Consider the following 53,287-nt stretch of genomic DNA (forward strand, 5'->3'; position numbering starts at 1 on the left):
TTATAGAGAAACAAAACAAATAGTAAGAGATTTTCAATATAAGTATAGTAAAGCTTATAACATGGCAACCAACTACTTATATCTGTGGGATACAAATAGTATGAATTTAAAGAACCTTTATGATACTAAAATAGTAGATAAAGAATTATTAGGAAAGTCTAAATGTGCATGGATTGAGAATAGGATGAATGAAATTATACAGGATTCAAATACAAGCAATGTTGCACAAGCTAGACAGGATGTAGTTAACAAATATAACAAATGCAAAAAAGATGGATTGTTTAAAGGAAAAGTTTCTTTACCAACATATAAACTTGATTCTAAAGTAATTATTCATAACAATTCATACAAACTAAGAAATCACAATGGGTATTTTATAGATATAGGATTACTTAATAAAGATAAACAAAAAGAACTGAATGTAGGAAGGTTTGAATTTCAGATAGACAAGCTAGATGGTAATAAAAAAGCTACAATTAATAAGATAATAAACGGAGAATACAAACAAGGATCAGCACAAATTAGTATATCTAAGAAAGGCAAAATAGAACTTATTATATCATATAGTTTTGATAAAGAAGAAGTTCCAGTATTAGATAAAAACAGAGTACTAGGGATTGACTTAGGTATAACTAATGTAGCAACTATGAGTGTATATGATTCTATCAAAGATGAATATGATTATTTTAGTTGGAAAACAAATGTAATAAGTGGAAAAGAATTAATAGCATTTAGACAAAAGTATTATAACTTACGTAGGGATATAAGTATAGCAAGTAAAGTAGCAGGTAAAGGAAGATGTGGACATGGTTATAAAACTAAGATGAAACCAGTTGATAAGATTAGAAATAAGATTGCTAATTTTTCTGATACATATAACCATAAGATTAGTAAATATATAGTTGAATTTGCTGTTAAGAATAACTGTGGAGTTATACAAATGGAAGATTTAAGTGGAACTACAGCAGATACTAATAATAAAATGCTTAAAGATTGGTCTTATTATGGTTTACAACAGAAAATAGAATATAAAGCTAAAGAACAAGGGATAGAGGTTAAAAAGGTTAATCCTAAGTATACAAGTAAAAGATGTAATAAATGTGGTTGTATACATGAAGATAATAGAGATTGTAAAAATAGTCAAGCTAAATTTGAATGTAAAGTATGTGGACATAAGGATAATGCTGATATAAATGCAAGTAAAAATATTGCTATTCCTGATATAGATATAATTATTAAGGAAACTGAAATATTATAACACTATCCAAAAGGGGGATATGAGAATGGAAAATTGTAAAACTAACTACACTACAGATGAATTTATAATTAATGAAAGCATACTAGAAAGTATTAACACTACTAGGGAAAATTTCATACAGTACGGAAGATGGTTGGAAAGATTTAATGTAGTAAATACAGATGATAACTACGAACAATATTTAATGCAAGGTGGATACAAATGGGAAGAAGAAAGAAGTAAACATATTAAGGATGAGTTGTTTGGATTTTTGGTAGAAGTCTTAACGAGTGGGATGAACTTAGGAATAATTAATAGAAAAGCAGATAAATATTATGTATTAGATGATTTTCAATTTAGATTTAATGAGGATAATACCTTATTACATATAGAGAGTACAAATGAGAATATAAATATTCCAATCACAGAAGAAACCAATGTGAATATTGGTGTGAGCGAGATGCAAATAGGAGATTTTATTATAGAAGAAATAGAATAATTATATATTATTTTCAAGATCAGTTTAACAACTGGTCTTTTTTATTGTAAAAAAGTAATTAAAATTCATAATTTATAACAAATATTAAATAAATTGATAAAGAAGGATATTATCATTAGTAGCATTCTTTATCAATTTATTAAAGGAGGAATAAAACAATGATAGTAGAAAATGATAATGGTGTTATTAGTGATTACTATAAAGATTTAAATACTGGTATACCAATAGTTAAGATAAAAACTGAGAAACAAACTGTTAATAGTTTAAAAAATGTTATACAACTAATAGAAACGCCTGATGAACAAGAAAGAGTTACTATAGTTGACAGTACAGATATGGTTGAAGTTGATAATTATGAAGATTTAACAGAAGAAAATCAATATTGGGTTGATTATAATAGTCCTTTGGGAAATATATATTTTCATCCTAGTAAAAAAGCACAAACATATCATATTAAATATGGTTCAAAAGGGTACACTCTTATATCTGCCAATAAGATATTTACCAAACTAGACGAACAAGGAAATGTAGTAGAGGTTTTAAGTGACATTATTGAACAAGGCAGAGAAATAATAGATGAGTTACTAATATTGGGCGGAGCAGTTCAAGTATTTTATAAATTACAACAAGCAATAGCTGATGGTAATGAATTACATACAAACTTACAATCAGATATATCTACTGGAGAACCACTTAATGAATCATTAAAAGTAGAAATTCCAAAAGCACAAGTAATTGAACCTAAGTTAAAAGAACAAAATGTTGAAGCTAATAGAATACTTCCTTTATTAACTACTCAAAATGAACAAGCTGTGATTAATCATAGTAATTTACAAGAAGATGTTATAAACACAGGTGAAATTGTAGATAAGATAAAAACCACTGGTAATGCTTCGTTTGTAATTGAGGTTGGAGATTGGACAGCTAGTGATGACTCTAACTGGACATATATGTATACATTATCAACTTCTTTACATTCAAGTGATTTAGTATTTAAAACGCAAGAAATAACCACTAAAGGGTTTGAAGATTGTTTGTTATATAGTATTGTAAAAGATGCCAATACGATAGCATTTTATACTGATAATAATATTAGAACAAAAATTGTAGTAAACGCTAGGCAATATGGGGGAATTATTCAGGATTTTTCAGTAGTAAATACAGATTTAATTTCTGAAGGAGCGAGTAACAAATATGTAACTTCACAAGAAAAAATTAACATAGGGACTATACATAACAAGGTAGACAAAGAAGAAGGGAAGGGTTTGTCTACTAATGATTATACAGATTTAGATCAATCAGAAGTTGCAAAAATAAAAAACTTATTAAACTTAACTTATCCCGTTGGTTCAATTTATATGAGTGTTAACAACACTAATCCAAAGTCTTTATTTGGTGGAACTTGGGAGGAGTTTGCAAAAGGTAAAACCTTAATTGGAGTAGATACAGCACAAACAGAGTTTAATATAGTAGAAAAAACAGGTGGAGAAAAAACTCATAAATTAACAACACTCGAAATGCCAAAACACATACATGATTGGAATGGATATTCTGCTGGAAACCTTTATTCCGGAAGTGGAAGTAGTGTTACATACGCATTGTTTGGGAATGATGCTTGGAGTGGCGGTGCATCAAATGGTATACAACCGGTAGGCAGTGATCAACCACACAACAACCTACAACCTTATATTACTTGCTATATGTGGAAAAGAACTAAATAGTTAAAATTTGTTTTGTAGTTAGTCAGATATATATATATATATATAAACAATTATTTAGACTAGTAAAAATATTAAATACATGAATGAAAGAAGTGATAAAAGATATGAATATAAATGAAATTTTATTAAAAGTAAAACAGGTAGCGAATAAACAGGATAAAACAGACAATTTATTAACTACTACAGCTAAAACTATAGTGGGTGGTATTAATGAAGTTAAGTTGCAATTAGAAGAAAATGTGCAAGAAGTTAATAAGGTTAAAACTGATTACGCTAAAAAAACAGAAGTATCAGAATTAACTAAAGATAAAGCAACAGTAAACTATGTTAATGATAGTGTTGCTAGAGTATCAAGTGGAACACCATTGTTTGCTAGTTCTATTAGTGAAATGACTGATACTACAAGAAATTATGTCAATACTACAGATGGTTATTTATATATTTATAATGGCAATGCGTTTGTGAAGAGTACAGTTAAGTACCAAGAATTAGGATTGAGTGATAATCAGGTTACAGTTGAAAAAACTGATTTTGCTGAAAAGGTTGAAGTTGGGACTGAAGAAGTGTCTTTAAATAACCTGTTTACTATTGTTGGGCAATTATCCATTGCTAATGGAGTTTTAAAAACTGGTGTAACTACACATAGAACTACAGATTTTATAGATGTCGAAGGTGTCAGTAGGTTCTTTAGATACGTTGGCGATGGTAGTTCTAATAGTGCGTATAAAGACCATGAATACTGCTTGTATGGATCAGATAAAGCATTTATAAGTGGAGAAAGCAGAAATACTTCATATACGGTAAAATCTTATAAAGGTAAATATGGTTGTTATTATGATATACCAGAAGGAGTCAAATATATTAGATTCTCATTACCTGAAGTAAATATAGAGAGTGGTACTGGCTCTCTATATACTTATTTAAAAATTATTAGTGCTTATGATACTAAGTTAAAAGGTATGTATTACGAGGATTACATTGAAGAAAGACTAAATAATTCTCCTTCAATAGATAAGCCATTAAAAGATAAGACAATAGTATTTATGGGAGATAGTATATTTGGTAACTTTAGAGATGAAACTGGAATACCATCACTTATAGCTAAGAATACAGGAGCTACTGTATACAACTTAGGATTCGGTGGAACTGATATGGCAGGTAGAAATGACTCTAACAGCCAAGCTATATATTGGGATAAATTTAGTTGTTGTAGAATTATTGACTGTATAGAAACTGGAGATTTTACTCCTATGGAAGAAGCCTTACCACATATGTCAAGTGCATTAAGTTATTTTGCAGAAAATATAGAGATATTAAAACGACTAGATTTTTCTAAGGTAGATATTATTGTATGGGATTATGGTACAAATGATTTTGCAAGAGGAAAATTATTATATGATAATGACAATCCTAATAATATTTATTCATATAATAATGCTTATAGGTATTCTATAGAGAAGTTATTAACATTATATCCTCACATAAGAATTATACCAGTTACTCCTGCTTGGAGATTTTGGCAGGATGGTGGAGTTTATCAATATGATAGTGATACGCATGTTATTAATAATAACAAATTATATGACTTTGTAGAAAGTGCTGAAAAATCAACAAAAGCATATCATTTACCTATAATTAATATCTATGATATATTAGGTGCTAATAAATTTACTAGAACACAATACTTTGATGCCACAGATGGTACTCATCCTAATATAAATGGACGTTTGAGGTATTCAGGAATATTATCCAATATAATACCTATATTCACTAAATCATAAATATATTAAGGGGGAAATTATATGTATAAAAAAGCAAAAATGTACTGCTTTGGATTATGTGCTTTTAATTGCAAAGATTGCTATGTTGTTAAATTTAATAAAGAACAAGAAGAAAAGAAATTAAATAAGTAATAGTATGTTACATGAGTAAAGACCGAAAGGACGAAGTAAACCAAAGTGATAGAATAAGGCTTTTAATTGGAAAATAAAAAGGAGTATAACTGCAAATAATATTACTGCGAATAAATATTGAATACAATTATGCTCCTATTATGAAATTCTAATAGAGCCAGTATTGTGGTCCTTATTAGATTACATTATTAGTATTACAAAAAGTAAAATAAATATTCATAAAAATAAAAATAATTTAGACTTAGTTAGAAATGGCTAGGTCTTTTTATTATATAAAAATTTAATAAAGGATGTGATATATTTGGCAGTTATTGGAGTAGATAAAGGACATACTGTACAAAATGGTGGTTGTTGTGGTGCTTGTGGTTTATTAAAAGAGAGCGTAGAGAATAGACCTGTAGGAGATTTAGTAATACAAGGACTAAGATTAAAAGGTCATACAGTTATTGATTGTAGCTGTGATTATGCTACTAATTCAAGTAATCAATTATATAATATTGTTAAGAAAGCTAACGCCCAACCTTTAGATTTGTTTATTAGTTTACACTTAAACGCTTTTAATGGCAGTGGATATGGTGCTGAAATAATTACTACAACTACTACTTCACAAGAAAATAAAGAACATGCAGATAAAGTAATTAATCATTATTGTGATAAATTAGGATTTAAAAATAGAGGACACAAGTATAATAATAATTTATATGTATTAAGAAAAACAAATGCTAAAGCTATGTTGATAGAAATGTGCTTTGTAGATAATCAAGGAGATGCCAATAGATGGAATCAACTTGGACATCAAGCTATTGCTAATGCTATTATTGAGGGTGTTTTATATGAAGTTGGTGAATCTGAAATTGTTGAAGAGCCAAAGAAGGAAGAAAATAAACCACAAGTAGATAATACACCAAAACTAGGTTCATATGAATATGCCAGAAATTATGCTAATAAGAATTTAAATATTAAAGATATACAAAATAAACTTATATATTTAGGCTATAGTATGTCACCATATGGTGCTGATGGTAGTTATGGGAATTTAACATTTGATCAAGTTAAGAAGTTCCAAGCTGATACTGGATTGGCTGTAGATGGTAATGTTGGTAATATAACTTTAGCTAAATTAAATGATAAGTATAATGCAAAAATTCAAGCTAATAAACCTAAAAAAGTCTCAATAGGAAATCCCAAATGCTATGTTGAATGGTGTGCAAGATTACAAAAAGAACTAAACAGACAAGGTTTTACTGATTATCAAGGTAGAAGATTAATTGAAAATGGATGGTCAGGTAAATGTACATTAAGTGCCTCTCAAAAAACACCATTAACAGAAGGATGTCAAGGTAATATAACTAGACTTGTACAAGAAGCGTTGAAAACATTAGGATTCTACGATGGTATATTAGATGGAAAATTTGAAGGAAGAACTAAAGAAGCTGTAAGAAAATATAATCAACAATTAGGATATGGGAATAATGATCATAGGTTTGGTAATGGTTGTTGGAAGGCTATTTTAGGAATGTAGATATAAAACAAATTAAATGTAAAAGGAGAATGATAATATGAATATTCAAGATTTTTTAACACCTGAATTACTAGTATCTTTTATCGGAACTGTAATTATGGTTGAATTACTTGTTGGTTTAACAAAGGAGTTGCCATTAATAAAAAGAATTCCTACTAAATTATACACATTAATTTTATCAATGATACATTTGTTAATAATTAAAATTGGTTTAGGTACTGTTGATTTAACTATGTTAGGAATATATGTTTTATTCTGCAACGCTGTAGTTATTGCTGTCTTATTAACAGGTGGTTATGATATTGCCGTTGGAAAGATTAACGTAACTGGTCTAACTCAAAAGCAATCAAATAAATAACACAAATTAAATAGAATTGTAATTTTTTATAAAGAGTCTAGGGAGTATTTCTCTAGGCTTTTTACTAAGGTTATATTGTATAACCAATAAACAAGTAAAGGAGATGAAACTATTTTGAATAGAGAGTTAAGAAATTCATTTACTCAACATGGTATAGAAGAAATATTTGGCACTACGCAAGAAAGAGTTAATATGAGTGATGACATTAAAAATCAGTTACACACAGGCACAGTATTTATAGAAATTGATAATGGCGGAGCTAGATATGGTTTTGTAGAAGAAACAAAAACTTGGCACTTGCAAAGTAGTGGAGGTGGACAAATGTACGAAAATGCAACAACTGAAAAAGACGGGCTTATGAGCAAGGAGGATAAGACTAAATTAGATGGTGTAGCTGAAAATGCTAATAACTATATTCATCCTGAAAAACATCCTGCCAGTATAATAACTCAAGATGCTAATAATAGATTTTGTACTGATATAGAAAAGGGTATATGGAATGGTAAAAGTGATTTTAGTGGCTCGTATAATGATTTGACTGAAAAGCCAGTTATACCAACAAAAGTATCACAATTAACAAATGACAGTAATTTTTTAACATCTGTCCCTGCTGAGTATATAACAGAAACAGAATTGAATGCAAAGGGGTATGTTAATGCCGAACATACGCATACACAATACGTTGAAAAGGTAGAGGGAAAAGTTTTATCTACTAATGATTATACTACAGCAGAAAAACAAAAATTAAATGGACTTAATAATTATACTCACCCTGCTAATCATCCTGCTAGTATAATAACTCAAGATGCTAACAACAGATTTTGTACTGATGCTGAAAAAAACAAATGGAATGGAAAGCAAGATAAAATAGTAGCACAAAATGTTATAGCCGATTTATTACCTGAAGCTGATTTGCCTACTGTTATTACTACAGTTAATTCAATATTAGCTACATTAAGAACCGTAGGTATCATTAAAAATAGTTAATTTATAACTATATCATAAATAAATATAATTTACTATAAGCTGAAAAATAAATTTGAATAAATGGATTGATTGAAACTAGTAAGTAATTGGTTTGATTTAAACTTTTATCAAGATTTTTATTAGAGAGGGATATTGGAGGGCTACTACTACCCTCCTTTTTAATATTGTTTTAAATCTCTTATGAACTCTCTGTATATTTCGGGGTGTTCATTGAATTTAATTACTATCATATCAAGAATTTTACTCATTGGTTTCTTATGTTTTTTAGCAATTTTATTTAAGGAATCATATGCATCTGACCTAATTGTTGTGTGAATAACCTGCCTACCATTAGGATCTTTTAAATAAAATTTGCTATTTCTAACCTTAAAACCATTTATTTCAAAGAATTTATCTGTACTCATTGTGATTACCTCCTATCACCTCTATGAAAATATTAACATAATATTTCGTTATATTCAATTATTTCGCTAAATTTATGCTTGTTGAATTGCCAATTTTTAAGAAGTAGTTATTAATAAACAGTGATTTTATCAGGGGTTATGGGGGATTAAATAAATTAACAAAGCGAAGAAAGAAAGGACTGATTACATGGCGAGAAAAACGAATAGATTATTTTCAACTACAGATGAAGAAATAGCACAAATTAATCCTGCTAATATAGAATTAAGAGATGATTTTTTAGATTACATGGAAACAACAGACCATAGTGAATCAAGTATAATCACATACAGAAATAATATAGATATATTCTTTGTATATGTATTAAAACATTGTAAAAACAAAGACTTTGTTGATATTAAGAAGAAAGATATTATGAGTTGGCAAGGCTATATGGTTAAGAATGGGTTAAGTCCTGCTAGAATAAGAACTATTAAAAGTACAATTAGTTCAATGAGTAATTTTATTGAAAATGTTTTAGATGAAGAAGATAAATGGGAAGGTTTTAGAAATATTATTAATAAAATACCTGCACCAGTATTAACACCTGTAAGGAAAAAGACAATTTTAAAAGATGAACAATGTCAAGAATTGTTAGATTCCTTGGTAGAGAAGGGGAAATACCAACACGCTTGTGCTTTTGCATTAGCATGGGCTAGTGGCAGAAGGAAATCTGAATTACTAAGAATTAAAAGAAGTTATATTAATGATGAAAGTTTAATATATGGATCACTATATAAAACTCCTGAAAAGATTAAAACTAAGGGTAGGGGATCAAAAGGAAAAGCTTTAAATGTTTATATTTTGAAAACTAAATTCAAACCATATTTTGATTTATGGATGGAGGAAAGAGAAAGATTAGGAGTGCCTGACGATATCGATGAAATATTTGTTACTAATAGAAAAGGTGAGTGGAAACCTGCAAAAATATCTTTATTAGATTCATATGCAGAACATTTCGGAAAACGTCTTAATGTAGATTTTTACTTTCACTGTTTAAGGCATCAATTTACCACAGCACTTTCATTAGCTAATATTCCTGATAGTATAATTCAAGACTTGATCGGGTGGGAGTCATCGGACATGGTAAAGCTATACAAGGACGTAGAAGTTGACACTCAGCTAGAAAAATATTTTAGCGAAGATGGAATTAAACAAGTAGAGTCAGGGAGCTTATCAAACTTATAACCCCTACACATCAACCGTACGACATGTAGGGTATAAATAAAGGATAGTAGCAAATGGAAAACTGCTACATTTATATAGTGTGTAATTTTAAATAAAATATACAAAGAAAGGCGGTGTCTATATTGTGAGTTGGATATTAGGTATGTTGATAGTTAGTATTTTAATTAATATGTATAGATACGAACAAGCTTATAAGAATAAACGTTAAAGGAGGTATCTATATGAATGAAATGGGACAATTAGTAACAAATTTAGGATTCCCAATAGCTTTAGTATTATTATTACTATGGTTCTTTTATAAAAAGGTTTGGGGGTTAATTGTAGAACAAATGAATAGAATAACTAAAGTTAATGAGGAATTAGCTAAAACAAATAGAGAGTTATGTTCAAGTATTAATATTAAGATTGATACTGTTTCGCAAGAAGTTAAAAATGTAGGTAATAAAGTAGATAAAATTGCAGATGAGTTAAAATAAATAGGGATAGCTTATTGAAGGCTACCCCTACAATGAGACAATATGTAGTATACCAAGCCCTACATATTGATATAATTATATCAAATTAATAAAAATAAAGCAATAAAATACGGTTTTTAAAAACAAATTTTAGGGAGAAAATTATTAGTCTTTAATTAGATTAGTTGTTTTCTCCCTATTTTTTTCACGTTCATAAATACTTGAGAAATAGGTTTGAACGCATTATTATTCTATCCATATTGTATTAAATAAATACATAAAAATAGAAGTAATACTTGCTACAATTAATTAGTGTTAGTGTTTTTATATTACTTCTATTTATTGAAAGTATAGTACAGTATGTTAATATTATACCATTTTTAGAAAGATTTTATTCATCAATCTATACATTCATCAGTGGGAGATACCAATGTTTTCTGCATACAGATATATACTTTTCTTCACCTTGTATATCACCTACTATATTTTGTTCCCCACCCCTAATTATCTTTCCATCTACAACTCTTAGATGATGAGTAGCTTTAGAGTTACAAAATTCACAACTAGATTTGATTTCATACACACTATTGGCTTCAGCTAATAATACTTTAATACTATCAAATAATTCACCAGTATATGAGTTCTTTAATCCATAGCATATAACATTAATTTCTAGATCATCAACTATGCTTACAAGTTGCTTTATATGTTCTTTAGTAGCAAAATGGACTTCATCTACAAAAACACAATCAGGGGTTGCACCAGTAATTACCTTATAGTTTTCTACAATAGTAATTAAGTTGTTGTTATCGTTAAATTCTGTAGCTTTATGTTGTAATCCTACTCTACTTTTAATTAATCCTTCTCCACTCCTTACATCAAAGGTGGGTTTCAGCAATAAAACGTTCTTATTTTGTTGTTCATAATTATAAACGTTGGAAAGCAATGAAAGGCTTTTCCCACTATTCATAGCACCAAAGTAAAAATATAATTTTGCCATATTACTTCTTTCTCCTATATATTATTATTTGCATTAGTACAACAAAAGCTAAAATTATATTTAAAAATTGAGGCAATAACACGCTTAATGGATTATTGTTAATAACCATATTTGTTGTAGTACAAGTTAATCCTAATAATAAAATCACCCAAAATGATACCGACATACCTTCTGTATTGTGTGTTTTAAATAATTGTTTGATTTGCGGTAAATATGAAAAAACTAGAAAAATGCTTCCCAAACTTGCCAAGATACTTCCTATTAATAACATCTATATTTCCTCCATAAAAAATTATATATTTCATTCCAATTCATTCTTAATCCTTTGTATTTCTCATTCCATTTTTGATTAAAGGCTATATTAATTCCTTTAGTCCATGTTAAATTGTGCATAGCATCATCAATTAATACATCTCCCACTCTATCAAAAATGCTTTTATCTCCTGTTAATATTAAATGTTTATCAGCATCAAACCACTCAAAGCAATGTGATAGCCACTTAACCTTCTCATAAGTACAATATTTATTCCATTGAGGACAACTTAAAAACTTAATGTTAAATCCTTCATTATATAGCTTATTTACAATTTCAATAGCATTTTCTATTGGTTCTCCATATAAGAATACTCCTTGTACCTGTAATAGTTCCTCAAAATACTCTCTACTACCACAATCGGTATTAGTTATATAATCTTCCCACCACCAATTAGTATTTTGGGTATAATCATAATTTGTATTAAACTCTCTATTAGCTGTCTCAATGACTAGCTTCGAGAGGTTGTATAATGTTTCATCTATGTCTATGTAAACTGTCATATATTCTTCCTTTCTGTCTATATCAATTCATCTAATACTTCTTGGAAATTATCCTTTACTTGTCCCATTTCTAAAGCACAACCCATTGTATACTGATTGTACCCAAATGGTATTCTATTTCCTTGATACATATGTGAAGTACCTTTTCTAATATCGCTTAAATGCCCTACAAACTTCTTCTTTGGTATCTCTTGTAATATTTGTTCTAATGTATAGCCTTGTTCTGCTAAATTATGTATGTAATTGCACACCCATACTATTCCCGTCTCGGTAGCACAACCCAAATCAGTTTGATTACTCATATCCATTATTATTACATCTGATTCAAGTATTTCCTTTGTATCACCCCAAAATATATCTTCTGCTGTAGGTAACTTGGATTTATCATTACATGGTGCTAAAATAGGATTATATACATCATAATTAGTTAAATGTTCTAGCATGTTGCCTTCTTTTACTCTTTGGTTTACTTCGCTTTCACTAAATAGGCTACCACCTAAATACAATTTATTTTGTTTCATGTAATCTCTCCTTTATACTTTCTTAAATAACTATACCTTGTATAACGCTATAGTCTATTGTAGCTGATATTCCATCACCTAATATTAACAACTTATCTTCAGTATAAAATATTTCATTGCTGTTAAAATTAATTCCAATAGTTCTATTATTTGTAAGTTCTATATCAACTATGTCAAAACCATCATGTTTATATTGATTTATTAGATCTTGAATATTTTCTTTTTGCATTTATTTTATAACCTCCTTTATTTTTATTAATGTAATCCCTTATCTCCAACCTTATAAGGTTTTTGACCTTTATCTAAATTAATATATTCAGTTTTTACGCTTTTACCTCCCATATCTTCTATCTCTATAACTTGTTTTAATCCATATGATAAAAGATACTCTCTCCAATAATCTTCGTTTTCTTTTTCAGCTTCTTCTTTAGTTATATCGTTAAATTCATACATAAAGCCTTTTTCTTCACTTATTATATTTCTTACTATAAAGTCTATTAAATTCATTGTTTATTTCACCCCTTCTTAGAATTATGAACTAATTAAAATGGATTTTCAGTTTTTGAACTTCTTGGAATAAAATCATAGCAAACTCTTATTAAGAATTTATCTTTACTTTTACACCTTTCTGAATTTCTATTAATACATCGAATACACTGAGCATGTTCTTGTATTTTTCTTAAACTAACTGGTTTGTTCTTATCCCATTTATTTAATAATTCTTCTATTTTAAACATATTACTTATTTCTCCAATCACTTCGCATTTTCTACACATTATTTTCTTTAAAACTAGTTTTTTAAATCTTACAGATATCATTAGCTATCATACATGCTACTTTCCAATATGCTTGTAGTAAATCTTCTTCTCTAGTATCAAAAGTTTCATAATCTTGACCTTTAACTTTTACTAACCACAAAGCATATTGATTATATACAGTTAAAGATGTCTCTATTTTTGTTTTAGTCTTATCCTCTATAAACTTTCTTAGTTGTCCCTCAGTTAGTAGTGGAATTCCGTATAATTTTATATCATCTTTAAAGGTTTTAAATACTTCTAATTGGCAATTATTTATAACCAATACATTGTCTTGTTGATTGTTATATAAATTACAATATATATCTCCTTTGTTGGGTTGCCACCAATCTAAAAATACTTTTTGTACTTCAACTGGCTGTTCTTGAAACTGTTCTACTGTTATAAATTCCATATAATCCTCCTTATAGTTTATATAATTTTATTAACCAAGCTTTAGTTAATGTTTATTACTTAACTCCAAATTGTTCTAATAATAATTTATCTAGTTCTAAATTAACTTTCCACTGCATATCTTCAGGTAAAAATTCAACCATGGTTTCGTTAAAAATCATAGATTCCTTTATCAATTCTATAGTTCTATCTTTTTGACAATCTGTAAGTGCAACTATATGTAATTTCTCTTTTTCTTGTGATTGCTTAATACAACCTACTTTAATTTGATTATCTAGTCTTAACTCATCAGTTTGATTGTCTAACATTAATTCTTCAATACCTTTCATTACTCTTTTACCTCCATAATTTTAAATTCATTTCTTTCTACTACGTCAAATTCATTCATGTTAAATACTACGTTATTACCTATTAACTCTCTAATATCATCTTGTAAGTTGACCATAGCTTGTGATCTAAGTTCGTTATTACTTTGTATATCATTCTTAGCTATTTTCTTAATACGTTCATTAATTGAATTACACTCTGTAGGGGTAAATATATCTGCAAACATGCCAGTTTTACTATCTACGTCTGTGCTGACTAATTCAAACTTAACCAAATTTAATCTATTATTGCTAATTGTTATGTAAGGAACTCCCTCTTTTATTTCTACAGGAAGTTCGTTTAGGTCGTAAGCAAACATAAAGCTGTAAGTGTTAGTGCTTGTATAATGTCTTAGCTTTAGCTTACCCCATATGTTACCTAACACATCATCATCGAAATTGTCTTGATTATCATAAGTAACTTTTAGTGTTATTTCTCCACTTAATACATTTAAAGAGTGTTCTTTATTTAATTTAGTTATTATTTCATCTTCAGCTAGTTCACTCATGTTGTTTATATTCTCTATTGCTTGTACTGTATTCTTTTGTTTATTTTTATATCCTCTATAAGTATTCCATGTTACCATCATTAAAGTAAGTGATAAGGCTATTATTAAGCCATTAACTAACTTACGTTTCATTGTTTTAACCTTGTAATTTATGTAATTTCTCAGTTAAAGTTTTAATTTGTTCTTCTAGTGATTTAATTTGTGTTTTCTTTTGTAAATCTTCCTTTTCTTCTAATGTTACATTATAAAATTTATCTTCAAAATCCCAATAATCATGCTCATCACCATTCCAACTGTAGTTGCCAGTATAGTATTCTTTCCTTATAGTGAAACTAGGTGCTGACCAATCACAACCATGTCCACAACATTTATGTCTTGCGTCATAGTCCTCGTCATCTTCTGAACATGTACAATAACCCCAATTACGTTCATCTCTAATGAAATCTATTTTATAAGTAAAGTTTAAATAATTACAATCATCCTCGTCATCTTCTATGTCATAAAACCCAATTCTTAACTTTGCATAAGTCCAATAATCTTCCTCGTCAATGTTTTCAGTATCTATGTAATAACCATGATTTTTCAAATCTTCTAATAACTCTGTGCATTCATCTAAGCGTTGCTCTAATGGTGCTATTATAAATGGTATATCATATTGTTTGTTGATTACCTTTCTTTCTAACTCATCAATAACTTTGTTAATAAATTGTTGTTTAATCATTCTAAAATCCCCCTTAGATTTATATTTAATTTATGTTATTTTGGTTTTGATCTATTATCCTAATCGTTTGTTCTTTTATCTCATCTGTAACACAATTATCGCAATAACTTATCTTTGGATTTAACTTGTCCTTATACAAGGAATTATGACTTCTCTTGCATCTTTTACAATAATAACTATTAATACTTGTATGTGCTATGATTTTATAATATCTATCCATATCTCAACTCCTTTTCCTTTATTATGATTCCATTATAATCCATATGAAATACTGTGTCAAGCATATATTTAATTTATGTTAAAAGAAAAAAGGACAGACTTTGAATTGTGTCCATCCTTTTAAAATGTTGTTTTTATGAATTTTTATTTGTATCCCGTAGTCCCAAATCCTCCACGATTTGAATTTCCAAAAGACTCTACTTCTTCGAATTCTATTTCTGGCATTACTTCCATTATTCTAAATTGACCTATCTTATCTCCTTTGTGAATCCATGTACCTTTTACTTTAATTGCTCTTGGGAAAGAAAAAACTTCTTCCTTCGTTTCTTTAGTTTCAACAATAGTTTCATATTTAACATCTTTACCTTGTAAACAATATACTGGCATCATCCATTCATCATTATCTCCAATATATGAATCATCAACTACACCTACGTGGTTAGTTTGAATTATTCCCCACTTCTTAAATGTTGAACTTCTAGGTGCTAAATGCCCTTCCCACCCCTCAGGTAATTCTAATGCAAATCCTAATGGTATCAATCTTTGTTCTCCTGAAGGTACAAAAATATCTTCTCTTGAGTATACATCAATCCAATTACCTTTTGTTATCTTCTTTAATTTTGTTGCTCCATCAAAATACTTTATTCTTATCTTCATTACTCTTCTTCTCTCCTTAAATTTGCTATTAATAATCCTCCCATTACGTTACCGATTGTAACAAAGAACAGATTATTTACTATTTCTAAAAAATTATAATTATTTATAAACGCAAGACTCATATAAGTCATGTTTGCTACACCATGTTCTAACCCTATTAAAACAAAAATAGTTATTAAGAACCAACTCATTATATGATTTTTAGTCTTGGTGTAAGAATGTACCGCTCCACATACAAATATGTTACAAGCCAACCCACTAATAATTAATTGTATAGGCGATAATGTAAACTTAATTTGTATTATCGCAACAGCATCTATATTAATAATTTGAGATAATAAAATGGAGGTTGCCATACTACCAAATAAATTATAAATCCATATATTTATCAAATCCCATATATAATTTATGGTTGGTTTTGTATTATATAATGTCATTACCTTGCCTGTAAATAAGTTACAGTTAAATAGCAATATCAATCCCAAGCCAATATAGAATGTTGCACTTGCTAAGAATACATTATTAGTTTTAGCCAATGTAATCATGTAAGCAAAACAACCAATGCTTATGAATGATCCACCTAGAATTGATTTAATTGTACTTTTCATGTAATATCACATCACCTTTGTGTAAGCTTTTTGGTACATCTATTACTCTTTGATTACTTGAACCCCTATACTTTAATTTCAAATCTCTTTTTGATTTATCAAACTTACCATCTATTAACACATCAATATATTTAAGAATTTCAACTTTATCTTCTTTTTTAATTAAATCTTCAAATAAACAACCAGTCCAACACCATATATCAACATTTGTTTCACTTTTTATTCTTTTGACTAAATGTAAAATGGTATCACTATCTTGTTGCATAGGTTCTCCACCTAATATATTTGCATTTCTAACTTGTTCGTCTTGTAAGTATTTAATAAATAAATCTTCTGTATCATTAGTCCATTGATTTCCATAATTAAAATCTTTAGCAATAGTATTAAAGCAACCTTCACAATTATTGGTACATCCTGAAACAAAAAGGGTACTCCCCACATAAGGGGAGTTTGCTACATCATATCTTTTAATTTCTGCATAATTCATTATAGATGATAAACCCTTTCTTTTATTTCCTGTGTCCTTCCCTTTGACCACAGATTTGTACCAATGTAGCCACAAGTTCTTCTCATTACTTGCATTTCACTTTCATCTTTATTTCCACAGTTAGGACAGTACCATTTAAAATTATCATCATTTAACAATTCTCCTCTATATCCACATTTGTAACAAACATCAGGTTTTGTGTTTATTTCTGCATATTGCACATTATGATATATAAAGTTTATTATTTGTTCTATTGCTTCAGTATTTTTAGTCATATCAGGTACTTCTATATAAGAAATACAACCACCACTACTTATTGCATGAAATTGTGATTCAAACTTTAACTTTGAAAAAGCATCAATTTCTTCAGTTACATTTACATGATATGAATTTGTGTAGTATAACTTATCTGTAACATTAGGTATCTCACCAAACTTTTGTTTATCTATTCTGCAAAATCTATAAATTGTATTTTCAGCAGGAGATCCATAAAGTGCAAATCCTATGTTGGTTTCTTTTTTCCATTCATCACACTTATTTCTCATGTATTGCATTACTTCAAGTGCAAACTTTTCTCCTTTTGTAGTTGTATGACTAATACCCATCATTGCTTGAACCAACTCATATAATCCAACATAACCCAATGATATACTTGAATAACCACCATACAATAGTTTGTCTATAGTTTCACCCTTTTTAAGTCTAGCTATTGCCCCATGTTGCCATAGTATAGGTGCTACATCGCTTTTTGTTCCTTTTAATAAATTATGTCTTACCATTAAGGCTTCTTTACAAAGTTCTAATCTTTCATCAAACATCTTCCAAAACAAATCAAAATCACCGTTAGCTATGATACCTATTTGTGGTAGATTTATAGACACAACTCCTTGGTTAAATCTTCCATACCATTTATAATTTCCATTTTCATCTTTCCAAGGACTTAAATGAGATCTACAGCCCATCGGAGGGAATGCGTTACCTTCATAATTTTCTCTCATAATTTTAGCTGATTGATAATCAGGGACTAATCTCTTAACATTACACTTAGCACTTAGCTTAGTTATGTAATCATACTTTCCACCTTCTAGGCAGTTATGTTCATCTAAAAGGTATACTAATTTAGGGAAGGCTTCACCTATTTCTTGTCCCTTATAGTTCTTCATACCTTCAAGTCTTTGTTTAATCATTTCTTCACATATTAATGCCATTTCGGTTTCATATTCGTTTCCAACTTCAATTTCTAAATATATAGTTGCAAATGGTGATTGACCATTAGTTGAATTTAAAGTTGATAATTGATACCTAATTGTTTGAACTCCATTCTTTAACTCTTCCATTTCTCTATCTTTGGCTAATGCCTTAGATTCTTCTAGTGAATATCCTAAGTCTTGATAGTGATTTAAATACTTATTATATGTAACTCTTAAAAAAGGAGCTAAGTGTCTTATTGTGATACTTTGACCTCCATATTGAGATGAGGCAACTTGTGCCATTATTTGTGTTGTTACAGTACAAGCCGTTTCAAATGATTTAGGTGTTTCAACTAATTTTTCATTGATTACAGTTCCATTTTGTAGCATATCCTCTAGGTTAACCAAATCACAGTTATGGATGTTTTGTAATGTATAATCCATATCATGCCAATGCAGTATGCCTTCTTCGTGTGCTTGAACTATATGAGGTGGAATTAACTTTCTTTTAGCAATATCCTTCGATACTTCTCCTGCGATTAAATCTCTTTGAGTTGATGCCAAATAACCATTTTTATTAGAATTCTCCCTCATAACATCTTCATTTGTAGTATCTATTAACTTTAAAATACTCTCATCGGTAGTATTTATCTTTCTTTTGTATTCCTGAACAGCCCTGTATCCTTCATATGCTTTAGCTGTTTCAAACTGTTCATAGCTTATAAGTTCATTATATACATAGTTTTCAACATCATGTACGGTAGGTATATCACTACCTTCTTTAAAATACCATTCACATTTATCTGCTATATCTACAGCTATATCTTCTTCTACTATTCCACTACCATTTTTCATAGCCTTTAAAATTGCATTAACTATTCTGTTTGTATCAAATAGTTGAGTAGTATTGTCTCTTTTGATTATTTTCAAATTTAATCAGTCCTTTCTTATGTAAGATTTTGCGTAGTCACTATATGTCTTTAAAAATGTTATAAAATTAAAATCTAATTCAGGGTTGTCTTGAATGAATCTTAATTGAATATTGTCGAATAGTTCACTCAAGTTCTGTATTTCAGTTTCTTTCATATCTCTATAAAATGTTCTTATCTTTTGGGTATCATCTAGCAATTCTTTACGGTCAATTTCTTCTTGCATAATTAAACTCTCAATTCCCATTTAATACACCTTCTTTATATTTAATATTTGTTATAAAATTGTTCTTTTAAAAACTATTTTGAAAATCTTTTATTAAACCAGTCAATAACATCAATTTTATATAGTCTTTTTATTTTAATACAATCATAAGTTCCAACATAATATTGTCCATCAAAGACTATATCTATTTCCTTGTCTTTAACTTTATATTTCATATACTTCTCCCTCCTATTCCTTAATATATCCTTTAACCGTCTTTACGCCCATGTTGTTCACTCTTTTGTAATACTCTCTATTACTTTCACCTTGGTTTCTAGGTATAAACATATCTAATCTTTTAGGATTATTAAAACGACTAGATCCTCTATCTCTTACTTCATATGTAACTCCATCAATAACTATTTTAGTGCCTAATGGAAAATAATTTGAAGCTATCATTGTATGTTCCAATCTTTCTCCAAGACAGTTTACAGCCCCATATCCATTTTCACTATTTAAATCCGTATAATAAGTTAAAATAAATTCTTGTTTTTTAGGTGAAGTAATAACTTTATCTGTTTTCAATATGTAAGTTTTATTTAATTTATTCTGTCTATTTTCAAATACATTTACCTCTTTAGCAGATGTATCAGTTCTATAGTTTATCGCTGTTAAACATATAGCCCCAAGCAATAACAAACTATATAGCTTTCTCTGCATCAAATCCCTCCTTTAATCGCAATTCGGACAATACCATTCTGTCATAGTCTCACTACATGGCATTCCACAAATTTCTCCTCTGTCTTCTTCATAAGTGTATGATTCTAGTTCTTCTCCACACTTGATACATAATCTGTGAGTTGCACAATATCGTGATAATGCGTTTTGTAGATTAGTACTAAATTCATGGCTTGAGATAGATATAAATTCTTTAACAGTATCTATTCCATCTCTAACAAAATCGTGATCTTTTATTATTAGTTCGCATAAGTAATCGAAATCACTTTCTATATTAATCACCTCCTATGATTACTATAATATACCAATTAAATTATAATGTCAATGATATATTTAATATATGTTATTAAATCAAGCGTTTTACAAGCTTATTTAATCTCCTTTGGATTAATTTGTACTATTTTTACACCTTTGTGTTTAGCATAATGCACACAATTACCAGTTCCACTATTACTACCATCCCATACTGCAATTAAAATATCACAATTATCTACCATATAAGCATTTCTTATTTGTAGTTTTTGGGGATTATATTTACCTTCAGGTGTACTAGTTCTCTTATATTCATCTAATGTATCTACATATATAACTCTATCAGCTTGTTTCAATTGTTCTGTATATCTGTTAACATCATCCTTGTTAAACCATGCATTAGGTTGGTCTTTGAATGGTACAGCTATTATATTTTGAACATTATATTTGTCACAAACAACAACTGATTTAATATAATTTACTACATCAAAAGCAAATTGATCTACACCTAAAGCACCACCACTTATAAACACAAAATCATGTTCTTTTGAATTAACCATTATATCAGCTATTGTATTAAATAATGCCGTTCTTATCTTGTGATTCTTTGGGTTGTTCCAATCATACCCACCTAATTTATTTGGTCGGTGTCCCGTAAAAACTATCCTTAACATTTAACTCCTCCTATTTTTAATTATTCTACCTCAGCTTCTTCCCACTCCATTGTACCTTCATTTAATCTAAGCCAAAGATTTTGACCAAAGAAAAGACAATAAGCAAATATTCCATTTTGTCTGATTCTTAATTCATGTATTATTCCAGTATGCAATCCTAAAATATCTCTATATTCAACCTTTTCTTTAAATAATATATTTTTTAATATTTTTACTTTTTTAGAATCCACAAATATCTCCTCCTTTATAATTCACATCTTTCTATTTCATATCCGTTAAATTCCCTTGGTAACTCACTTTTTAGTCTACTACGTGCATTAAATTTTGTACGATTATTATTCTTAGATTTATTCTTTGTTGTGTTATTTGAATATTTCTTATTTGATATGTAATTCTTATTCACATATATTCACTTCTCTTTCAAATACCAATTAAACTTTAAGTTCTAATGTCTTTTAGATTGATCACTACAATAATCACAGGGCTTCTTTTTTGATTTACAGAATCCATTTGAAAAATCATAATCTGAACATGCACTATTTTTAATCTCAATTATGCTGTCAATATGGTTTCTCATTTGTTTCAATATTCCCATCGACAATGTCTTTAAATCATCGTTACAAAAAACTGTATATACTACTTCGTCAGTCCATCCTATTGAACAAGATTTTTGTTTAATTTCTTTCATTTATTTCACCTCCAACCCACTTACATTCATACTCCATAAATGGTTTTAATATTTTTTCTAATTCATCTTCTGATAATGTACAATCACAATCTGACCAGTCTATAAGTTTACCTCTTTGCCCTCTTATAAAACCATTCTCACAATGAACATTTTTATCGGATTTAAATATTATTGGCACAAATCTTCACTCCTTTTTATTTAAGATTAATATTTTTATATTCTATTTAAATCACTTATCAACCTTATCCTCTCACAATCATCTCTCCATCTACTATAAGCAATATCTTCATAATATTCTGTGGTTGCAATACTATCATATTCTTCGCTATGCCATTGTCTTTCCATTTCTAAATATTCTTCCTGTGTTAAATAAAATTTTAATATTTCACTCCTACATCCATAGACAATACAACTAGATTTAAATTTACTATCTTGTATCAGTTTATCAGCATCCTTGCTTATATAGTTACAATCTCCATCCCATGTTTCGTTTACACAGCCACTTCCATAACACATATTACATCACCTCTATATTTAATTTACTTTATAAAAGAATACTTTTAATTGCTATTTTTAATCTTCGTAGTAATCATCGTCGTCATATTCATCACTATCTGCAACTAAGTTATTGTATAGGTTAGTTGCACAAGCAGATGCAATATTTTTCTTAAATTCTTTATCTCTGTTCATTATGTCACTAATATAATCTATAATAGGATAGCTACTCAATTTACTTTCAACTTCTCTTGTTACTATTCTTTCTATGGCTTTATCTATTTTACTATTTAATTGTCTCTTAATTTCCTTTTCAATTAATCCATTTATTAAACTTTCATCTATATTCATTTATACTCCCTCCCTTATCTTATTCCTAATATACAGTAATCTTTATCCAATCCATAATTACCACCATATAATATGTAAGTTATTGTTTTAGTCATAATCCTACTGCCATAATTTTTACCATCAAACTCTCTTAACACTAAGGTATCACCTACTTGATATGGTCTATCATTCTTTCTTAACTCAAATGTTTTTTCTCCATTTTTTACTTGTGTGAAATATAAAGGTAATATTTTTAGTTCATGTACCATTTACTGACTCACCTCATCCTTTTCAATATCTTTTCTAATCAGTCTCTCGGCTAAATTTCTAGCATTTCTTCTACAACTTCTATAATCAAGTACTTCGTAAGTTTTTTCTTTGTCATATAAAGTTGCATGCTTTAACGTTACCTCAACTTCAAATTCATTTTCACAATATCTAGTAATAGTCGCCGTTCTTCCTTTTAAATTTACAGTTTCTACGGCTACCCCTCCAAAGCCTATTCCATCAGTAGATTCTATGCATTGCCATTGAAAGTCTCCTCTATTGGCAGATTCTAAATATCTATTTACACTCATTATATCGCTCCTTCCTCATATAATCTTTTATGCTGTTCATATGTCCTAGCACCATCTTTATCTAAAAACACAATTCCATAGTCCTTGTAATCCCATTCTAACAACTCTTCTAAGCCAAAGCATCCACCCGATACATATTGATCTGTTATTTTATCTCTTATTTCTATGCACCATTTCATTTACTCGTCTCCTCCTTATCTAACATAAAACAATAGACAATCTTCTAGTTCTACCATTCCGTTGAAATTGATTATATCCCCATCATCTATATCCCACGTAACAATAGGTTCATCTAGGCTTAACTTATTATCTATAATTATATCCTCTAATACTTTTACTATATCTGCATATTTTTTATCTTCTATACATAATTCTAATCCTTCACTATTTGTATATACAACCTCTGCATACTCAATATATTCAGGATTGTTTAATGTAAACTCTTTTGTAAAATAAGTAAAAGCTAACTTCTTATGCTTAAGTTCCGTTTTATGTGGGTTTAAATCTAAAAAATCTTTAACTGTAATCATTATTTATCTCCTTTTATATTTAATATTTGTCATTAAAATGTAATTTTTATAGTCTTCTTTTTAACAGTTCTATTCTCTTGTAGTGTTTTATCTTTTCTTCCAAAGTTTTATTTTCAAATGGAATTGTATGTGTTTCCATTTCTAATTGATATAATTCTTGAAACTTATCTAAATATTCACAAGTTACATTACTTACCTTATTTGGTTCAATTCCATTTTTTAATAGTAATACTTCAAAAACATCTTTGTCTTCCGCTCTTATACCACAAAGTTGTCCATCTAAATAAAATTTAAATATTTTCATTTATTTTTCACCCTCCTATTACTCTACTCTACAGCAATGAAAATTATCTTCACAAGCATCACATCTACTAACCGATTTATTATCTATGGCACAATAACCATCGTCATACACTTCACAGCTATCATCTTCTATAAAGTGTATACAAAAGTCACATAATGGTTCACATTCTTCGCTACATTTGATCATTTATCTAAACCACCTTTTCTACAAATTCCTTGCAATGAGTCTGCATACGACCTTCTTCGTTTTCTATACAAACTACATAATCATCAGCATCTATTACTTCGTAAACCTTACCTTCTATAATATCTAACTCATTGTCATCATTTATAATTCTAACTTTATCTCCAATATTAATAATATCTTTTAATTCCATTAATCAATTTACCTCCACTTCATTTATATCTATTTCTTCACAACCTTTTATAACCGTCCTATTGCCCTCTGTATCAACTTTAAATACATTCTTATAATCTGCCTTCATATCATTTAAAAATTTCTCTCTGACTTCATTAGATGTGCTAGAAAGGATTTTAACTTGCATTTTACTACACTTACCTACCCCTACTATGATTTCTTTAATCATTTATTTCATCACCTTGTCAACATTTTTCTTTAAGTCTTTAAAAGGTCTATACTCTTTAGCTAGAACTATTCTCATAAGGTTTGTTTGCATATTGATCTTACCCCATCTTCTTGCACTTATAATGTCTAAATTGTTCATATACTCAAATCGCTCATTTATTATTTTGACTATTTTCTTTGTTTGCCTTTTATTCATCCAATTCACTTCCTTTATTTAATTTATTGTTTTAATCCTCATAAACCTTGTTAATAATATTATTCACTTCTCTTGATAACTCCAATTTATTTATCTTTTCTTGTAAATATTCAATTGCTTCCTTTATTTCATTCTCAACTTCGTTCTTATTATATAAATTAACTCCATAATAAGGACTTTGATTGACCTCTTTTAAACTGTCCAATATGAAGTCTCTGCAAACATCTTCTTTGTATTGGGATAATCCATAATAGCCCTCTATTTTATTAACCAGTAGAACATCATTCTTTGAGTCAGCAAAAATATCACATATATATTCATTACCACCAAAACATTTTCGTTTATTAAATCTCATATGTAATCACTCCTTATTATTTACAACTATTAAGCAAGTTTCTATATGCTTCTATTTTACATATAGTATTATTTAGTATAGTTCTAAGTTCATGGACTTCACATAGAATGTTTCGAGTTGATATTGCATTAGTATATATTCCCAACTCCCTACACTCATTAATATTTTCGCTTATTTTTAATTGATATATAGATAAGGCTTTTGATAATATTTGAAGACCATCTTCGTTTAATCTTAGTTCATATACTTTATCGTTGTTCATTTTTATTCACTCCTTTTATTTAATTTGTTTTAATAAAACACCTAATTTAAAGACTTCTTATTTGCTTAATTAAGTCCTTGTAATAATTTATGTATCTTAAATTAGAATCAATTTCAACCTCAAGCATCCTATAATCTCCATACTTATCAATAAGAGATTTTCTTTCAATATAAGCTTCTTTAGAAAAAAAGCTTTCTTTATTTAACATTCTTCTCTTTGTAAGTTCATCTATCTTAAGTTTGGATATTACATATTTATTTCTTAGTATTTTATTTTTATTTTCTAGCTTTTTTATTAATTTATAAAGTTCATATTCACATTGTAAATTAGGATCAAGTTTCAATTCAAATAGACTCAGTCTACTCACCTCCATATATTTAACTTGCTTTCTAATAATTTAATAGCCTTCTCACATTCTTGGTCTTCGTTATTTAAACTCCATGCTATATTGAAATAACGATATGCCTTCTTATAATCATCAATCATAGAATATGCAAACCCTAAATTATAATAAGCATTTGAATACTGGTCGCTAATTCTTAATACTGATTTAAAAGCCTTAATAGCTTTATTATATTCTTTTATTTTTATGTAACACGTTCCCATATTATAATAGGCTTGTTCTGTTTGTTCATCATTATCTATACATTGCTTATATAGATCAATTGCTTTAGTATATTCTTTATTACTGTGAACCTCACATGACTAAAGTCACATGATTCTTGGGTAATACCTTCTATTGAAAGTAAATTTACCAAGCTAAAGGGTAGTCCCTACCCAATTAATCTTAATCCTTCATTTAATATATTAATACTAGCATTGACATCTCTGTCGTGATGTTCTCCACATATGGGACAAATCCATTCTCTTAGTCCTAAATTCTTAACTTCTTTGTTTTGATAGCCACAATTAGAACATAATTGACTTGATGGGTAATAACTATCTATTATAGATATTGTTCTTCCATACCATTTTGCCTTATATTCTAGCATTGTTCTAAACTCCGACCAACTAACATCACTAATTGCTTTGGCTAAGTTGTGATTCTTTAACATATTGCTTACTTTTAAATCTTCTAAACATATAATTTGGTTTTCATTAATTAATTCAGTTGATATTTTATGCAAGTAGTCAGTTCTAGTGTTAGCTATTTTCTCATGCAATCTTGCTAATTTTATCTTGTTCTTTTTATAATTACTTGAACCCTTCTTCTTTCTTGATAATGCTCTTTGTTGATATTTAATTTTACACTCTAAACTTTTTAAAAATTTAGGATTACCATACACAACTCCATCGCTAGTAATAGCAAAATCTTTTAATCCTAAATCTACTCCAACTTTATTATTACAAGGATTTAATTTAATATTTTCGGTATCTACTAATACACTTACAAAATATTTATTTGTATTGGTTTTGGATATAGTCGCACTCTTAATTTTTCCATTGAAACTTCTACTATTTCTAAATTTTATTAAACCCAACTTTGGAAATTTTATTTTATTATTAACAATTCTAATATTAGAGTTGACACATTGACTTCTAAAACTTTGTTTGTTATTCTTTTTAGATTTAAACTTAGGAAAGCCACTTTCTCCTTGCTTAACTCGTATAAAGAAATTCTTATATGCTTGGTCTAAGTCTTTTAATGTTTGTTGTAATGATATTGAATCAACCTCTTTTAACCAAGGATATTCATTTTTTAACCATTTTAAATCATTAGCATTAGAATTATAATTCAACCTTATTTTATAGTTTTCATAAGCATATTTTCTTTTAGCCAAATAGTGGTTGAACACAAATCTACAACTTCCTATGGTTTTATTTATAATATCTTCTTGTTCTTTATTTGGATATATTCTATATTTATAAGCTTTTAACATTTTATCACCTCCAATCTACAATTAATTGTAACATAGTGGTAACACCTTGTCAACTTTTTACTTTTATATTATAATTGAATTGAGGTGATTTATAATGACTATATCTAAAGATAATACTAGAACTCAATTAACTATATCTAAACAATTAAAAAAAGAATTAGAATCAATTGCTAAAAGTCAAAACAGAAGTTTTAATAATTTGATTATTACTATATTGCAATCATATGTTAAAAATTCATCCCACGACTAAAGTCATGGGTGTTCTTTTTAACATATAATAAAATTTATTTGCTTCTAATAAAATATAATCACCTCCTAAAAAAATAATAGGTAGTAACATTTTCTGCCACTACCTACATTGTAAATCTATTCCATTATAATGTCAACTGTTATATTTAATTTATGTTATATATTTTTAAGCTTATTTCTTAAATAGTAATAGAATGTTTTATAAATATATTCTCCACTACTATCTTTGTCAATAAATATAAAAGGTGAATTAAATTCCTCTTGAAAACTATGTAATGAAGCTACTAAACTATTAGGATTGATTTTAGTATTATAATTATGCTTTTTAATATCACCATAGCTATCATTTTCAATCATTAATCTAATTGACATCCCACCACGTTTAAATTCTCTTTTAAACCTATCTCGTCCTCTTGTAAAATTTCCTGATATTTCAGATAAACTATTTTTCCTTTCTATTGCTATTTCCTTTTCAAAAGATTGTTCTTCTATATCTAAACTTTCTATCTTAGGTATCTTAAAACTATAATCGCCAAAATCTAGTTTCTTTACTTCGTAAGGTATTTTATTTTGCTTTAAATACATTTTAATATGACTAAAATTTCTTTCACGAGAGTCTACTAATATAACTATATTCTCTAATATTTTCTTCATATCTTTATCTTTCATTATCCACCTCATATTCTGATATAATCTCATCAATGTTATGAATTACACTGTAAGAATTGATCCACCATTCTTGTTTACTTTGATCTTCTTCAAATATTGGTTTAACTTTACCATTAGCCAAAGTTTTCTCGCCTACTTTTTTATATCCAAATTTCTTCTGCATTGAATGAATATATATAACATCGTTCTTATGTAACTCTCCGTCATTATTCCAAAGTTTCTTATTTATTTTGCACTTTATACTTACTCCACTATTAAGACTATATGTATCAACAACAGGCGTATACTTCGTATTTATATCAGTTATCAATACATATTTTTTAGGTAATTTATTATTTTGATAGTCTATATATCCTAAATATTCTAAGTGTGCTTCTAATATCTCATTTATAGGTATTTCTTTATTAGGAATTTTAGATATAATTTCTTCTATTAATTCATCTTTATTGACATCCTTAAATTGTTTTTCTGTTTCAGAATTAGCATATTTTCTAACTAGTTCAATAGATAAATATTTAGGTAACTTTTCTTTTTTGAACTGTTTTTTTGTATATATGTTATCATAAATATTAACTATTCTTAATAGCTTATCTGTTTTTCCAAAACAATCAAAGAATGATAATTTAATTAGTATGTCTAGTTGCCTTGAGTTACAACTTGTATTTTCCTTTATATCTTTAAGTAGTTCAAAGAAATTATTATATTTATGTTGTTGAGATAATTCATATAATTCATTTGCAACTTTTTCATTTAAATTTTTAATAGAAGCTATTCCTTTGTATATAGAGTTGGTTTCTTTTGACATAAAATATTCTGATTTAGAATAACCAAACTTAGGAGACAGTATTTTTATCCCTCTACTATTTGCATAATCAATAATTTTAGTTGTTTTTTCTTCTTTGTCCTTATTGATATTTAAAGCCGTAGTTATGAATTCTAAAGGATAATGATATCTTAAATATCCACCAATATATCCTATATATGTATATGGAACTGAATGGTTTTCAGAAAACAGATAATCAGATGCATCTTTAATAATTTGAAGAAAATTCACAATTAATTCTTCTGAAACATCCTCATCAACTCCATATTTATTTTTCATTGTATTTTTAAATCCTTCTTTTATCTTTGGTATAAATTGCTCTGTTCCAGTCTTCTTAGCAAATCCCCTACGAACTACATCGGCTTCCCCCATTGTATATCCACAAAATTCATGTAAAAATGAAAGTATTTGTTCTTGATAACATAAAAAACCTGAAGTAGGTGCTAATAGTTTATTTAACGCTTCGTGACCATTATCTCTAAATTCCCCTCTTGACAATGCATCTCTATAAGAAGCCCCTGCCGGTCTAATAGCTCCATTACCCATAGCAACTAAATCTATATACTTAAAATTAGGATTTTTCTTTTTAATTTTATTTATTGTTTCATCGCTTAGTAAGGTTTTTAAAAACGCTCCTGCACTATCAGATTCCCATTGAAATATTAATGTGTTATCCTTAGCTATATCCTTCCACACTTCTTCTTCATCGGGTGTATTTTCAGGTATCAATCTGTCTATACCTGCCAGTTCGCAAGTTTCATTTATTAATTGAATATTATCTAAACCTAATATGTCTAATTTAACATAGTTTTGGGCATCTATAGATTTCATAGCTATCATGGAAACCGGATGTGTACATGTAGATATTGAACATAATCCCATATTTTCATCTAGTGGTATAGGACTAACTACTTGACCACAAGGATGAGTTCCTATTGACACTATAGTTCCATTAATAATATCAACATATTCAAATACTTCAGGATATTCTTTTCTCATTTTATCTTCATTTAATTCAACATTTTCACATATATAATTAGCTATTCTTAAATATTCTCCATTTATTATATTATCAACTTCTTTAGATGTATCATCAAGAGGTTTCCCATATGCTTCACATTGTCGGTTATATCGTTCCATAAGTTCTTTAGGCACAACGCTATAATTTTTACGATAAAGCCCTTTACATACATCTCTGACGCTTCCTTTTAATGCTACTGTATTAAAAGTTATTATATCAGCACAATATAAACCATCTTTGTTATATATATAATCTTTTACCAATTCCCTGTGATTAGGTTGCCAATCGGTATCTATATCTGCCAAACTAACTCTTTCTACATTCATAAACCTTTCAAAATTCATTCTATGCTTTATACTATCAATGTCGGTTATTCCAATTAAATAACATATTTCAGATCCTGAACAACTACCTCTACTATATCCACAGTAGTATTTATTATCTCTAGCCCAACTCTTAATATCTTCATCTAACAATAAAAAATCAACTGCTCCATTGTGTATGTAAGTATTTAATTCATTGTGTATTCTAGGAATATATTCTGTTTTATAATTTGGTAATTTGTTAACTCCTCTTTTAATAACACCTTCATTTATTTTTTTCTTTAAAACACTCAATGAATCATCATATAATTTAGGATATTTATAACTTGTATCTATTTTAAACTCTTCAATTTTATTATATAAAACATTAGTATTTTCTAATGCTTCATAAATTTCATCACTTGTAAATATATTTTGATTATGAAATAATTTAACTAATTCATCATAGGATTTTAAAGTTAAATCCCAACCTTCTTCATTGTCAAAATAAATATTTTTAGATTTTTGCAACAATTCTCTTCCTTTTGCATGTTTATCATTAAGACAATGAGTATCAGTTCCAACTATTAAAGGGATTCCATATATACGATTCAATTCCACAAGTTGTCTATTTAATGATATCTGTTGTTCAACTTGGTTGTGTTGTACTTCTAAATAACATCTTTCTTTATTGTCGAATAAAAAATTAATAAAATCTCTCTTTATAATATCGTTACCCTTCCCTAATATTCCTCCTAAACAAGCTGTAGTGATTAATACGTTGTCACTCGTTGCTTTTAGTTCCTCATATGTAATTCTTGGTGCATAATAATAATGACCATCTTCTCTGTTGAAGGCTTTTGAAATTAATCTATTTAATTCCTTAAAACCTTCAAAGTTTCTCGAATATAAACAACAATGGTAATTATCTCTTATCTTTTCATCTAAACTTTCTGTGATATAAGCTTCTACTGCATGAACATATTTAAGTCCATTCTTTTCACAATACTCCTTCTTCTTATACCACTCAAATAAAGATCCATGTTCTGTTATGCATATACCATTAACATTTAATGATTTATTATTTACTATTTCATCTATGTAATCATTATATGTAGTTACTGAGTCTATGTTAGTCACACCATTACTTAACATAGTATGACAATGTGTTATTGTATATTTATTTGAATTCATTGTGTAACCACCTACTTTTAATTTATTTTAGTTTCTATATCAATAATTTCTATTTGAGGTGTAAATGTATCATTATAATAATTAGTTCTACATCTTCCAATTATATTAACTTTAACCTCATGGTCTTTTTGAATTTGTTTTTCCTTCTTTACAATGTCTAAGTATTCTTCAACTTTTGTATGTTTTTTTATAAATTTTATTTGATTAAATTCAAAAATTGTATTCTTACTTTTATCTCCTTTAAGTTCAATATTAGAAGTATCTATTATTAAATCTTCTATAGCTATTAATGGTTCTTCTAATGAATTTCCCCACTCATTTTCATATTTGCATAAACCATCTACAAACCAATAATCTAACTTATCAGCATTAATAATGAAGTCTACCCAATATAAATCTAATGGTTCAATCTCTACTTTTGACAGCTCTTTATTTGCATAATCTATTATGTTATTTAAATTGTCTATGTTAAACTTAAATCCAAATGCTTGTTTATGACCTTGACAAAATTCAAATTGATTACTGTTATTTAAAAACTCTTTTAAATCTTTAATGACTTTATCTGTACCTCTGCCACTTCCACCAACCAATACATCGTCAACGTTTCTATATAAAATTACAGGTGAATTATATTTTTCAACTATCTTCCCTGCAACTAATCCTGTGTAATTAGAATCTAATATCTCTGTAACATCAGCTATCAATAACTTGTTATCTATATTTAATTTATTCTCTATTAGTGGAATAGCTTTCTTAACTGCATTATCTTGTCTTGATTTTACGTTTCCACATATCCTAGCCATATAAGTCTGTAAATCTTCTTCTACTGTCTCTTTACTTCCTCTAGGTTTAAATTCATTAAATGTCATTTCTTCTTCTAATAAGGCTTTAAACATTAACTCTTTTTCTTCTTGTTTTCCTGCCCTTATAACACTATTTAGTTGAGGAGCTATTACCCACCCTATACTCATAATGTTATATTTACCTTCCAATGAATAGCTGTTCTTATTTATTAATGCCTTCAAAAATCTATTATTTACATTATCAATGCCACTTTTAACATAATATCTAGTTTCTCTTGAGTATAAATTCATGCTGTCGGCTACATTACCCAAAGCGACTAAATCTAAATATTCATCTGCATAATCAGTAAAATAATAATCATCCATAGCTTTAATAAATTTATATACTATTCCTACCCCTGATAATGATTTATTGCTATACTTGGGTGATAATTGATTATTAATTACACAAGCACATTCACTATATTTATCAGCTTCATGGTGATCTAATATCAATATATCAACACCTTTATCTTTTAATTTTTTATGTTGTTCGTAATCATTGCTTGAGGCATCAGGTAGTATAACTAAATTTACATTGTCATTTATTTTTATATCATCGCTTAAACCATGTTGTTTTCCAGTATGTAATGTATACTCTATATTTGCATTAGGGAATTGTTGTTTAATATATTTTATTAATACAGCACTAGAAGTTAACCCATCTGCATCTGAATCAACAATAATTTGAATTAAAGAATCCTTTTGTAAATGATTAGCTAGTAATTCTACACCTTCCATAATGTTATCAAGCAACATATAATCCAATTCATCGTCTTTACCAACCTCTAAAAACTTTTTATAGTTGTCAATATTCCTATTTTTAAATATAGTTTCTATTGGTTTTTTAATATTGTTTTCGCCCAAAAGTTTATATTGCAATTCCACCACCCCATTCATATTTCTTTTTATTTTCTAATAATCTATTAAATATATCTGAACCTCTATCCGTAGGTGATTCTTTCCCACTTAGAAGGTTATTTTCATCTATTACATAATATACATCTATCAATCCTTTGAACTTTGCACATTCAATTAATATTTCTTCCAATGTCACATCTTTATCAAACATTATCACTATAGGTTTTCCTAATTTTAAAAGTTGCATTACTTGATATGGGCTTATTACCTTTTTACTAACAGCCAAACAGTTATTAATCTCCATAGAATCTAATTGTTGAACAAACTTTTCAGCTTCTCCTATATAAATCTCATCCGCTATAAGTAAATCATAATAATTTTCATAATACCCATAAAGATAATGTTCAGCACAAATTGGATAATAGTAAAAATACTTAGGAATACCATTAATTCTAAAGTCTTTGTCATTGGTTCTTCCTTTGAATGATAGTAATTTCCCATTATAATTTCTAATAGGGAAAACTACTCGATTATCTAAAGTGTCAAAAGACACTCCAAACTTTTCTTGTGTTTTTTCGCTAATACCATCTTGTAAAAACAAATCACATGTGCATCTTATAAATCTTTCTGTAAAACTTTCATCCAATATAACTTCTTCGATGTTTTCAAATTTATTGGTTTTATTTAAACTTCTCTTGTATTTCTTTAAGAAGTCATAACTAGAGCTTCTTTTGTTACCTTTTAAACTATTGGTATATTTGAATCCACATATTTTACATACATAATTGATGGATTCAGGTAATTTACAACCTTTAATAAATTGAATTAATGAAAAGAAATCTCTATACTCATCTATTTGTTCAAAAGCAGGTCTTGTATAGTCAGAGGTAGACAAAGAATCATTAAGTTTTATGGATATAGCTCCTTTGTTGTCACTTCCTTCTTCAGGATTACAGCAAGAAACTCTTTTACTTCCTATCTTTACATATGTGCAACCTAAAGATTCAAGTATTTCTTGTATTTTTATAGGATTATCTTTTAAGTATTTTTTTATAGACTCCTTATCCATCTCTAACCTCCCTCAGAATTTAATACGGTACATTACTATCAACACAACTAAACGGATTTTTGGCTTGTTCTAATCTACATTGATTTCCATATAACATTAAATTAATATATTCATCATCGGTCATTATTTCACCATTTCTATTATCTTTGACTATCAACTTCATATTACCTGAATCTTTACCATCGTTCACATATTCCTCTTGAGTTTTTCTTTTTAACCATGCTAACGTTGAACAGTTTCTTGCTATTTTTTGAGAGTCAGCAACCTTCGTTCCGTTATCATCCATTTGACAAGCACTTAAAACAGCTAGATCTAAGCTACCTGCAACATCATTTTTCAACCAATCCGTAAGCCTTCCTAATTTTTGATATTCTTTATCTCCATCTGTTCCATCGTTTGCTTTGACATAATCATAAATTAAAAATTCTACACCATGTTTTAATTTAAGACTTTTTATAGTCATAAACATTTCGTCCATTTCTGTAACTGGTTTATAAATATGTATGTATGGTAATTTTTTAATAAATTCTAATTTTTCTTTTAATAATGATTCTTCTTTTAATGAAGTTTCACCAGTTTTTATTCTTCTATTTTCTACGCCAGTAAGATAAGAAAGAAATCTTATCATATGATTTTCTGTAGATAATTCTCTATCTATATAAGTAGTTGGCACTCCTGCTATCACTTTATCCCAAGCTTCATTTCCTAAAAATTGAGATTTACCTGTTTTCTTAGGCGAAGCTATCATTGCTAATTCAGTTTTTTCGTATGTAAAATATTTATTTACTTCTTTAAACTTACTAGGAAAACCGAAAAACCCTTCATTTCTTTTATTTACTATACTATCCCATATCTTGTCAGCTTGTTCGCCTAAAGTTAAAACTTCTTTATTACAAACATATATCTTTGAAAAATCTGTTATCTCTTGTTGGAGTTTATAATTTATTTTATTTACGTTTTCATTGGTGTTAATGATATTGTCTTGAAGTATTGATAGCTTTATGTAGCTTTCTCTTTTGAATGAAGCTGTTATAACCTTTTCTGCTAATAATTCATATTCTTCTATGGTATCTCTTGCTACCAATTTAAGATCTTCTAAGTAATCACCTATATCTCCTATGTTATTTAGTTCATCAAATATCTTCTTAGCGTTTTTATCATTTTCTATTTCATTAATAATCAAAAAATTATCTATATCAACTATACCTTTGGTGTAAAGTGAGCTTACTTTATAATACAAACAACCTAATTCTCTGTTGTAAAACATTTTAGGCTTTATATAATCTGCTTTAAGCATATACTCAGGATGTACTAATATAGTTCCTATTAGTCCAGTTTCACTTATATCATCCTTTGGTAAATCTTTATTATTTAATCTCTCATATTTTTTTATATCATTAGCCTTTATTTCCATAAGCACCACCTAAATAATATCAGTTATTTTTTTATTGCTAGGTTTATATGTAAAATTAACCTTTTCTATATAAATTTCATTATTATCTTCGCTTTTTAATTTAGTGTATTTCTGATTTATAATCATTTTTTTATATAGTTCTCGTATATCTTTATTGCCACAATAATTTATTAACCCAAAAGGATTGTTAATTGGTTTATTGTTTTTCTTTATATATTTCAGAACAAATAATACAAAGTCAGCAGGTGCTTTCTTATCATGTATTAATTGCTTAATAACTTTTCTTAAAATTTGCAAACTAGCTGAAGGCATATTATCATTCCAATATTCTTCTATTTCTTTTTTTAATGTTTTCTCTTTATGACAATCCTTGTGGTAATAACAATTCCCCTCTTTAATAGCATCTTCCTTAGTGACTTCGTTTGTTTCATGCTTACAGTAAGAATATTTGCATTTAATAATAACCACCTCCTAAAAGGAAAGCCCACAATTAAGTGAGCTTTTAAATTTTATAATGAACTTAATTCTTCTATTGCTTTTTCTGCTTGTTCCACTGTAGTTATTGTATTAGGATTTGCATTTCCTATTGCTTCTTCAAGAGTAGATGACACTAAATCTCTCTTTCCTGCCTTAGAAAGCTTTTGACATAATCCTATTACTTCTTTCTTTAATTCATCTAATGACTTCTTGGATTGATTCCTCTTTCTTTCAACTTCTTCAGCTAACTTCTTAGCTTCTGCTTCTTCATTCATTGCCATGTTAGCCTTAGCTTCTTCCTTAGCCTTTTCTAGTCTAGAATATTTTTCATCTAAATCTCCATCATTAGCCCACTTAATAATATTAATACCATCCTTTTCAGTAACTAAATTTCCACCATATTCAAATAAATCGGTATTATCCTTCATAGCTGAATATGAATGTGTAGCCATATCAATATTTAATGAGACAGTCATTATGTATTCAATTCCATCTCTTTGTATTAGGTCAACGCCCTTCTTAACTGGTACTTGTTTTCCGTTTTGTTCTTCTAATACATATTTTTCTTTTGATCTACAACAAATTATAAAGTGTGCATCACTTTGAAGTATTTTATCTAAGAATTTTTCATGTCTACTTCCTATCTTGGCGAAGTTAGTAAAACTATTACCTGACATCTTAGAGTGAACATCTAATAAGAAATTCCATTCTAATGAAGCTGAATCAATTACTATTATCTTATATCCCTCATCTAAAGCATCTTCTATAGCTCCTACATATTCTTCAGGTGCATATTCGTCTAATTCTAATATGTCAAAATCAAACTTCTTAGCATAGTAGCAACTTCTTCTGTTTTCAGTATCAATAAAACAAATTCTTTCTTCTTTACCACTTAATCTAGATAATTCTTCTGCCATACCAGTAGCCATTCTTAATGCACTAAAAGTTTTTCCTGCCCCTGAACATCCACCTATTAATACTTTTGTATATATCGAATCTCTTTTTGCTTTTTTAATTCTACTCATCTATTACATCTCTCCTTATTTGCTTGTTTTATATTTAATTTATTTTATATTTATATTCTAGTAAGGCATCTCCTCGTCTTCTGCATTGTTAGTAGAATTGTTTTGTGGAATATATTCAGCATCTTCCATTGCACTTCTTATTTCTGATCTTGTATATTTACTCTTTTCAGTTGCTTGAATATCTACATCAACTACTTCTAATTGTAAAGTCCTATCTTTTATCTTCTTACCACCTGATTTAACTGTCTTTCCCTTTAATGTAGTTCTTGTAGTTGTTTCTCCTTCACCCTCATATATTGGTTTATTGTGAACATAGATTGAAAGCTTCATTAGATCTCCGACTCTTACATTTTCCTCGAAGTATTCTCTAACATCTTCATCTTCTAATACTAATTCTTGTTCAATCATTTGCCCATGATAATTAGCTACTCCAACTTTAACCCTTCCGTTTTCAGGCTTTTCTGTAATTACAACAGCTTGATTTAATTCATTTACTTCTTCAAAATCTTCAGCATCAAAATCAATAGGTTCTGATTTGATATAAATTTGACTTACTATGTAATCTAATCTTCCTTGCTTATAAGTGTTTACTTCAGCTCTACAATTTAAATATACGCTGTCTCCATCTTTGAAATTTTCTTTGATATAATCTATAGCTTCTTGTTCTGACATTTCTTTTACATCTTCTACCCCTTCTGCTTTTACTTTTACAGATAAAGGTGAATTTGCCCATTGCCCTACTTGTACAAAATTTGAATTTTCTTTACTACTTTGAATACCAAAAGATAAACTTCTCATTGATCCAGTAGAATTAGTAAATGGATTTTTATTTGCTAACCCCCATATCTTTCCTTCAAGTCTAAAATAACCTCTAGTTTGTTCCATAAATTTACTTCCTCCTCGTAACTCTTTAATTCTTAATTTAATTTTCTATATCAACGGATTTGTTGTCTCTGCAACAATTAATCCAATTACATAGTTGTTTATTATATTTAATATTTGTTGTTAAAATGTATCGTTTAAAGACTTTTTTATTAATAGTGTATGTAATTTACTTTACAGGATATATTACATTATATCCATGAGTATTTAAGTAATCTAAAGCGCTAAGACACTTTAATCCTACTTGTCCAGTTACCTTAATTAACTTTCCTTTAACGTCTACTGATCCTTTAACTTGTGCTAATGCACTATTTGCTGTGAAATTTTTCATAATATCATTCTCCCTTTTATTTAATATTTTTGGTAGTAATTGCTTACTACATCTACTATATTATACCATTTGATTTATAATGTCAAGTATATATTTAATTTATGTTATAAATATTTAAACCAATTAAAAATACTCATTTAAATAATTCTCATAATATTTAAAATGCTATCATTGTATCCAAATCTACTTTTACGAAATAGATTTATTATATTTATATTTACGCCATTGATCAAGACATCCCAAGTATCATCATTATTGTTTTCTATTAAACTATAATTACTTTTTGGTATAACTATATATTTTCCATTTAGTATTTTTGCTTCAATTAGAATATTTTCTATATCAGGATATTTTTCATCTGCATAACCATATTCAGATAACTTCTTGTAAAAATTATTTTTATCAAAGATATTGTTATTTCTCCAATACCAATAATCAAAGTTATCATCATCCCCAAATCTATATAACTCCGTTAATACATAATCCTCATTTACTACTAATCTTTTCATAATTATCTCCTTATATATTTAATTTACTTTAAAATTCGTATTCTAATCCCAATCTAACTTTTGACCACAACTAATACAATATTTTATTTCTTTACACTTGGTTGGTGATAAATAAGTTCCACATGGACAATACCAATCAAACCCACCCTCTGTTCCTTCTTCAACTTTGCAAGGCTCTTGTTTCTCAAGTGCTTTGGCTACTATAGAATAAGCATTATCATAATCATTTACAAAATCATCAGTTAAACATTTAAATAACACTTTATTAGGTAATCTTTTAAAGAACTTTTTGGTTTCTTTTATATCCATAATAAATCTCCTTGTTTAAATACTATCTTCGTCTAATTGACTCCACGAACATCCTATTGTATTATCTACCACACCAACACAACTACATTTACTGATATTGTTTAAAAATTTATTATACTGGTCACTATCGGTATTTTTACATTTATCCGTTGCCCATATACAATCATAACAATTGAAATTTCTCATAACACCTAATCCTTTATTCTTATTTCTTCTTTATATGTAGTCATTTTAAAATCATCCATTATCTCTTTACTTACTTCGATAACTCCATCTAAAAAAGCTATTATAATAAAAACCCAACTCAAAGGATTGATTAAATTAAGTCCATAGTCATATTCAATAAAATACTCAGTTCCACCATCAACTTTCTTTTGATTAATAATCTCTTTAACTTTTACTCTACTTATCTTTAGACAATGATCTATTTTATAAAAAGAACTATTCCCATGCCTATATCTAATTATCTTTTTAATTTTATTATTCAAAAACTACAACTCCTTTCTTTGATCTATGAATTAAAGTAATGCTCCATCAATCAGTAACACCGTGTATGGTTCTTTACCTTTGCTTATGTATTCCTTGAAACTTCTAACCGTAACATTAAAATAATTAATCTTTTCTTCTACTGTGTTACATCCGTCTATTTCACCTTTTTTATATCTATCTAATGCTTGTTCTTCAGTTATAACATCAGGACTAATATCTTTTTCCTCATCTTCTAAATCGGCTACTATATCTTCATATCCTCTCTTAGCCCATTCTTCATCTATTGCTAATACCAACCCGTAATATTCATGTTGATTAAATTCATAAAATTTCATTTTACATCTTCCTTTCTATTTTACCTTTTAAAATCTATTTTCTATTGTAATATTTACATTTTGAACTTAAACACACATTTATATCATCATAACCATCACAAATATTACAGTTGTAACAATTTTCACAATGCTGTAAGTTCCATTCTTCTTTGGATATTAAATATGGAGAACCATCTTTTTTAAATTTAAGAATTAATGGAACTTCTTTTCCATCTATAATAGCTATAACATCTTTGTTTTGAGTAACTTTTATAGGTTGCTTACCTAGTTTATTGTATAATTTACACCACTTCATATTCTATAATCCCCTTGTTTTACTATTTCCTATCTTTACGTCACATAAAGCAGGTATAAACATACCCCATAAACAATTAGCACTCTTAGTTATAAATATACCTGCTATTACTGCTAAAGCTGTTGCAAACCACATAGAAGCCACTGCTAATATAAATGTTTTGTTATTCATTTTATTTCACCTCATTCCACTTGTTTTTAAGATAATCAACAAAATAACTTTTACCATTTACTACTAAATCTAATATTTCAAATTGCAATATTAATGCTATAAAAAATATAGTTAAACTTCCAGTAACTTTTAATAGTAATATTGGTATTACTAAACTTACTGGAATCATTATCACAAATGCTAAGAGTACAAATAATATAATAAATAATCCTTCTATTAGGTTTTTTAATATGTCGTATAGTATACTCAAAATAATTTTACCTATCTTCTTCATATCTCACTCCTCCCTACGTAAACATCCAAATCATCTTGCCACACTTCTCACATATAATTCCAACTTGGTCATGTTGTTCCCAAAATCTGAAAGTATTTATTCTAGCATATTGACCTTCGTCTTCAAAGAACATTCCTTCTTCTCCTGTTTCTTCGTCTATAGTGTTAAACTCTGCTTCATTACCACAATCACATATTAACTTCATACTATTCCTCCACTCTTCTTAAATTCAGCATTCTTTCGGCTTTTCTAATACACAACTCTTTGATTTAAACAACCATTCATCATCAGGATAACAAGGGTTAAACATTACCTCATACCCTAACTCTTTCATCTTAGGTATAAATTCATCGCATACTGCTATATCTCCATCAGACTTATTATGACCACAACAACTAGCCATAGTTACTATTCCTAAACTCCACAAATATTGAACTTCATCTGCTATACATTTATCCATAAAAGTATATTCACTTTGCTTTTTAGGAAATCTATCTTTATATATCTGTGGAGTTTTTAACCTAACTGTATTTGTATGATCTCCAAAAGTAACATTAACACATTGACACATCTTTTATTCCTCCTCTTTACTTACCAATTAAATTACTTATATTAAAGTAATTTCCAAACATTTAAGCAAATCATAAGTTCTTTTATCAATTTTGTTACCTTGATAAAAATACTCGTATTTAGACTCATCATCTTCAGTTACAGTTCTTTCATCTAAACCTTGAATTTTTTTATCTTGGCAAGTAAATATGACAGGTTCATAATCTTTTCTTTTATATTTATCAAGTATATTTTTATCAGAATTCTCTTTAATTTTTTTATGTAATTCATTGATAGTTTTTTGTTGTCTTTCTATACATTCTTTTAAAGATTCATTACCTTCTAAAACTTTATTATCTACAAACCTATTACAAGTTGGTTCTCCATCAAATAAACTGCATTTATCTCTCATAGATTCATGTTGTCTTATATATTCTTCTGCCTTATCTTCATGCATACATAAACCACTATGCAAACAATTCTTACAATCAATCATTTTATCACCTCAATATTTATTTAATATATGTTATTATAATATCTGTTCCCATACCTTATTAGGTTTCCTTCCTCTGCTTCTTATACATCTAAAGTCAATATCATTATATTTGTATATCAACATTTTTCTCTTTAGTTTGAAATCATTCAATACCTGTCCTTTGACGTCAATAACTTCAATATGTCCATCAGAATATGTAACTCTAAAATCTGCCTTATACTTTATTGGTCTAATTGTTTGTTCTTTATACTTGAACTTATCCTGTAGCAAATATTCTACTTGGCACTCAATAGCATCCACAACACCTTGATCTTTTAACTCTAATAAGTGTTCATAATATTCCAGTTCCATTGTAGAATCCCATTTACGTCCATACTTTTCCTGCTTTTTATTGTGATATTTATTATAACTTTTTACCATATCCCACTTCCCTTCTGTATTTCATAATACCATTATATTCCTAATGCTTTTCTATGTCAAATATGTATTTAATTTTTGTTATCATTTAATCTTTTAATTTGAATTAACTCATGTATAAGTGTATCCAAATCTTTAATTGGTATCACTGCCACCCCATGTTCTTCGGTATTAGAGATGAAAACAGTATTATTTCCTTTTCTAACTTTAACCATACTTTAATACTCCTATTATATAATGTCCTTTGATAGTATTTCACCTAATTCTTGATGTAATAATTCTATTTGTTCTCTATCTAGTATTATTTCATCTATATTTTGTATTGATCTATTCCATTGAGTTAAGTGAATATATCCTCCTGTGTTATCCATTAATACATCACCTATATATTTTTGATATGTAATCATATTTTCTAAATCCTCCACCTAGTTTACTTTTCTTTTCCCACATTTTATACATCTAAAAAATGGTGTGTCTCTTTCTAGCGAGTATACATGCCAACATCTACCTGTTATTTTTTCATATATCCATTGAATCATTTAATTTTACACTTCCTTATTGATTTAATTTTTGTCGATAAAATTCCTCTTTTATCAACCTTAAAATGGTATATATTCGTCTAAATATTTATTGTAGCACTCTTTGCAAACCTTAAATTCCATATATCTCTTATCAATATAACAACCACATTTTTCGCACTTTGTAAGATGCAATCCATACATATTATCATCACCCTCAAACACCGTATATGGAATATTTAGTTTATAACATGTATCTTTAAATTCTTGTATTGTAAAATCATCTTCTATCCATGTTTCGTAAGTATTCCAACTTGCACCTATCCATTTTCCACTATACGTTTTAACTCCTAATGAAATCTCTTGAAAACCTCTTTTTCGTGAAGCCCAACATAAATCCACAGAAAGTATATGATAACATTCCATTTTTTCCTTTAATAAATACTCTATTCTTCTCATTCTTATTCACTCTCCTTTACATATCATCTGAACAATATACAGGCATTGCATATCCATCCCAAATTCCTATATTAACTACTTCATTATGGTCGTATATTCTACCATCATAATTTTTTATGGTATTAACACTAGTATTTATCAATCTAAAACTATCATTTAATCTCTTTTTAGCCATAGCTGAACCTATTACATCATAAGCATACTTAGAATCTATTAAAGACTTTTTATAATCATTTTCACTTATATATCCACTTTCTAAACTCTGTTTTAACAATTCTATTTGTTTCTTTGAAGCAGGATAAACTACTGTATTTATCACATTATTCACCACCTTTTAAAAGTAACATTTTACCATTTTCTATACATCTATACTTCCTATACTTAAACTCATATCTTCAATGTCGGTTACAAATTTACCAATAAAATTCATTAATTCATCTTTTGTATAGCAACTATTTATTATTACAACTGGAAGTAACTTTGATTTATAATCAAGTTCCCCGTACTTTAATATTTCATCAACATAATCTATATTTCTATATCCAATTAAATATTTCACTCTCTTTTTATTACATAATTTAACATACTCTTCTAACTCAATATCTACTGTATTCCCTATGCCATCTATAAACTCATCTAATAATAAATTAACCTTAACATTATCAAACCTTACTTTTATAGCATAAAATGTATCTAAAACATATTTAACATCATACTCTTTGCCATCAGGTAAGTATATATACACTAACCCTTCTATTGTATTTTCAACTCCTAGATCAATTTCCAACTTATCTAATTCTGATAATACAAATCTTTCATTTTCTCTCCAATCTTCACTATATTCTTCTAAATCTACTATTAAACTTATTTGATTTACTTTTACACCTTTATATAACATATTAATATCCTCCCATCTACCATTTAAATTGACAATTCTAATCTAATCATCTTCCCTTCCAGTTGTAACTTTACCTACTTTAATCCTACCTTGAGGTATAATTACTCTTTTTGTTAATCCAATATCAGTACAATATTGGCTAACCCTATTACATTTACTACATTTTCTAATAAATAAGTTGTAACTAATTCCTGTTTCTGTGTCTACTATAAACTTGTTGCCTTCTTTTCTGCCTAATATTTCTTTGCATTTACTACAACAAGCATTGCCATTTATAATAACAGCATCATAAATTTCTCCCATAAATAACTCTCCTTATATTTAATATATTTCATTATATTCAGAATCATTCTTATTTGCTACTTCATTATCCCATCTTATTAATTGAATTAACATCTTTTCTTCTTTTAAAGTAGTCTTTCCCCTTGCTGATTTAATGCCTAAATCCCATAACAGATGTTGATAATAGATTACATTACTCATATCATCTCCCATGCTTCGCCTCTAAGAACTTCTGCATTTTTTGTATTAATCCATATTTTTAAACCTCCACTGCTTCTAACTATGTAATACTGGTCATAAGCCTTACAAGCTTTGCCTATAAATTCACCTTGCAAACCATTAGTCTTATCTCTAATTAACATATGGATCACCTACCTTGAATTCATATTTATTAACTAATCTATAAACTCCATCATCCATATCTTTATCTTCATATAGAAACTTATATGTAATTTCAGCCTGTACACTGTCATTTAAAAATACTTCTAAAGGTTCATCGTACTTTGTAATTATACTCATTGTATTTAATTTCTGTTTTAGTTCTCCATTTACTAATTCATGTTTAATAGTATAAGGAATCCAACTGTTATCCTCATCAGCTTTCTTATTTAAAATATCTAGTAACTTATTAGCTTCTTTGATGTTGTTTAATATAACATGAGTTATATCTTTTCCTTTTCGTATAATTGACACATTAACCTTACTCATAATTAACACCCTCACCTTTTATTTTATCACTTCATCAACATGAAAATCTATAAAAATTACTTCTCCATCATCATATCCTTCTGAACTTATTTCTACCCTTGGAGTATAATTATTGTTTTCAGTAAACACTTGGTATTCAACTTTAGAAGAATCATACTCCTTTCCAACTTCTAACATATCCTTTTTAATTATATCTTTTATTGATTTAATACCCTCATCTGTCATTATATTGCCAAATAATTCATCTATAAATGTATTCAATTCCATATCAAAACTTCCTTTCCTTATTTAAATTAAACATCATCGGTTTCTCCACAATTATTACAGCAAAAATATCGCCCAATCTCAACTAAATATTCATCTTCGCCATCATACCCATAATCTGTATCTGTTAGGATATCAACATCTTCACTTCCACAACTTTGACATTTTATAATAAACTTTTTGATTGTACTCACCTCCTTTTAAAGTCTTCATTTTAAGCCCTATTTTTCATCTTCAAATCATTAAATTCATCAACTAATTCATTAAGTATTCCTAAATATTCATCTATCTTTTGTTCATCGTCAGGTTTTATTTTCTTGCACTGGTTATACAGTCTTTGTGTTTTACGATTTAGTTTAGACCATGATTCTCTATTAGGAGTTACAGCCATTACAAATTCACATCTATCGTTTAATCTTCTGTAAGCTTTTATTAGTTTATAAATGTCTACTTGTTGCATTTCTCAACCTCTTTTGCTTCTTGAATGAAATAATCAGTTTCACTCGGTCTAAGATCCCAATATTTTATCAATTTTTCTTTAATTATTTCTTCACTAATATCAAGTTCAATCATTATACATATTATCTTTATAATATCAGACTCCTGAACACGGCTAACCTCGTTATTAATCACCTCATCTCTTCTATTAATTAGTTGTTCGCGAATTTCTTCAAAAAAACCTGACATATATAAATCTCCTTTTAAACAATATATAGCTTTAAATTGATTACTTTAATAGTTCTTACTTGCCCCTTTTAACCAGTCAATATTATTTTTATTATAATTTTCTATAATGAAATTTCCATGACCATCTTCATGGGATATTGATAAATTATATTTTGTACACACAGCATCTATTTCATTAAAAAATTTTTCATTTCTTGTGGTGTCTCAATAAATTCTGCAATATTATAATCCCATGTTTTTTCTTCCATATAAACACACCTCCTTATTAATACTTTAGAATGGCTCTTTTATAGTTTTTCTTAATCTAAACTTTTAATCTTAATAGCTACTATTTCCTCAATGTGTTCGTCTAACATCATTCTCATAATATCATTTTGTAAACTACGTTCTATTGCTTCAACCGTAAGATTCTTAGGATCTCCTTCAGCTTCTCTATCATCTAAATAATCTTCTCTAATATCAAGTTCTACATAGTATCTTCTTTTCATCTTTAGTTCTCCTTTTTTATTTAAATAATATTGCACATGACATATCTTTATCTTTTGGTGTTCCAAAATATCTAATTTTATCTATGTTCTCTTGCCTTTCCCCTAGATAATCAGCAGTGTAATTTACAACCTCATCTTGAGTTATGTTTTCTCCTGTAAATAATAATATTACACTTGCAGATGTATCTCTAATAACCTCTACGTTCATAATAAACACCCTTTCCTTTAAATGATTTATATTATTTTAATCTTCATCTACCTTATTATCACACTCACAGCAATAGATTCCTTCATATTCAGTGTAATTCTCTTTATCCATGTCATATACTTTCTTTAAAGTTTCTCCTGTATTATTTACCCTTACTTTAGCTTCAAGAAATACTGACCTATAAAACCTCTTTGTGTTTCCACATTCAGGGCATATTAGTTTATTGCAACTCATAACCTATAACCACCCTCCATTTAAATTAATTCATTTATTGGGTAGGGGTAATTATAATATTACCCCTAAATTTTCTTCTCTAATCAATTCTAATTTTCCTCTGTTTGATTTTATATAATATCTCAACTTTTCATTGTTTTCATTTATATAATCAAAATATCCCTTTCTTAGCTCCTCATCATAATATCTTTCTACACTCTGAACATTTAAAAATTCTTGTAATTTTTCTTTTGAATCAAACCAAAACACATCATCTAAATCTTCAAATTTAATTGAACATACATCATTTTGCCATTCATTTAAATGTTCTACTTTTCTTTTTAACTTTGTATCAATAACTATTAAACTCACACTAACACCTTCCTTAATATTTTTATTATACTATAACTTTATGTAATTTCCTACGTTCTCTTCTTTTGTGTAATGCTGTTTTATCTTAATTTGTTTATATTTATTTTACTCTACCAATCCTGAATTATTAATTGCATTAATTAAGTCTACTAATAACTTATCTAAGGATTCTTTATCATATATATCTGATGTATCTAAACCTTCTCTTAATTTTTCTAGTACATCTATATACTCTTCTTGTATTTGTTCTTGTTTATCTTCAGATATTTCTTCCATCCAATACTCTAAATCTGATATTAAATCTTCAAAAGCACAATCAATTTCCGAAAGTGGATCATTAGAATACATATAGTTATTAATAGCTACCCCTATAACTTCATCAAAATTAGTATCACACGCAATATCATATTTAGTCTCTAATTTTTCAACTGCATCAAAATGTTTTTTAATTTCATAAATAGGTTTCAATATGTTGTCTATTTGTCCTCTGATATTATTAGTAGTTGTAATAATATTCTTTACGCCACTTTTGATTTCTGATTTTTTCATTTTTATTCCTCCTGAATATTTTTTATTCCCCTTAAGTAGCTATTAACTAAATTTTACCACTTACCCATATTCATGTCAACACTTATATTTAATATCTGTTAATAAAATTTTAGCTACTTACACTATATATTATGCAAGTAGCTAAATAAGTATTCTATATTTAATTTATTTTTTCTTTTAAAAATGTGATTTTATAAACTTTAATTATTCTCTATATGCTTCTCCTGACTTAACCATTTTCTCGGTTTCCTCATAAATATATTCTGCCAATTCATTTATACTCATATTTTGCAATTTTCCTCTAGTTAAGTTAAAATATTTTCTTACTATAGCCTCTGACTTTCTTCTTGGAATGGTGTTGGTAAGTTGGCTAATAAAGTAATCTCTTTTCCACTCATCATACATAGCAAACGGACTTAATGTATGTTCAGGTTGATTTGCTTTAGTATTCTTTTTTATATTAACAGTTGCAAACTCTAACAATTCTAATACTGCGTCTAAGTTATATGGTCTTGTTATAACCTTTAAGTAATCAGAATCCCACTCCCTACTTCTAGTTTCATAAAAGAAAATACAATCAACTGTTAAATCCTTATAAATGAATAAATGTATACAGCATAAATTCTTATCAAAATTATCATCTTCCAAATACTCATTCATAAGATCAATAAACATTGGATAAAATTTTGTCACTGAATATGATTTTATAATCCCTTTTTCATAATCTTCCTTGTCTAAATCCATTTCATAGTCTTGTAATAATTTAAAATTCATAGCATATACTCCTTTAAATAATTTATTAATACAGTGTATGCCATGAATTTAACTTTAGTACCACATTTATATTTAATTTACGTTAAAATAAACTACAACCACTATTCTTAAAATGTTCTATTCTTTCTTTAAGTTCTTTAGTGGTAGTTTTATAATCTTTGGCTATACATTTTACACATTTAAATTTTTCTATCTGTCTACCATATAGCTTCATGCTTAATCCTACATCATCTTTTTTAAGTTTTTTACTACAGCAACTACAAGTTTTATTAAAGTATTTTTTAGCCACATTTATATCTAAATCTTGTTGTTCTGCAAACTCATTTATAACTTCTTCGGTAGGTATATTTCTAACCATACCACCATTCCAATTAAGGTGATATTCTTTTAAAGTACAGTTCATTACACTTGCTTTCTTATTCTCTACAAAATCCTTATCTAATATATTGTGCCATCTATTATACAATTTAGGATACCAATACTTATCTAAAACCCATGTCGACTTAGAATAGTAAGGGCAGGCAATCCCACCGTAATACTCCATTATTTCTAATGGTACAGACTATATCATCATCTCTTAATGAGATGTATAGCACTTCGAAATGTGTCAATCTCATCTCTACTCCATTGTTGGATAGTCGTTGCAGTTTTCTTTTTGGTTTTTATATTATAATATTATTTTTCCTCAATATCACTTTTATAGAATGTTGATTAAATCCATACTTTTTGTTTATATCTTTCTTTTTCATTCCACTTTTTAAATCACTTAATAGTTCATCTAAACACACATTATTATAATCCACCATAGCCCTTTTATTAATACCTAGTTCTTTTACTATCCTAGAAACACTTCTTTGATTTATATTTAATTTATTTGCAATTTCTGTATGAGTTAACCCTTGCATATATAATTCTTTTACCTTTTCTCTATTTATTTTTTTAAAACCTCTATCTACTTTCCCTTGTATGGATTTTGTATTTTTTATGCCAATTCTTTTTAATGATCTACTGATAGTTTCTCTACAACAATTATATTCATTGCAAATATCTTCAACCCTATGTCCTTTTTCTAGTTTATGTACTATTTCTTCAACATCATCTATCTTATTTAACAACCTACCATCTCCACCCTTGGTAGAGTTGTATCCATTTTTAAATGAATCAAACAGTTCAATATAAAATATTTCTTTTTCATTTAACTTATTTATTGGTATTTTTTCTTCTATAATATCATAATAAAATTTATCTTTACCATATTTAGCTATAGCTTTATATATTTTATAATTAAACTTTTCAGCACAAGGTTTCATATGTTGTTTAAATCTTTCTTCAACTAATTGTGTAGTTTGTCCTATGTAAACTTTATTATTAACTATGTTTCTTATAATATAAATACTTCCATAAATTATCTCTAATTCCTCCTTAGTAAAAACCAAAAAGACTTACCACAGGATTACCATACCTTCTATCTCTAGTGGCTTCAGGCTTCCCTGTTAGCACAACTTCTAACTATCATTTCCTATAGTTCCTAAACGTAAGTTGTACACCTTGCTGACAAACAAGTTCACTATATTTTCAATACATATCACTATGTAAGGGGGCGTGTTTACTTCCACCCAACTCTACTATATCCCTTCTTATACTTAGGATTAATGTCTATGTTTCTCATAAATATATAAAGCCATATATCTACTTCTGTCCACTTTCTAATAGGTAATATTGCATCCCATTCTCTATTTCCCCATGCTGTATTTTTCCAATTATCTGTATAACCACTTCTCGTACTACTTTCATCATTTCTCATTCCCATAAAGAATAAATACTTACTATCTTTGGGTAGATAATTAATCATAGCACCTTCTTTAAAAATACTACAGCAAGATCTCGCAAACCTAGTAGGTATGAAATTAAGTCTATCTCTCCATTGGTAAAATCCTTCTTTGGGATTTATTATAGTTAAATTATCTTCTTTCTTTATATGTAAGTATGTATCGGCTACATCTAAAGTAGTATTATTAAATATTATTTCAGGATTATATTTAATTTGTTTCACTAAATAAGTAACAACTGAGCTATCTTTTCCTCCACTAGATGGTACAGCTACACACCTATTTGAATATTCTTGTATTGAATTAGATATTAAGTCTAAACTATTTTTTTCTAATTCTAATAGCCTTTCTTTATTCCTTCTAACTGTTTCTTGCCAACTTTCAATCTCAAATTGTTCTTCTTTATAAAATTTAAACGATAAATTTAATTCATCATCTATATATATTCTAAATATCTTATGTATATTTCCTTGTTTATCATATGCTTTTATTATTGATTTATCATACCAGTAATAACCTTCTTTTAATTTATGTTTTAATCCATTATCTTGTAAAAATTTTATATACTCATTAAATACTAAATTCAATTCCTTCACCTTAATAAAATTCATTTACGAATCTATTAAGGTAAATATCCTTAATTAAACTAATTAAGTTTTATTTTCGTCCACTTCAAACTAGGCGATTACCCTATTGAAAGCAATTAGGTATATATTTTACTCCTTCTCCATGTCCATAACGGTGTACCTTCAAGCAAGTTATCAACTCTATTGGTATCGTACCTCAACACCTTGGAAACCCTGTCTACAGGGATTGAAAGAATTGAATTTTATTTATATGTTTCATTAATACCTCCTTAAAATATACAACTACAATCATTTAAGTGTTCGTTATCTATTAAATCTCTAAATTCTTCAGATAGCATTAATTTGTCTATATCTTCATAGTCATCTTCTATATTCTGTAATACCTCTAACGAATTTCCTTTTATTAATTTTCTCAATGTTATTCCTCCTAATTATATTTAATTTCTGTTAAAACTAGACTTTTGTGTACTTTTTCTTACCATAAGATAAGCAACCAGTCTTTAAACTAGGCTATACACATTAGCTTCTACTACTTTCAACTAAGTTGTCCGTAGATACTTTAATGGTTTTAATTCTAAATCTAACTTTGTAATCTCACCATTATTTATATATTTACTAAGAATGTTATAAGCTCCAACTACATCTCTATGTAATTCAAAACCACATTCTTTACAAGTATAATTTCTACTCGTTGGTTTATACTTGTTCCCACAATTAGGGCATGTTTGACTTGTATATTCTTCTCCTATTTCTGAAATTTTAATTCCATGCCTTGATAATTTATAGGTAAGCATATCTACCAATTTCCCATGATTCCATTGTGATAATCTTTGTTTTTGTCCTTTTCTATTCTTATGCCTGTCTAAATTCATATTGAATTTACTTAAATCACCTATGACTACTGTTCCTATATCATTATCTAAACAATAATCTCTATATTGCTTAGTTGCACTATGTAATGAATTATTTATTTTAGCATTTGATTTACTCTTTAGTTTAACTATAGCTTTTCTATACTTCTTATAATTTCTACTACCTTTGGTACATTTACTTAATTTCTTTTGCAACTTTCCTAATTCTTTATTTCTAAATCTACTATAACTTCTTATCTTTCTACCTGTTATTATTGCTGTATTGCCTAAAGTGTCCACTGAAGTTATAGAATGTATTTCTCCTAAATCTATTGCAGAAATATTATCCGATTTAATTTGTTTAATTTCTTCTGATTCTATATAATAATTTAGTGCTAATTTTAGTCCATTATCATATAAAACTTCTGCATAACAGATATTTGGAGGAATGTATTTTGAATATATTTTTACTTTTTCTTGAACAACTTTTTTACCATTTTCATCATGTGTTATTGACTTAGACAGCAATATGTAATTATCTTTAACATATACCATCTGCTTATCCCAAAGGGTGTTGTAATTTTTCTTTATCTTCCAAGGATAATTTTCATCAGTTCTACCTACTTTTCTAGCTTTTTGTATACTTTTTATTGCTCCTAAAAACTTCTTTTCAATTAACTGTATTGCTTTGGCTGGTAATACTTCTGAAAATCCTTTTAAAGCTGTCTGTAGATATGATCTATCTACGCTTTCTTTTGTATTTTTAATTAACTCGTTATTCAAACGTAAGCATTCATTCCAAACTCTAGCTGATTCCTTATTACATTTAAATAAATACTCTTTATCTTCTTTTGATATATTGTATTTCAGTGGTATTGTGTAAGATTTATAGATTTTGATATCATCACCTCCTCTCTAAATTAATTATTTAATTTATTTTCTAATTAAAATCATCTTTTTAAGTTATTCTAAAA

The 53,287-nt window shown here is 27.9% G+C and carries 97 protein-coding genes and 1 pseudogene (2 of these 98 only partly in view); 10 read left to right on the forward strand and 88 right to left on the reverse strand.

Translation table 11 applies throughout. The features are described 5' to 3' along the window. From I4V16_RS11425 to I4V16_RS11455, 7 genes are all read left to right on the forward strand, one after another. Window positions 1-1,258, forward strand: the 3' portion of a protein-coding gene (locus I4V16_RS11425; protein ID WP_195966757.1) for an RNA-guided endonuclease TnpB family protein. 53 nt of this gene lie to the left of the window's left edge; 1,258 of the gene's 1,311 nt are visible here — the last part of the coding sequence; its start codon lies beyond the left edge, outside the window; it ends in the stop codon at window positions 1,256-1,258. Between the two features lie 25 nt (window positions 1,259-1,283). Then, window positions 1,284-1,736, forward strand: coding sequence for a hypothetical protein (locus I4V16_RS11430; RefSeq protein ID WP_195966758.1), 453 nt, complete (start codon window positions 1,284-1,286; stop codon window positions 1,734-1,736). A gap of 158 nt (window positions 1,737-1,894) precedes the next feature. Next, window positions 1,895-3,457: a hypothetical protein gene (locus I4V16_RS11435; RefSeq protein WP_195966759.1), complete on the forward strand. Its 1,563-nt coding sequence runs from the start codon at window positions 1,895-1,897 to the stop codon at window positions 3,455-3,457. Between the two features lie 104 nt (window positions 3,458-3,561). Continuing rightward, on the forward strand, window positions 3,562-5,238 hold the full coding sequence (locus I4V16_RS11440) for an SGNH/GDSL hydrolase family protein (protein ID WP_195966760.1): 1,677 nt from the start codon (window positions 3,562-3,564) through the stop codon (window positions 5,236-5,238). A 433-nt stretch (window positions 5,239-5,671) separates the two neighbouring features. Continuing rightward, window positions 5,672-6,892, forward strand: coding sequence for an N-acetylmuramoyl-L-alanine amidase (locus tag I4V16_RS11445; protein ID WP_195966761.1), 1,221 nt, complete (start codon window positions 5,672-5,674; stop codon window positions 6,890-6,892). Between the two features lie 37 nt (window positions 6,893-6,929). After that, window positions 6,930-7,250, forward strand: coding sequence for a hypothetical protein (locus tag I4V16_RS11450; RefSeq protein WP_195966762.1), 321 nt, complete (start codon window positions 6,930-6,932; stop codon window positions 7,248-7,250). A 114-nt stretch (window positions 7,251-7,364) separates the two neighbouring features. Beyond that, entirely contained in the window at window positions 7,365-8,237 is an 873-nt protein-coding gene (locus I4V16_RS11455; RefSeq protein WP_195966763.1) for a hypothetical protein, read from the forward strand. A 158-nt stretch (window positions 8,238-8,395) separates the two neighbouring features. Here I4V16_RS11455 and I4V16_RS11460 read toward each other — a convergent pair whose 3' ends face one another. Continuing rightward, window positions 8,396-8,641 carry a hypothetical protein gene (locus I4V16_RS11460; protein WP_195966764.1) on the reverse strand — a complete coding sequence of 82 codons (246 nt, stop codon included), beginning with the start codon at window positions 8,639-8,641 and terminating at the stop codon, window positions 8,396-8,398. Window positions 8,642-8,828: 187 nt separating this feature from the next. On the opposite strand from I4V16_RS11460, the gene I4V16_RS11465 reads away from it, so the two are divergent. Both I4V16_RS11465 and I4V16_RS11470 read left to right on the forward strand, forming a co-directional pair. Then, on the forward strand, window positions 8,829-9,866 hold the full coding sequence (locus tag I4V16_RS11465) for a site-specific integrase (RefSeq protein ID WP_195966765.1): 1,038 nt from the start codon (window positions 8,829-8,831) through the stop codon (window positions 9,864-9,866). A 221-nt stretch (window positions 9,867-10,087) separates the two neighbouring features. Then, entirely contained in the window at window positions 10,088-10,342 is a 255-nt protein-coding gene (locus tag I4V16_RS11470; RefSeq protein WP_195966766.1) for a hypothetical protein, read from the forward strand. Window positions 10,343-10,724: 382 nt separating this feature from the next. On the opposite strand, the gene I4V16_RS11475 is transcribed toward I4V16_RS11470, so the two are convergent. The 41 genes and pseudogenes from I4V16_RS11475 to tnpB all read right to left on the reverse strand — a co-directional run bounded on the left by I4V16_RS11475 (window position 10,725) and on the right by tnpB (window position 27,623). Continuing rightward, on the reverse strand, window positions 10,725-11,321 hold the full coding sequence (locus tag I4V16_RS11475; RefSeq protein ID WP_195966767.1) for a thymidine kinase: 597 nt from the start codon (window positions 11,319-11,321) through the stop codon (window positions 10,725-10,727). 1 nt (window position 11,322) lies between these two features. Then, a complete protein-coding gene (locus I4V16_RS11480) occupies window positions 11,323-11,592 on the reverse strand; it encodes a PQ-loop domain-containing transporter (RefSeq protein ID WP_195966768.1) in 270 nt (89 codons plus the stop codon). Continuing rightward, the gene (locus I4V16_RS11485; RefSeq protein WP_195966769.1) at window positions 11,583-12,137 is read right to left on the reverse strand and encodes a hypothetical protein; all 555 of its coding nucleotides are present in this window, start codon (window positions 12,135-12,137) and stop codon (window positions 11,583-11,585) included. The genes I4V16_RS11480 and I4V16_RS11485 overlap by 10 nt, the downstream gene beginning before the upstream one ends. Before the next feature lie 17 nt (window positions 12,138-12,154). After that, window positions 12,155-12,658: a nucleoside 2-deoxyribosyltransferase gene (locus tag I4V16_RS11490; RefSeq protein ID WP_195966770.1), complete on the reverse strand. Its 504-nt coding sequence runs from the start codon at window positions 12,656-12,658 to the stop codon at window positions 12,155-12,157. A gap of 22 nt (window positions 12,659-12,680) precedes the next feature. Beyond that, window positions 12,681-12,887 carry a hypothetical protein gene (locus tag I4V16_RS11495; protein ID WP_195966771.1) on the reverse strand — a complete coding sequence of 69 codons (207 nt, stop codon included), beginning with the start codon at window positions 12,885-12,887 and terminating at the stop codon, window positions 12,681-12,683. 26 nt (window positions 12,888-12,913) lie between these two features. Further along, window positions 12,914-13,165, reverse strand: a complete 252-nt coding sequence (locus I4V16_RS11500) for a hypothetical protein (protein WP_195966772.1) — start codon at window positions 13,163-13,165, stop codon at window positions 12,914-12,916. A gap of 35 nt (window positions 13,166-13,200) precedes the next feature. After that, the gene (locus I4V16_RS11505) at window positions 13,201-13,395 is read right to left on the reverse strand and encodes a hypothetical protein (protein ID WP_099327874.1); all 195 of its coding nucleotides are present in this window, start codon (window positions 13,393-13,395) and stop codon (window positions 13,201-13,203) included. Between the two features lie 61 nt (window positions 13,396-13,456). Further along, window positions 13,457-13,867 carry a hypothetical protein gene (locus I4V16_RS11510; protein ID WP_195966773.1) on the reverse strand — a complete coding sequence of 137 codons (411 nt, stop codon included), beginning with the start codon at window positions 13,865-13,867 and terminating at the stop codon, window positions 13,457-13,459. A gap of 55 nt (window positions 13,868-13,922) precedes the next feature. Then, the gene (locus tag I4V16_RS11515) at window positions 13,923-14,195 is read right to left on the reverse strand and encodes a hypothetical protein (RefSeq protein ID WP_195966774.1); all 273 of its coding nucleotides are present in this window, start codon (window positions 14,193-14,195) and stop codon (window positions 13,923-13,925) included. Next, a complete protein-coding gene (locus I4V16_RS11520) occupies window positions 14,195-14,872 on the reverse strand; it encodes a hypothetical protein (protein WP_195966775.1) in 678 nt (225 codons plus the stop codon). The genes I4V16_RS11515 and I4V16_RS11520 overlap by 1 nt, the downstream gene beginning before the upstream one ends. 4 nt (window positions 14,873-14,876) lie before the next feature. Next, complete coding sequence (locus I4V16_RS11525; protein ID WP_195966776.1) at window positions 14,877-15,461, reverse strand: hypothetical protein; 585 nt, start codon at window positions 15,459-15,461, stop codon at window positions 14,877-14,879. Window positions 15,462-15,486: 25 nt separating this feature from the next. Continuing rightward, window positions 15,487-15,681 (reverse strand): hypothetical protein, encoded by a 195-nt coding sequence (locus I4V16_RS11530; RefSeq protein WP_195966777.1) that lies wholly within the window; start codon window positions 15,679-15,681, stop codon window positions 15,487-15,489. Between the two features lie 143 nt (window positions 15,682-15,824). Next, window positions 15,825-16,337, reverse strand: a complete 513-nt coding sequence (locus tag I4V16_RS11535) for a deoxyuridine 5'-triphosphate nucleotidohydrolase (RefSeq protein WP_195966778.1) — start codon at window positions 16,335-16,337, stop codon at window positions 15,825-15,827. Then, window positions 16,337-16,945, reverse strand: a complete 609-nt coding sequence (locus I4V16_RS11540) for a formate/nitrite transporter family protein (protein WP_195966779.1) — start codon at window positions 16,943-16,945, stop codon at window positions 16,337-16,339. Before I4V16_RS11540 ends, I4V16_RS11535 begins: the two co-directional genes overlap by 1 nt. Then, on the reverse strand, window positions 16,929-17,432 hold the full coding sequence (gene nrdG, locus I4V16_RS11545) for an anaerobic ribonucleoside-triphosphate reductase activating protein (RefSeq protein ID WP_195966780.1): 504 nt from the start codon (window positions 17,430-17,432) through the stop codon (window positions 16,929-16,931). Before nrdG ends, I4V16_RS11540 begins: the two co-directional genes overlap by 17 nt. Then, window positions 17,432-19,552: an anaerobic ribonucleoside-triphosphate reductase gene (nrdD, locus tag I4V16_RS11550; protein ID WP_195966781.1), complete on the reverse strand. Its 2,121-nt coding sequence runs from the start codon at window positions 19,550-19,552 to the stop codon at window positions 17,432-17,434. Before nrdD ends, nrdG begins: the two co-directional genes overlap by 1 nt. Before the next feature lie 6 nt (window positions 19,553-19,558). Beyond that, entirely contained in the window at window positions 19,559-19,798 is a 240-nt protein-coding gene (locus I4V16_RS11555) for a hypothetical protein (protein WP_195966782.1), read from the reverse strand. A 53-nt stretch (window positions 19,799-19,851) separates the two neighbouring features. Then, window positions 19,852-19,992 (reverse strand): hypothetical protein, encoded by a 141-nt coding sequence (locus I4V16_RS11560; protein WP_195966783.1) that lies wholly within the window; start codon window positions 19,990-19,992, stop codon window positions 19,852-19,854. 13 nt (window positions 19,993-20,005) lie between these two features. Continuing rightward, entirely contained in the window at window positions 20,006-20,476 is a 471-nt protein-coding gene (locus I4V16_RS11565; RefSeq protein WP_195966784.1) for a hypothetical protein, read from the reverse strand. A 12-nt stretch (window positions 20,477-20,488) separates the two neighbouring features. Beyond that, entirely contained in the window at window positions 20,489-20,776 is a 288-nt protein-coding gene (locus I4V16_RS11570; RefSeq protein WP_195966785.1) for a hypothetical protein, read from the reverse strand. Window positions 20,777-20,862: 86 nt separating this feature from the next. After that, entirely contained in the window at window positions 20,863-21,420 is a 558-nt protein-coding gene (locus I4V16_RS11575; protein ID WP_195966786.1) for an SLOG family protein, read from the reverse strand. A 20-nt stretch (window positions 21,421-21,440) separates the two neighbouring features. Continuing rightward, entirely contained in the window at window positions 21,441-21,650 is a 210-nt protein-coding gene (locus tag I4V16_RS11580) for a hypothetical protein (protein WP_195966787.1), read from the reverse strand. Between the two features lie 14 nt (window positions 21,651-21,664). Continuing rightward, the gene (locus I4V16_RS11585; RefSeq protein WP_195966788.1) at window positions 21,665-21,823 is read right to left on the reverse strand and encodes a hypothetical protein; all 159 of its coding nucleotides are present in this window, start codon (window positions 21,821-21,823) and stop codon (window positions 21,665-21,667) included. A gap of 42 nt (window positions 21,824-21,865) precedes the next feature. Then, window positions 21,866-22,108, reverse strand: coding sequence for a hypothetical protein (locus I4V16_RS11590; protein WP_195966789.1), 243 nt, complete (start codon window positions 22,106-22,108; stop codon window positions 21,866-21,868). After that, window positions 22,095-22,286, reverse strand: coding sequence for a hypothetical protein (locus tag I4V16_RS11595; protein WP_195966790.1), 192 nt, complete (start codon window positions 22,284-22,286; stop codon window positions 22,095-22,097). Before I4V16_RS11595 ends, I4V16_RS11590 begins: the two co-directional genes overlap by 14 nt. A 35-nt stretch (window positions 22,287-22,321) precedes the next feature. Next, entirely contained in the window at window positions 22,322-22,624 is a 303-nt protein-coding gene (locus tag I4V16_RS11600) for a hypothetical protein (RefSeq protein WP_195966791.1), read from the reverse strand. A 57-nt stretch (window positions 22,625-22,681) separates the two neighbouring features. Next, window positions 22,682-22,954, reverse strand: coding sequence for a hypothetical protein (locus I4V16_RS11605; RefSeq protein WP_195966792.1), 273 nt, complete (start codon window positions 22,952-22,954; stop codon window positions 22,682-22,684). A 14-nt stretch (window positions 22,955-22,968) separates the two neighbouring features. Beyond that, window positions 22,969-23,202, reverse strand: coding sequence for an ASCH/PUA domain-containing protein (locus tag I4V16_RS11610; RefSeq protein ID WP_195966793.1), 234 nt, complete (start codon window positions 23,200-23,202; stop codon window positions 22,969-22,971). After that, on the reverse strand, window positions 23,203-23,511 hold the full coding sequence (locus tag I4V16_RS11615) for a hypothetical protein (RefSeq protein ID WP_195966794.1): 309 nt from the start codon (window positions 23,509-23,511) through the stop codon (window positions 23,203-23,205). It abuts the gene before it with no gap. Beyond that, window positions 23,511-23,690, reverse strand: a complete 180-nt coding sequence (locus I4V16_RS11620) for a hypothetical protein (protein WP_195966795.1) — start codon at window positions 23,688-23,690, stop codon at window positions 23,511-23,513. The genes I4V16_RS11615 and I4V16_RS11620 overlap by 1 nt, the downstream gene beginning before the upstream one ends. Before the next feature lie 15 nt (window positions 23,691-23,705). Then, window positions 23,706-24,041 carry a hypothetical protein gene (locus I4V16_RS11625; protein WP_195966796.1) on the reverse strand — a complete coding sequence of 112 codons (336 nt, stop codon included), beginning with the start codon at window positions 24,039-24,041 and terminating at the stop codon, window positions 23,706-23,708. Between the two features lie 46 nt (window positions 24,042-24,087). Beyond that, window positions 24,088-24,345: a hypothetical protein gene (locus tag I4V16_RS11630; protein ID WP_195966797.1), complete on the reverse strand. Its 258-nt coding sequence runs from the start codon at window positions 24,343-24,345 to the stop codon at window positions 24,088-24,090. An 18-nt stretch (window positions 24,346-24,363) separates the two neighbouring features. Then, window positions 24,364-24,531, reverse strand: a complete 168-nt coding sequence (locus I4V16_RS11635) for a hypothetical protein (protein ID WP_195966798.1) — start codon at window positions 24,529-24,531, stop codon at window positions 24,364-24,366. Between the two features lie 4 nt (window positions 24,532-24,535). After that, window positions 24,536-24,721, reverse strand: coding sequence for a hypothetical protein (locus tag I4V16_RS11640; RefSeq protein WP_195966799.1), 186 nt, complete (start codon window positions 24,719-24,721; stop codon window positions 24,536-24,538). Between the two features lie 3 nt (window positions 24,722-24,724). Further along, on the reverse strand, window positions 24,725-24,931 hold the full coding sequence (locus tag I4V16_RS11645) for a hypothetical protein (RefSeq protein ID WP_195966800.1): 207 nt from the start codon (window positions 24,929-24,931) through the stop codon (window positions 24,725-24,727). Beyond that, a complete protein-coding gene (locus I4V16_RS11650) occupies window positions 24,932-25,126 on the reverse strand; it encodes a hypothetical protein (RefSeq protein ID WP_195966801.1) in 195 nt (64 codons plus the stop codon). A gap of 31 nt (window positions 25,127-25,157) precedes the next feature. Then, a complete protein-coding gene (locus I4V16_RS11655; RefSeq protein WP_195966802.1) occupies window positions 25,158-25,481 on the reverse strand; it encodes a hypothetical protein in 324 nt (107 codons plus the stop codon). A gap of 16 nt (window positions 25,482-25,497) precedes the next feature. Further along, complete coding sequence (locus tag I4V16_RS11660) at window positions 25,498-25,743, reverse strand: hypothetical protein (protein WP_195966803.1); 246 nt, start codon at window positions 25,741-25,743, stop codon at window positions 25,498-25,500. A gap of 46 nt (window positions 25,744-25,789) precedes the next feature. After that, window positions 25,790-26,110 (reverse strand): hypothetical protein, encoded by a 321-nt coding sequence (locus I4V16_RS11665; protein WP_207745430.1) that lies wholly within the window; start codon window positions 26,108-26,110, stop codon window positions 25,790-25,792. Beyond that, a pseudogene (locus I4V16_RS11670) lies at window positions 26,107-26,421 on the reverse strand (tetratricopeptide repeat protein); the annotation flags it as partial. The gene I4V16_RS11665 and the pseudogene I4V16_RS11670, both read right to left, overlap by 4 nt. A 95-nt stretch (window positions 26,422-26,516) precedes the next feature. Beyond that, the gene (tnpB, locus tag I4V16_RS11675) at window positions 26,517-27,623 is read right to left on the reverse strand and encodes an IS200/IS605 family element RNA-guided endonuclease TnpB (protein ID WP_195966806.1); all 1,107 of its coding nucleotides are present in this window, start codon (window positions 27,621-27,623) and stop codon (window positions 26,517-26,519) included. 94 nt (window positions 27,624-27,717) lie between these two features. Between tnpB and I4V16_RS11680 the strand changes: the two genes are divergently transcribed. Next, window positions 27,718-27,873, forward strand: a complete 156-nt coding sequence (locus I4V16_RS11680) for a DNA-binding protein (protein WP_195966807.1) — start codon at window positions 27,718-27,720, stop codon at window positions 27,871-27,873. Between the two features lie 155 nt (window positions 27,874-28,028). Here the strand turns inward: I4V16_RS11680 and I4V16_RS11685 are convergent, their stop codons facing one another. The 46 genes from I4V16_RS11685 to I4V16_RS11910 all read right to left on the reverse strand — a co-directional run. Further along, window positions 28,029-28,541 (reverse strand): ERCC4 domain-containing protein, encoded by a 513-nt coding sequence (locus I4V16_RS11685; protein ID WP_195966808.1) that lies wholly within the window; start codon window positions 28,539-28,541, stop codon window positions 28,029-28,031. Then, window positions 28,531-31,881: a PHP domain-containing protein gene (locus I4V16_RS11690; RefSeq protein ID WP_243282801.1), complete on the reverse strand. Its 3,351-nt coding sequence runs from the start codon at window positions 31,879-31,881 to the stop codon at window positions 28,531-28,533. The genes I4V16_RS11685 and I4V16_RS11690 overlap by 11 nt, the downstream gene beginning before the upstream one ends. A 17-nt stretch (window positions 31,882-31,898) precedes the next feature. Next, a complete protein-coding gene (locus I4V16_RS11695; RefSeq protein ID WP_195966809.1) occupies window positions 31,899-33,605 on the reverse strand; it encodes a DHH family phosphoesterase in 1,707 nt (568 codons plus the stop codon). After that, window positions 33,595-34,653 (reverse strand): hypothetical protein, encoded by a 1,059-nt coding sequence (locus I4V16_RS11700; RefSeq protein WP_195966810.1) that lies wholly within the window; start codon window positions 34,651-34,653, stop codon window positions 33,595-33,597. Before I4V16_RS11700 ends, I4V16_RS11695 begins: the two co-directional genes overlap by 11 nt. 19 nt (window positions 34,654-34,672) lie before the next feature. After that, window positions 34,673-36,067 (reverse strand): DnaB-like helicase C-terminal domain-containing protein, encoded by a 1,395-nt coding sequence (locus tag I4V16_RS11705; protein WP_195966811.1) that lies wholly within the window; start codon window positions 36,065-36,067, stop codon window positions 34,673-34,675. A 9-nt stretch (window positions 36,068-36,076) separates the two neighbouring features. After that, window positions 36,077-36,535, reverse strand: a complete 459-nt coding sequence (locus I4V16_RS11710; RefSeq protein ID WP_195966812.1) for a hypothetical protein — start codon at window positions 36,533-36,535, stop codon at window positions 36,077-36,079. A 41-nt stretch (window positions 36,536-36,576) separates the two neighbouring features. Continuing rightward, entirely contained in the window at window positions 36,577-37,569 is a 993-nt protein-coding gene (locus I4V16_RS11715; RefSeq protein ID WP_195966813.1) for an AAA family ATPase, read from the reverse strand. A gap of 57 nt (window positions 37,570-37,626) precedes the next feature. Continuing rightward, window positions 37,627-38,454 carry a hypothetical protein gene (locus I4V16_RS11720; protein ID WP_195966814.1) on the reverse strand — a complete coding sequence of 276 codons (828 nt, stop codon included), beginning with the start codon at window positions 38,452-38,454 and terminating at the stop codon, window positions 37,627-37,629. Between the two features lie 166 nt (window positions 38,455-38,620). Beyond that, window positions 38,621-38,782, reverse strand: a complete 162-nt coding sequence (locus I4V16_RS11725) for a hypothetical protein (protein ID WP_195966815.1) — start codon at window positions 38,780-38,782, stop codon at window positions 38,621-38,623. Window positions 38,783-38,919: 137 nt separating this feature from the next. Then, complete coding sequence (locus tag I4V16_RS11730; protein WP_195966816.1) at window positions 38,920-39,291, reverse strand: hypothetical protein; 372 nt, start codon at window positions 39,289-39,291, stop codon at window positions 38,920-38,922. 42 nt (window positions 39,292-39,333) lie between these two features. Beyond that, a complete protein-coding gene (locus tag I4V16_RS11735; protein WP_195618724.1) occupies window positions 39,334-39,600 on the reverse strand; it encodes a hypothetical protein in 267 nt (88 codons plus the stop codon). 15 nt (window positions 39,601-39,615) lie between these two features. Beyond that, a complete protein-coding gene (locus tag I4V16_RS11740) occupies window positions 39,616-39,786 on the reverse strand; it encodes a hypothetical protein (protein ID WP_195966817.1) in 171 nt (56 codons plus the stop codon). 5 nt (window positions 39,787-39,791) lie between these two features. Then, window positions 39,792-40,088 carry a hypothetical protein gene (locus I4V16_RS11745; protein ID WP_195966818.1) on the reverse strand — a complete coding sequence of 99 codons (297 nt, stop codon included), beginning with the start codon at window positions 40,086-40,088 and terminating at the stop codon, window positions 39,792-39,794. Window positions 40,089-40,118: 30 nt separating this feature from the next. Continuing rightward, a complete protein-coding gene (locus I4V16_RS11750; protein WP_195618731.1) occupies window positions 40,119-40,424 on the reverse strand; it encodes a hypothetical protein in 306 nt (101 codons plus the stop codon). Window positions 40,425-40,458: 34 nt separating this feature from the next. Then, complete coding sequence (locus I4V16_RS11755) at window positions 40,459-40,719, reverse strand: hypothetical protein (RefSeq protein WP_195966819.1); 261 nt, start codon at window positions 40,717-40,719, stop codon at window positions 40,459-40,461. Between the two features lie 3 nt (window positions 40,720-40,722). After that, complete coding sequence (locus I4V16_RS11760; RefSeq protein WP_195966820.1) at window positions 40,723-40,890, reverse strand: hypothetical protein; 168 nt, start codon at window positions 40,888-40,890, stop codon at window positions 40,723-40,725. Between the two features lies 1 nt (window position 40,891). Next, a complete protein-coding gene (locus I4V16_RS11765; RefSeq protein ID WP_195966821.1) occupies window positions 40,892-41,164 on the reverse strand; it encodes a hypothetical protein in 273 nt (90 codons plus the stop codon). Between the two features lie 13 nt (window positions 41,165-41,177). Then, entirely contained in the window at window positions 41,178-41,369 is a 192-nt protein-coding gene (locus I4V16_RS11770; protein WP_195966822.1) for a hypothetical protein, read from the reverse strand. Window positions 41,370-41,393: 24 nt separating this feature from the next. Further along, a complete protein-coding gene (locus tag I4V16_RS11775) occupies window positions 41,394-41,735 on the reverse strand; it encodes a hypothetical protein (protein WP_195966823.1) in 342 nt (113 codons plus the stop codon). 36 nt (window positions 41,736-41,771) lie between these two features. Next, window positions 41,772-42,209, reverse strand: coding sequence for a hypothetical protein (locus I4V16_RS11780; RefSeq protein ID WP_195966824.1), 438 nt, complete (start codon window positions 42,207-42,209; stop codon window positions 41,772-41,774). Between the two features lie 33 nt (window positions 42,210-42,242). Further along, complete coding sequence (locus tag I4V16_RS11785) at window positions 42,243-42,629, reverse strand: DUF1064 domain-containing protein (protein WP_195966825.1); 387 nt, start codon at window positions 42,627-42,629, stop codon at window positions 42,243-42,245. A 68-nt stretch (window positions 42,630-42,697) separates the two neighbouring features. Then, window positions 42,698-42,841, reverse strand: coding sequence for a hypothetical protein (locus I4V16_RS11790; protein ID WP_195966826.1), 144 nt, complete (start codon window positions 42,839-42,841; stop codon window positions 42,698-42,700). Window positions 42,842-42,856: 15 nt separating this feature from the next. Further along, window positions 42,857-43,033 carry a hypothetical protein gene (locus I4V16_RS11795; protein ID WP_195966827.1) on the reverse strand — a complete coding sequence of 59 codons (177 nt, stop codon included), beginning with the start codon at window positions 43,031-43,033 and terminating at the stop codon, window positions 42,857-42,859. Between the two features lie 192 nt (window positions 43,034-43,225). After that, entirely contained in the window at window positions 43,226-43,603 is a 378-nt protein-coding gene (locus I4V16_RS11800; RefSeq protein WP_195966828.1) for a hypothetical protein, read from the reverse strand. A gap of 16 nt (window positions 43,604-43,619) precedes the next feature. Then, window positions 43,620-43,922: a hypothetical protein gene (locus I4V16_RS11805; protein WP_195966829.1), complete on the reverse strand. Its 303-nt coding sequence runs from the start codon at window positions 43,920-43,922 to the stop codon at window positions 43,620-43,622. Between the two features lie 39 nt (window positions 43,923-43,961). Next, window positions 43,962-44,501 carry a hypothetical protein gene (locus I4V16_RS11810; protein ID WP_195966830.1) on the reverse strand — a complete coding sequence of 180 codons (540 nt, stop codon included), beginning with the start codon at window positions 44,499-44,501 and terminating at the stop codon, window positions 43,962-43,964. A gap of 42 nt (window positions 44,502-44,543) precedes the next feature. Continuing rightward, the gene (locus I4V16_RS11815; protein WP_195966831.1) at window positions 44,544-44,804 is read right to left on the reverse strand and encodes a hypothetical protein; all 261 of its coding nucleotides are present in this window, start codon (window positions 44,802-44,804) and stop codon (window positions 44,544-44,546) included. 18 nt (window positions 44,805-44,822) lie between these two features. Next, complete coding sequence (locus I4V16_RS11820) at window positions 44,823-44,984, reverse strand: hypothetical protein (RefSeq protein WP_195966832.1); 162 nt, start codon at window positions 44,982-44,984, stop codon at window positions 44,823-44,825. Continuing rightward, window positions 44,981-45,145: a hypothetical protein gene (locus I4V16_RS11825; protein ID WP_195966833.1), complete on the reverse strand. Its 165-nt coding sequence runs from the start codon at window positions 45,143-45,145 to the stop codon at window positions 44,981-44,983. Before I4V16_RS11825 ends, I4V16_RS11820 begins: the two co-directional genes overlap by 4 nt. Continuing rightward, entirely contained in the window at window positions 45,135-45,491 is a 357-nt protein-coding gene (locus I4V16_RS11830) for a hypothetical protein (protein ID WP_195966834.1), read from the reverse strand. Before I4V16_RS11830 ends, I4V16_RS11825 begins: the two co-directional genes overlap by 11 nt. Before the next feature lie 18 nt (window positions 45,492-45,509). Then, complete coding sequence (locus I4V16_RS11835) at window positions 45,510-45,758, reverse strand: hypothetical protein (RefSeq protein WP_195966835.1); 249 nt, start codon at window positions 45,756-45,758, stop codon at window positions 45,510-45,512. A gap of 26 nt (window positions 45,759-45,784) precedes the next feature. Further along, window positions 45,785-45,949: a hypothetical protein gene (locus I4V16_RS11840; protein ID WP_195966836.1), complete on the reverse strand. Its 165-nt coding sequence runs from the start codon at window positions 45,947-45,949 to the stop codon at window positions 45,785-45,787. A 20-nt stretch (window positions 45,950-45,969) separates the two neighbouring features. Next, window positions 45,970-46,215, reverse strand: a complete 246-nt coding sequence (locus I4V16_RS11845) for a hypothetical protein (RefSeq protein WP_195966837.1) — start codon at window positions 46,213-46,215, stop codon at window positions 45,970-45,972. Then, complete coding sequence (locus I4V16_RS11850) at window positions 46,203-46,442, reverse strand: hypothetical protein (protein ID WP_195966838.1); 240 nt, start codon at window positions 46,440-46,442, stop codon at window positions 46,203-46,205. The genes I4V16_RS11845 and I4V16_RS11850 overlap by 13 nt, the downstream gene beginning before the upstream one ends. 299 nt (window positions 46,443-46,741) lie before the next feature. Then, window positions 46,742-46,930, reverse strand: a complete 189-nt coding sequence (locus I4V16_RS11855; protein WP_195966839.1) for a hypothetical protein — start codon at window positions 46,928-46,930, stop codon at window positions 46,742-46,744. 16 nt (window positions 46,931-46,946) lie between these two features. Further along, window positions 46,947-47,138, reverse strand: a complete 192-nt coding sequence (locus I4V16_RS11860) for a hypothetical protein (protein ID WP_195966840.1) — start codon at window positions 47,136-47,138, stop codon at window positions 46,947-46,949. Between the two features lie 36 nt (window positions 47,139-47,174). Next, window positions 47,175-47,372 (reverse strand): hypothetical protein, encoded by a 198-nt coding sequence (locus tag I4V16_RS11865; protein WP_195966841.1) that lies wholly within the window; start codon window positions 47,370-47,372, stop codon window positions 47,175-47,177. A 51-nt stretch (window positions 47,373-47,423) separates the two neighbouring features. Continuing rightward, entirely contained in the window at window positions 47,424-47,723 is a 300-nt protein-coding gene (locus tag I4V16_RS11870) for a hypothetical protein (RefSeq protein WP_195966842.1), read from the reverse strand. A gap of 105 nt (window positions 47,724-47,828) precedes the next feature. Beyond that, on the reverse strand, window positions 47,829-48,272 hold the full coding sequence (locus I4V16_RS11875) for a hypothetical protein (protein WP_195966843.1): 444 nt from the start codon (window positions 48,270-48,272) through the stop codon (window positions 47,829-47,831). A 204-nt stretch (window positions 48,273-48,476) separates the two neighbouring features. Continuing rightward, window positions 48,477-49,046, reverse strand: a complete 570-nt coding sequence (locus I4V16_RS11880; protein ID WP_195966844.1) for a hypothetical protein — start codon at window positions 49,044-49,046, stop codon at window positions 48,477-48,479. 82 nt (window positions 49,047-49,128) lie between these two features. After that, window positions 49,129-49,590, reverse strand: coding sequence for a hypothetical protein (locus I4V16_RS11885; protein ID WP_195966845.1), 462 nt, complete (start codon window positions 49,588-49,590; stop codon window positions 49,129-49,131). A gap of 118 nt (window positions 49,591-49,708) precedes the next feature. Beyond that, window positions 49,709-50,482 carry a GIY-YIG nuclease family protein gene (locus I4V16_RS11890; RefSeq protein ID WP_195966846.1) on the reverse strand — a complete coding sequence of 258 codons (774 nt, stop codon included), beginning with the start codon at window positions 50,480-50,482 and terminating at the stop codon, window positions 49,709-49,711. A gap of 170 nt (window positions 50,483-50,652) precedes the next feature. After that, on the reverse strand, window positions 50,653-51,462 hold the full coding sequence (locus I4V16_RS11895; protein WP_195966847.1) for a phosphoadenosine phosphosulfate reductase family protein: 810 nt from the start codon (window positions 51,460-51,462) through the stop codon (window positions 50,653-50,655). Window positions 51,463-51,731: 269 nt separating this feature from the next. Further along, entirely contained in the window at window positions 51,732-51,878 is a 147-nt protein-coding gene (locus tag I4V16_RS11900) for a hypothetical protein (protein WP_195966848.1), read from the reverse strand. A 123-nt stretch (window positions 51,879-52,001) separates the two neighbouring features. Further along, window positions 52,002-53,213: a transposase gene (locus tag I4V16_RS11905; RefSeq protein WP_347708000.1), complete on the reverse strand. Its 1,212-nt coding sequence runs from the start codon at window positions 53,211-53,213 to the stop codon at window positions 52,002-52,004. 63 nt (window positions 53,214-53,276) lie between these two features. Next, window positions 53,277-53,287, reverse strand: partial view of a hypothetical protein gene (locus tag I4V16_RS11910; RefSeq protein ID WP_195966850.1) — the end only. It continues 577 nt past the right edge of the window; 11 of the gene's 588 nt are visible here — the last part of the coding sequence; its start codon lies off the right edge, out of view — the gene reads right to left on this strand; its stop codon occupies window positions 53,277-53,279.

Source organism: Clostridium sp. 1001283B150210_160208_E6 (assembly GCF_015669365.1).
GTDB lineage: Bacteria > Bacillota > Clostridia > Clostridiales > Clostridiaceae > Clostridium > Clostridium paraputrificum.

Coding starts and splice junctions, on each gene's coding strand:
- I4V16_RS11430 (WP_195966758.1), top strand. CDS start 1,284: ATGGAAAATTGTAAAACTAACTACACTACAGATGAATTTATAATTAAT.
- I4V16_RS11435 (WP_195966759.1), top strand. CDS start 1,895: ATGATAGTAGAAAATGATAATGGTGTTATTAGTGATTACTATAAAGAT.
- I4V16_RS11440 (WP_195966760.1), top strand. CDS start 3,562: ATGAATATAAATGAAATTTTATTAAAAGTAAAACAGGTAGCGAATAAA.
- I4V16_RS11450 (WP_195966762.1), top strand. CDS start 6,930: ATGAATATTCAAGATTTTTTAACACCTGAATTACTAGTATCTTTTATC.
- I4V16_RS11460 (WP_195966764.1), bottom strand. CDS start 8,641: ATGAGTACAGATAAATTCTTTGAAATAAATGGTTTTAAGGTTAGAAAT.
- I4V16_RS11465 (WP_195966765.1), top strand. CDS start 8,829: ATGGCGAGAAAAACGAATAGATTATTTTCAACTACAGATGAAGAAATA.
- I4V16_RS11470 (WP_195966766.1), top strand. CDS start 10,088: ATGAATGAAATGGGACAATTAGTAACAAATTTAGGATTCCCAATAGCT.
- I4V16_RS11475 (WP_195966767.1), bottom strand. CDS start 11,321: ATGGCAAAATTATATTTTTACTTTGGTGCTATGAATAGTGGGAAAAGC.
- I4V16_RS11480 (WP_195966768.1), bottom strand. CDS start 11,592: ATGTTATTAATAGGAAGTATCTTGGCAAGTTTGGGAAGCATTTTTCTA.
- I4V16_RS11485 (WP_195966769.1), bottom strand. CDS start 12,137: ATGACAGTTTACATAGACATAGATGAAACATTATACAACCTCTCGAAG.
- I4V16_RS11490 (WP_195966770.1), bottom strand. CDS start 12,658: ATGAAACAAAATAAATTGTATTTAGGTGGTAGCCTATTTAGTGAAAGC.
- I4V16_RS11495 (WP_195966771.1), bottom strand. CDS start 12,887: ATGCAAAAAGAAAATATTCAAGATCTAATAAATCAATATAAACATGAT.
- I4V16_RS11500 (WP_195966772.1), bottom strand. CDS start 13,165: ATGAATTTAATAGACTTTATAGTAAGAAATATAATAAGTGAAGAAAAA.
- I4V16_RS11505 (WP_099327874.1), bottom strand. CDS start 13,395: ATGTTTAAAATAGAAGAATTATTAAATAAATGGGATAAGAACAAACCA.
- I4V16_RS11510 (WP_195966773.1), bottom strand. CDS start 13,867: ATGGAATTTATAACAGTAGAACAGTTTCAAGAACAGCCAGTTGAAGTA.
- I4V16_RS11515 (WP_195966774.1), bottom strand. CDS start 14,195: ATGAAAGGTATTGAAGAATTAATGTTAGACAATCAAACTGATGAGTTA.
- I4V16_RS11520 (WP_195966775.1), bottom strand. CDS start 14,872: ATGAAACGTAAGTTAGTTAATGGCTTAATAATAGCCTTATCACTTACT.
- I4V16_RS11525 (WP_195966776.1), bottom strand. CDS start 15,461: ATGATTAAACAACAATTTATTAACAAAGTTATTGATGAGTTAGAAAGA.
- I4V16_RS11530 (WP_195966777.1), bottom strand. CDS start 15,681: ATGGATAGATATTATAAAATCATAGCACATACAAGTATTAATAGTTAT.
- I4V16_RS11535 (WP_195966778.1), bottom strand. CDS start 16,337: ATGAAGATAAGAATAAAGTATTTTGATGGAGCAACAAAATTAAAGAAG.
- I4V16_RS11540 (WP_195966779.1), bottom strand. CDS start 16,945: ATGAAAAGTACAATTAAATCAATTCTAGGTGGATCATTCATAAGCATT.
- nrdG (WP_195966780.1), bottom strand. CDS start 17,432: ATGAATTATGCAGAAATTAAAAGATATGATGTAGCAAACTCCCCTTAT.
- I4V16_RS11555 (WP_195966782.1), bottom strand. CDS start 19,798: ATGGGAATTGAGAGTTTAATTATGCAAGAAGAAATTGACCGTAAAGAA.
- I4V16_RS11560 (WP_195966783.1), bottom strand. CDS start 19,992: ATGAAATATAAAGTTAAAGACAAGGAAATAGATATAGTCTTTGATGGA.
- I4V16_RS11565 (WP_195966784.1), bottom strand. CDS start 20,476: ATGCAGAGAAAGCTATATAGTTTGTTATTGCTTGGGGCTATATGTTTA.
- I4V16_RS11575 (WP_195966786.1), bottom strand. CDS start 21,420: ATGTTAAGGATAGTTTTTACGGGACACCGACCAAATAAATTAGGTGGG.
- I4V16_RS11590 (WP_195966789.1), bottom strand. CDS start 22,108: ATGAAAGAAATTAAACAAAAATCTTGTTCAATAGGATGGACTGACGAA.
- I4V16_RS11600 (WP_195966791.1), bottom strand. CDS start 22,624: ATGTGTTATGGAAGTGGCTGTGTAAACGAAACATGGGATGGAGATTGT.
- I4V16_RS11605 (WP_195966792.1), bottom strand. CDS start 22,954: ATGAATATAGATGAAAGTTTAATAAATGGATTAATTGAAAAGGAAATT.
- I4V16_RS11610 (WP_195966793.1), bottom strand. CDS start 23,202: ATGGTACATGAACTAAAAATATTACCTTTATATTTCACACAAGTAAAA.
- I4V16_RS11615 (WP_195966794.1), bottom strand. CDS start 23,511: ATGAGTGTAAATAGATATTTAGAATCTGCCAATAGAGGAGACTTTCAA.
- I4V16_RS11620 (WP_195966795.1), bottom strand. CDS start 23,690: ATGAAATGGTGCATAGAAATAAGAGATAAAATAACAGATCAATATGTA.
- I4V16_RS11625 (WP_195966796.1), bottom strand. CDS start 24,041: ATGATTACAGTTAAAGATTTTTTAGATTTAAACCCACATAAAACGGAA.
- I4V16_RS11630 (WP_195966797.1), bottom strand. CDS start 24,345: ATGAAAATATTTAAATTTTATTTAGATGGACAACTTTGTGGTATAAGA.
- I4V16_RS11635 (WP_195966798.1), bottom strand. CDS start 24,531: ATGATCAAATGTAGCGAAGAATGTGAACCATTATGTGACTTTTGTATA.
- I4V16_RS11640 (WP_195966799.1), bottom strand. CDS start 24,721: ATGGAATTAAAAGATATTATTAATATTGGAGATAAAGTTAGAATTATA.
- I4V16_RS11645 (WP_195966800.1), bottom strand. CDS start 24,931: ATGATTAAAGAAATCATAGTAGGGGTAGGTAAGTGTAGTAAAATGCAA.
- I4V16_RS11650 (WP_195966801.1), bottom strand. CDS start 25,126: ATGAATAAAAGGCAAACAAAGAAAATAGTCAAAATAATAAATGAGCGA.
- I4V16_RS11655 (WP_195966802.1), bottom strand. CDS start 25,481: ATGAGATTTAATAAACGAAAATGTTTTGGTGGTAATGAATATATATGT.
- I4V16_RS11660 (WP_195966803.1), bottom strand. CDS start 25,743: ATGAACAACGATAAAGTATATGAACTAAGATTAAACGAAGATGGTCTT.
- tnpB (WP_195966806.1), bottom strand. CDS start 27,623: ATGTTAAAAGCTTATAAATATAGAATATATCCAAATAAAGAACAAGAA.
- I4V16_RS11680 (WP_195966807.1), top strand. CDS start 27,718: ATGACTATATCTAAAGATAATACTAGAACTCAATTAACTATATCTAAA.
- I4V16_RS11685 (WP_195966808.1), bottom strand. CDS start 28,541: ATGAAAGATAAAGATATGAAGAAAATATTAGAGAATATAGTTATATTA.
- I4V16_RS11690 (WP_243282801.1), bottom strand. CDS start 31,881: ATGAATTCAAATAAATATACAATAACACATTGTCATACTATGTTAAGT.
- I4V16_RS11700 (WP_195966810.1), bottom strand. CDS start 34,653: ATGGATAAGGAGTCTATAAAAAAATACTTAAAAGATAATCCTATAAAA.
- I4V16_RS11705 (WP_195966811.1), bottom strand. CDS start 36,067: ATGGAAATAAAGGCTAATGATATAAAAAAATATGAGAGATTAAATAAT.
- I4V16_RS11715 (WP_195966813.1), bottom strand. CDS start 37,569: ATGAGTAGAATTAAAAAAGCAAAAAGAGATTCGATATATACAAAAGTA.
- I4V16_RS11720 (WP_195966814.1), bottom strand. CDS start 38,454: ATGGAACAAACTAGAGGTTATTTTAGACTTGAAGGAAAGATATGGGGG.
- I4V16_RS11725 (WP_195966815.1), bottom strand. CDS start 38,782: ATGAAAAATTTCACAGCAAATAGTGCATTAGCACAAGTTAAAGGATCA.
- I4V16_RS11730 (WP_195966816.1), bottom strand. CDS start 39,291: ATGAAAAGATTAGTAGTAAATGAGGATTATGTATTAACGGAGTTATAT.
- I4V16_RS11735 (WP_195618724.1), bottom strand. CDS start 39,600: ATGGATATAAAAGAAACCAAAAAGTTCTTTAAAAGATTACCTAATAAA.
- I4V16_RS11740 (WP_195966817.1), bottom strand. CDS start 39,786: ATGAGAAATTTCAATTGTTATGATTGTATATGGGCAACGGATAAATGT.
- I4V16_RS11750 (WP_195618731.1), bottom strand. CDS start 40,424: ATGAAATTTTATGAATTTAATCAACATGAATATTACGGGTTGGTATTA.
- I4V16_RS11755 (WP_195966819.1), bottom strand. CDS start 40,719: ATGAAGTGGTGTAAATTATACAATAAACTAGGTAAGCAACCTATAAAA.
- I4V16_RS11760 (WP_195966820.1), bottom strand. CDS start 40,890: ATGAATAACAAAACATTTATATTAGCAGTGGCTTCTATGTGGTTTGCA.
- I4V16_RS11765 (WP_195966821.1), bottom strand. CDS start 41,164: ATGAAGAAGATAGGTAAAATTATTTTGAGTATACTATACGACATATTA.
- I4V16_RS11770 (WP_195966822.1), bottom strand. CDS start 41,369: ATGAAGTTAATATGTGATTGTGGTAATGAAGCAGAGTTTAACACTATA.
- I4V16_RS11775 (WP_195966823.1), bottom strand. CDS start 41,735: ATGTGTCAATGTGTTAATGTTACTTTTGGAGATCATACAAATACAGTT.
- I4V16_RS11780 (WP_195966824.1), bottom strand. CDS start 42,209: ATGATTGATTGTAAGAATTGTTTGCATAGTGGTTTATGTATGCATGAA.
- I4V16_RS11785 (WP_195966825.1), bottom strand. CDS start 42,629: ATGGTAAAAAGTTATAATAAATATCACAATAAAAAGCAGGAAAAGTAT.
- I4V16_RS11790 (WP_195966826.1), bottom strand. CDS start 42,841: ATGGTTAAAGTTAGAAAAGGAAATAATACTGTTTTCATCTCTAATACC.
- I4V16_RS11795 (WP_195966827.1), bottom strand. CDS start 43,033: ATGATTACATATCAAAAATATATAGGTGATGTATTAATGGATAACACA.
- I4V16_RS11800 (WP_195966828.1), bottom strand. CDS start 43,603: ATGAGAAGAATAGAGTATTTATTAAAGGAAAAAATGGAATGTTATCAT.
- I4V16_RS11810 (WP_195966830.1), bottom strand. CDS start 44,501: ATGTTATATAAAGGTGTAAAAGTAAATCAAATAAGTTTAATAGTAGAT.
- I4V16_RS11815 (WP_195966831.1), bottom strand. CDS start 44,804: ATGGGAGAAATTTATGATGCTGTTATTATAAATGGCAATGCTTGTTGT.
- I4V16_RS11820 (WP_195966832.1), bottom strand. CDS start 44,984: ATGAGTAATGTAATCTATTATCAACATCTGTTATGGGATTTAGGCATT.
- I4V16_RS11825 (WP_195966833.1), bottom strand. CDS start 45,145: ATGTTAATTAGAGATAAGACTAATGGTTTGCAAGGTGAATTTATAGGC.
- I4V16_RS11830 (WP_195966834.1), bottom strand. CDS start 45,491: ATGAGTAAGGTTAATGTGTCAATTATACGAAAAGGAAAAGATATAACT.
- I4V16_RS11835 (WP_195966835.1), bottom strand. CDS start 45,758: ATGGAATTGAATACATTTATAGATGAATTATTTGGCAATATAATGACA.
- I4V16_RS11845 (WP_195966837.1), bottom strand. CDS start 46,215: ATGCAACAAGTAGACATTTATAAACTAATAAAAGCTTACAGAAGATTA.
- I4V16_RS11850 (WP_195966838.1), bottom strand. CDS start 46,442: ATGTCAGGTTTTTTTGAAGAAATTCGCGAACAACTAATTAATAGAAGA.
- I4V16_RS11855 (WP_195966839.1), bottom strand. CDS start 46,930: ATGAAAAGAAGATACTATGTAGAACTTGATATTAGAGAAGATTATTTA.
- I4V16_RS11860 (WP_195966840.1), bottom strand. CDS start 47,138: ATGAACGTAGAGGTTATTAGAGATACATCTGCAAGTGTAATATTATTA.
- I4V16_RS11865 (WP_195966841.1), bottom strand. CDS start 47,372: ATGAGTTGCAATAAACTAATATGCCCTGAATGTGGAAACACAAAGAGG.
- I4V16_RS11875 (WP_195966843.1), bottom strand. CDS start 48,272: ATGAAAAAATCAGAAATCAAAAGTGGCGTAAAGAATATTATTACAACT.
- I4V16_RS11880 (WP_195966844.1), bottom strand. CDS start 49,046: ATGAATTTTAAATTATTACAAGACTATGAAATGGATTTAGACAAGGAA.
- I4V16_RS11885 (WP_195966845.1), bottom strand. CDS start 49,590: ATGGAGTATTACGGTGGGATTGCCTGCCCTTACTATTCTAAGTCGACA.